Here is a 57,411-nt window from a genome sequence, read left to right as displayed (position 1 = left end):
CGGCGACCACGCTCCGGGCGGTCTGCGCCCCGACGCCCGGCACGGCGTCGAGCTCCACCGCGCCGCGTCCGAGCAGGTCGGCGACGGTCCGGTACCCGGCGGCCGCCAGCGCGGACAGCCGCAGGTTCTTCTCCGTCATGTCGCCGAGCCGGTCGACCTCCACCTGCGCGAGCTCGGCGCGGACGCGGTCCTCCCGGTCCTGCGCCACGAGCGCCGCGACCCCGACGGTCGTCGCGTCCATGACGTCGAGCACCGCCTGCGCCCGGGCGGCGAGCGCGCGGTGGTCCTCGACGACCTCGCGGGCCTGCGGGCCGGGGGCCGGGCCGGACGGCGTGCCGGGGAGCGCGCCGGGGGCCGGGTCGGGGAGTGCGCCGGACGACGGGCCGTCGGACGGGCTCGGTGGCGTGCCGCTCACCCGCCAGAGGATAGGTGGCCGCGCCCGGTCCGGGCCGGTGGACGTCCGGGTGCGCACGATCCGGGCGCCACCCCGTCGTGCCGCCGCGCGTCCGGGTCCCGCGGCGCTAGTGTCCGAAATGACGGGCGCCGACAGGTTCCTGACCTGGGGCCGCAGCGCACGTGCACCACCGGGACCTGGGCGTGCTGCCCGAGGGGATGTGGGTGTGATGACCTCCACCGTGGTGGTCGAGCGGCGACGGACAGGTCTGGACGTCGTGCTCGGCCTCGTGCTGATCGTCGCGGGGCTCGTGCTGCTGGGCGACGTCGCCGTCGCGACGAAGATCTCGATCTGGTTCATCGCCTGGATGACGCTCATCAGCGGCATCCTGCTGCTGCTCGGTGCGCTCCTGCGCATCCGGTCGGGCGGTGCGATCTGGGCGGCGGTCGGTGGGGCGATCCTCACCGCGATCGGCCTGTTCATGATCAGGAACCCGACCATCGGCGCCCTCACGCTGACCCTCCTCGCGGGCGCCCTGTTCTTCACCGGCGGCATCGTCCGGATCGTGATGGCGTTCCAGGCGGAGCGGTACAAGGCGCTCCTGGCCATCGGTGGCCTGGTGTCCCTGGCGCTCGGGGTGTGGGTCCTCGTCGACCCGGAGGCCGCGACCGAGAAGCTGCTGGGGCTGCTGCTGGGCATCCAGATCCTGGTCGAGGGCCTGACGATGGCGACGCTCGGCCGGCTGCGCGTCCGGAAGGCGGCGTCGGAGCCCGCACCCGCCTGACCCCGTCCGACCCGACGGCGGCCCGGGCGCCCTGACGGCCCGGGCCGCCGCCGTCGCGCGTGCACCGCCCCACCCGTCCGGCGCATCAAGCGCCGCGTGCCACGCGCCGATTCCTCTCCTCGACGTCGACGACGACGTCGAGGGCGGCGAGGAGCGGCGCGTGCACGGGACCCGATCGGCGGTGCGCGCCCGGCTGCGCCGCGCCCGGCCGGTCCTCGGCGTCGCGCTGTCCGCCGTCCTGGCCGCCGTCGGCACGACGGGCACCGCGCTGCCGCCCGACGCGCGCGAGCCGTTCGCCCCGAGCACCCCGGCCGCCCCGTACGCGCTGCTGCACGTCGACGAGCACGGTCACGTCGCCCGGTGGAACCCCTGCGCGACCATCCGGGTCCGGGTGAACCACTCCGACCCGCGGGCGCCCGCCGACGCCGACACGCTCGTCGCAGCCGCCCTGGCGCGGCTCGAGGCCGCCTCCGGCCTGCACCTCGAGGTCGTCGGCTCGACGACCTACCTGCCCTACGCCGACACCGGGGTGCGCGAGCCCGACGCGGACCTGGTGGTCGCGTGGACCGACGCGGCGACCGTGCCTGCGCTCGCGGGCGGCGTCGCGGGCCAGGGCGGTGCCGTGTGGACGACGACGCGGGCGGCGTCCCGGATCTGGCACGCGCACCTCGTGCTCGACGTCGAGGACGGCCTCGAGCCCGGGTTCGCCCCCGGTCGCTCGGTCGGGACGGCGCTGCTGCACGAGCTCGGGCACACGGTCGGCCTGACCCACGTCGACGACCCGCGGCAGGTGATGGCGGCCGGGCTGGGCGACGCGTCGCTCCCGCAGTTCCAGGCCGGTGACGTGGCCGGGCTGCGTCGTGTCGGTGCGGCGGCCGGCTGCCTCTGACGGCCGCTCGTCCACCGCGCGCAGCGGGGCGTCGCAGCACGCTGACCAGCGCCTTCGCGACAGCCGCGGACCCTCGGTCCGCCGAGCTCGCGGGTGGCAGGACGGACACTCCCGACAAGCCCGGCGCCCCCCTCCGGACGGTCCTGAATCCGTTCGTGTGAATCACCCTGGACAGGTGGCTTGGACGTTTGACCAGAAGCCGTTCCGTGCCCCACACTCGTACTCGACGGTGCGCATCGCCTGCCCCCTGCGCGGTGCGCACCGTTTCTACGTCCGAGAGCGGGACGGGTCCTCGAGATCCGTCCCGCTCTTGCGTTGTCGGCCCGGACGCGACCCGCCGTGGGGTGCCGCGACGGCGCCGCCGGCCGTCGCGGATCCGCACGGTCGCCCGTTCCCACACCGGTTCCCACACCCGTCCGGGCTCCGGGCCGGCGCGGGTCCGCCCGCGGGTGCACGTGCGTCGCCGGGTGTCGTGCCACCCCCTCGGGCGAACCTCGGCGCGCCCGGCGCGCCACGTCCACGCGCCCCGGGGGGCCGGTTACCGTTCGCAGGGTGACCGTCCCCGCGCGCACTCCCGGCACGGGACCCGACCCGGCTCCCGCGACCGAAGCGACCACGATGACCGACCCGACCGACGGCGAGCGGGCGGTGTCGCTCGTCGTGCCCCCGTCGTCCTCGGAGATCCTCGAGGGGGCGATCGCCGGCTGGCGTGCCGCGCTCGTCGAGGCCGCCGGCGGGTCGACCCTCGTCGACGTCGAGCTGCTCGGCGAGGCCGCGCTCGACCTCACCGCCGCCCACCCGTCCGGCATGGCCCAGCTCTTCGCCGGCCGGGCGACGCGGCTGTCGAACCTGGTCCGCGAGGGTGCCGCGCTGTCGACCGCGCGGCGTCGCGCCCGCGCGGTCGGGGCCCGTGCGGCGGTGTACGCGCACCGGTACGGGATCGCGCCGACGTCGCTCGCGATCGGCGTCGCCACGTGGACCGAGCGCACCACGCCGTTCGTCGCGGCGGACGACATGGCCGCGCTGGCCTCCGTGACCCGGCAGGCGCGACGCCCGGACGAGGCCGAGACGGGCCGTCCGGCGCCGCGCACCGTCCGCGCCCCCGTGCTCCTGCGACCCGTGACGCTGCGCGCGCGCGGCACCGGGGAGGCCGACTACGAGCTCGCCCTGGAGCCGTCCCTCGAGGTGAACCCGGTCCTCGCGCGCGCCCTGCGCAGCCGCGGCGCGCTGCTCGACCCGGGCGCGGTCGCCCGCGGCGCGTTCACCGGCTCGGGCTTCGACCCGCGGGGTGCGCTGCAGCGGCTCGCGTCCCTGGGTGACGCCGTCCTGGAGGACTTCACGCTCACCGAGCGGGTCGTCGTGGGCACGTTCGTGCACCCCGGGCAGGTCCTGGTCGACGACCTCGACAACCTCACCGGCACCCTCGGCCACCACGAGCTCGTCGCGGCGCTCGCCGGGGTCGACGAGCAGCGCGACCGGCTGCGTCGTCGGCTCCCGCCGCCCGTCTCGGGCGACCGGGACCCCGGGGTGGAGCGTGGCGTCGGGGACCTCGACCCCGCCCAGCAGCACGTCCTCGACGTCCTGTCGACCGGCACGCACCTGTTCGTCGACGCCCCCGCCGGGTCCGACGTGACCGGCACGCTCGCAGCGGTCGTCGCCGACGCGGCCGCGTCGGGACGCACGGTGCTGTACGTGCCGGGTCACCGCCGCGCCGCCACGGCCCTGTCGGACCGGCTCGACGCGCTCGGCCTGGGCGACCTGCTGCTCGACGTCGCGCCCGAGGCCGGGTGGCGCAGCGCCGCGGCTCGTCGGCTGCTCGGCGCGATGACCCTCGAGGCCCCCACCGTCGACGTGGACGCCGTCTACACCCTGCGCGCCCGGCTCGTCGCGAGCCGTGAGCGGCTGCGCGGGTACGTCGACTCCCTGCACGTCCCCCGCGAGCCGTGGCGCGTCTCCGCGTACGACGCCCTGCAGCAGCTCGCCCGGCTCACGTCGACCCGGCCGGCGCCCCGCACGACGGTGCGGCTCGACCCCGACGTCGCGCGCCTGCTCGACGAGGAGCGGCGTGCCGAGCTGGCCGCCGACCTCGTGCGCGCCGGCGAGCTCGGTGCGTTCAAGGTCCGGCCGACGGACACCCCGTGGTACGGCGCGGACCTGCGCACCCCCGCCGACGCGGACGTCGTGGTGCACCGGCTCGACCGCCTGCTCGACGGCGCCCTGCCGGCGCTCGTCGAGCGGACCGCCCAGGTCGCCGCCGAGACGGGCCTCACGCAGGCGACGTCCCTCGCGACGTGGACCGAGCAGCTGCGCATGCTCGACGGGGTCCGCGGCGCGCTCGACGACTTCCTGCCCATCGTGTTCGAGCGCACCGCCGCGGACCTCGTCGCCGCGACGGCCACCCCGCAGTGGCGCGAGGAGCGCGGCGTCGCGATGGGCTTCTGGCTGCGCCGACGGCTCCGCAAGCAGGCCAAGGACATGGTCCGACCCGGCCGGCCCGTCGCCGACCTGCACACGGCACTCCTCGACGTGCAGGCGCAGCGCGAGGTGTGGCAGGCGCACTGCCCCGCCGGGGGCTGGCCGCGGCTGCCCGACGCGCTCGAGCAGATCGAGGACGAGCAGCAGGCCCTCAGCCTCGACGTCCAGGCGCTCGACGAGGTCCTCGCGACCACCCCCGCGGGCGCCGACCTCGCGTCCCTCCCGTTCGACGTGCTCGTCGAGCGCCTCACCCGGCTCCGGGCCGACACCGGGGCGCTCGAGACGCTGCCCGCCCGCACCGGCCTGCTGCACCGGCTGCGCGCCGCCGGTCTCGGCCCGCTGGTCGACGACCTCGCGACCCGCCGCGTCGACCCCGCGCTGAGCCCCGCCGAGCTCGACCTGGCCTGGTGGAGCACGGTCATCGAGCAGATCCTCACGGCCGACCCGTCCCTCACCGGCTACGACGGCACCGCGCTCGGCGGCCTGTCCGCCCAGTACGCCGCGCTCGACCGTCAGCACGTCGCGTCGCTGTCCGGACCGGTGCTCACCGCCGTCGTCGGCCACGTCTCCGCGACCCTGCGCCAGCACCGCGAGCAGGCCGAATCCTTGTTCGCCGAGCTCGTCGAGGAGCGCCTCACGTCGCTGCGCGACACGTTCGCCCGGCATCCCGACGTCGCCCGCCGGCTGCGGCCCGTCATCGCCGCGAGCCCGATGCTCGTGCCGCAGGTGCTGCCCGCGACCCGCACCGTCGACCTCGTGGTGCTCGACTCCGCCGGGCACCTGTCCGTCGAGATGGCGCTCGCCGCGATCGCCCGCGGCCGGCAGGTCGTCGTCATCGGCGACGCCCGCTGCGCGTCCGGCAGCGCGGTCAAGGACCTCGCCGACGTGCTGCCGACCGTCGCCCTGCAGGCCGGCGCCTCCCGCCGGGACCCGTACCTCACCGCGTTCCTCGCCGCCCACGGCTACGCCGGAGTGCTCGTCCCGACACCGTTGCCGCAGAACACGCCGCTCGTGCGCCTCGACGTCGTGGACGGCACCGGGATGCCCGACGCGTCGGGTGCCGTCGCGTCGACCCGCACCGAGGTCGAGCACGTCGTCGAGCTCGTGCTGAACCACGCCCTCCTGCACCCCGACGAGTCGCTGGCGGTCGTGACCCCGTCGCCCGCGCACGCCGAGGCCGTCCGGGAGGCGGTGCTATCCGAGGTCCGCGGGAACCCGGCCCTCGCCGCGTTCTTCGACTCCGGCCGGAACGAGCCGTTCGCCGTCACCGACCTCGCCGGCGTCTCCGGGCTGCGGCGCGAGGCGATCATCCTGTCGCTCGGCTACGGCCGCACGCCGCACCGCCGCGTCCTGCACACGTTCGGCCCGATCAGCGAGCCCGGCGGCGACGCCCTCCTGCTCGACGCCCTCGGTGCGAGCCGGCACCGGCTCGTCGTCGTCGCGTGCTTCGGCGCCGACGACCTCGACCCCGAACGCGTGCGCGGCGCCGGCCCGCGGCTCCTGCGGGACCTGCTCGACTTCACGGCCCGCCGCGGTGCCGGGGAGACCGGCGAGGACCTGGTCGCGGTCGCGTCCGACGACGTGGCCGACGCGACGCCCCCCGTGACGGACCGCCGGACGTCGACCGGCTCGACCCCGGTGGTCGCCGCGACCGCTGCTGCGGCGTCGTCGTCGGAGTCGACGTCGACCTCGGCCGGCGCGGCCGACGCCGCGGTCCCGGCCGCGGACGGTGCGCCGCTGCGGGTGTCGACGGGTGTCGTGCCGGTGGTCGGACGCCGCACGGGTGCGAGCCCGGTCGTCCGCGTGTCGACCGGTGTCCTGCCGGTCGTCGGCGCCCCGGCGGTCACCGGTACGCCCTCCGACGATCCCGACCGGCTCCTGCTGGACCTCGCCGAGCGCCTGTGGCGGCACGGCCTGGTCGTCGAGGTCGACCACGGCATCCCCGGCGGCACGCGCATCCCGATGGTCGTCGGCCATCCCGACGCCCCCGGCGAGCTGCTCGTCGCGGTCCTCACCGACGACGACGCCTACGTGGCCGAGCCGTCCATCCGGGTCCGCGAGCGGCTGATGGCCGACCGCCTCGAGCGGCTGGGGTGGTCGGTGCTCCGCGTGTGGTCGGCGGCGGCGTTCCTCGACCCGCAGGCCGAGGTCGACCGCATCCGCCGCGCGGTGCACGCCCGTGTGCCCGCACCGGCAGCACCGCGCACGGCTCCGCTGGTGCTCGGCGTTCCCGACACGATCGTGGAGGCCGACGAGCCCGACGAGCTTCCCGCCGCGACGGGCACGACGCCCGCGGCGACGAACCGCGCGACGACCGGCGCCACGCCCGCCGCTCCTCGCACGACCACCGCTGCGACGCCCGTGGTCCCGCCTGCGCCTGCGACGGGTGCGACGCCCGCGGTCCCGTCCGGCACGACCGGTGCCGTCCCGGTGGCCGTCGGTCCCGCGACGGGTGCGACGCCGGTCGTCTCCTCGGCGGGGTCGGGCGCGCACGGCGGCGTGGCGACCACGGACGGGCCGGCCGACGGCCCGACGTCGCCCCGCGCCGTCCAGCTGTCGCTCGCGGTCCCGACGCGTCCCCGCCCGGACGTCCGCAGCGGCCTGCCGATCGGCGCGTACAGCGACGACCAGCTCGACGAGATCGTCGCCTGGCTGGTGTCCGACGGCGAGGAGCGCACGCGCGACCAGCTCGGGGCGGCGCTGCGCAAGGAGCTCGGCATCACCCGCCGCTCGTACCGTGTCGACACGGCCGTCCGCTCGGCCATCACGCGCGCCCTGCGCTGACGTCTCCTCGCGCCCACCCGGTCCGGGCGCGGCACGAGCCGGTCGACGCAGCTCGACAGGGCGACGTCACGTGCGCGAACGCCGGACGAGGAGCCCGGGCGTCCGGTAGACATGGCGCGCCGGACCCGCTGTCCGGCGACGGTCGGGGCGACGAGGAGACCAGCCATGGAGACGGTTCGCGGCGAGGTGCGCCGTGTCGGCACCGAGGACCACGCGCTGTGGTCGGGCCGGGTCGCCGCGTGGGCGGTCGTCGCTGCGGTCGTGCTGGGCGCGCTCGGGGTGTGGAAGGTCGGTGTCTGGGCGAACCACTGGTACATCGCCGAGCGCTTCTACGCCGACGTGGACCCGGCACACCCGAAGGACGGCCCGTACTGGGACATCGCGACCGTCCTGCGCTCGGGCAACGAAGCGCTGGTCGACGGGGCCGTCCGGCTCGGTGAGGCGGTCGTCCTCGTCGTCGTCGCCGTGGTGCTGCGTCGGCGTCAGCGCGTGCCCTCACCCGACCGAGCGGCAGCCTCGGCGGCCGATGGTCCGGACGCCTCGCACCTCGTCGCCGACCGGGAGCGCCCGGTCGACTGACGGACCGAGCCGGCTGACGGACCGAGTCGGCCGACGGATCGATGGGATCATCGACGCATGACCTCGCAGCCCGGCGCTGAGCGCCCGACCGGGAAGTCCCCGCGTCGTGCCGTGCGACGGGCGGGCACCGTCGGGACCGACGACACGATCCTCGTCTCGACGCTGCCGGCGTTCCCGACCGACGCCCCCCGAACCCCGGCACAGGCATCCACCCCGCACGCACCAGCCCCGCGCGCGTCGGCCGCAGCCGGATCGGCCGCGCACGCAGCGGCTGCGCACGCACCTGCCGCGCAGGCACCCGCCAGCACCCCGGACCCTGCCGTGGCGCTCCGCAGCGCCGACGACTCGGACGTCGGCTGGGGCGGCGGCAGCATCGACTCGAACGACGACCGCCTCCATCGGGACAAGCCGCCGCACTGGTGAGCTAGGGGACCGTCAGACCCGCGGCGCAGGCGGTACCGGCGGCGGCGGTGTGCCGGGTCCGGTCGCGCCAGGTCCCGTCGTGCCGTGTCCGGTCGCGCCGGTGCCGGTGGTGCCGGGTCCGGTGCCCGTCGGCCCGCTTCCGGCGTCGTTGAGCACCGCCGGGGTCACCTGGGCCGCGAGGAGGTCGCGGATCTCCTGGAGCAGCAGGATCTCCTCGGCCGGCGCGGCGGGCTCCTCCTCCTCGCCCCGCTTGCGGCGTGCGGCCAGGGCGTTCAGCGGCAGCACGACGAGGAAGTAGATCGCGGCGGCGGTCAGCAGGAACGCGAGCAGCGCGTTGAGGATGACGCCGACCTTGATCGGTTCCGCCTCGATGCTGTCGTTCCACGTGTAGGGCCCGATGTCCCAGAGCTCGTTGAGGTCGGGCTTGCCGAAGATCCAGCCGATGAGCGGGCTGATGAACGCCTCGTTGAGGGCGGTGACGACGGCGCCGAAGGCGGCACCGATGACGACGCCGACCGCCAGCTCGATCGCGTTCCCGCGTGAGATGAAGTCCTTGAACCCCTGGAAGACCTTGGGCAGTCCGGAGAGCCGTTGTCCGGCGCCTCGCAGGCCGGTGGTGATCGCGTCCGTCACGTCGTCCCCTCGCTGGTCGGCGGCACTGCTGGGCGTCCTGGGCGGTCCGCGGCGCGGCAGGTGCAGCGCAGGCCCCCCGGGGATCGTCGGTCCGCCGATCATCCCGGCAGACGGGTCGGCCGGGCAAACGGGACCGGGCAGACGGGACCGGGCAATCGCGACCGGGCCGTCGATCCGGGCGTCGGACGGTCGGGACCCGACCGGACTCACGGCACCACGACGGGGGACAGCAGCGCGGCGGCGGCTGCCCCCGCGAGCGCGGTGGCCTCGGCGGGTGACACGGCGAGCAGGACGGGCGGCGGGTCGGTCGAGCCGGGGTCGCCGAGCAGCCCGCCGCCGTTCGTCGTGCCCGTGACGTCGGGCACCGGGAGCACGAGCGCCCGGACGGCGACCGTGCCGTCCACCGCCCCCTCGGGTGTCGCGGCGACGACGTCGACGTGCGCCCCGGGGCGCAGCAGCCCGGCGACGGCGGGGTCGGAGAACCGGACGGCGGCGACCACGGTGCCCGCCGGCCCGTGCACGTCGTCGGGCACGAGGAGGCCGGGGACGACCGGGACCCCGGCACCGACGGGGACTGCGGTCGACGCGCCGACGACGTCGGACGCCCGCGGGTATGTCCGCGCCGGTGCGACGGCGGTCGGGAGGTGGCGGACCTCGACGTCGCCCACCGTCAGGGCGGACCCGGCGTCGAGGTCGTGCGCCGCGACGACGACGGGCACGGTCGCGGGAGCCGGTGGGCGTACCGCCTCGGTCAGCGCGGCCGCGGCGACGCCGAGGCACAGCGCCGCGACGACGAACCGGCTCCGCCACAGCACGGCCCGCCACGCGAGGGACCGCGACGCGCGGCCGACGGGCGGCAGAGGCGGCGCGAGAGGGGGCGACGGGTGGCGGTCACGAGGCATGCCCGGACGCTAGGTGCCCCAGCAGGTGGGCTGTCTCCGAGTGCCGGGCCCCCGTGGACGAGGACGAACGCGTCCGGGCTGTGGACGCCTCGCCGGGGGCGACCGGTCGAGGCCAGGTCGAGCGGCGCGCGTCAGGCGGAGGCAGCGGGCGCGGACGCGGTGCCCGACGACCCGGACGACGACCCCGCGGCGACAGGAGTGCTCGTCGACGTCGACCCGGACGACGACGTGCTCGTCGTCGAGGACTCGGACGAGGTCGCCGCCGGGATCGACGAGCTCGACTTCGAGCCGGAGCCGGAGCGCGCGTCGTTGCGGTAGAACCCGGACCCCTTGAACACGACACCCACCGACGAGAACACCTTGCGCAGGCGTCCCTCGCACTCGGGGCAGACCGTGAGGGAGTCGTCGCTGAACGACTGCTGGATCTCGAAGGCGTGGCCGCACGCCGTGCACGCGTAGGCGTAGGTGGGCACTGGGTCTCCTGACACTCTTCCTGCTGGTCGGGCCGTCGGCGCCGGGGACAGGCGCCTGGCACTCGCATCGTCCGAGTGCCAATCGTAACGGTTCGGCCGCGCGGGGCATTCCGCCCGGGTCGCGAGGGGGCCTGCGGACGAACCCGTCATGCGGGGCCAGTACCCTCCGAAGCGTGCCTCGTCGTCGCCTCCTGCGTCTGTCCGTCCTCGGGATCGCCACCCTGCTTGTCCTCGCGCTGGTCGCCACGGCGGTCGCGGCGGTCGTCGTGATCCGCCGCCCGCTGCCGGAGGTGTCGGGCGAGGTGAGCATCCCCGGTCTCGCGGACACGGTGACCGTCACGCGCGACGAGCGGGGCGTCCCGACGATCGCGGCGACCACGTCGGCGGACCTGTTCCGTGCGCAGGGCTACGTCGCGGCGCAGGACCGGTTCTTCGAGATGGACTACCGGCGGCACGTGACGGCGGGACGCCTGTCGGAGCTGGTCGGCGTCAACGCGGACGCGCTCGACGCCGACAAGGTGATCCGCACGTTCGGCTGGCGCCGGGTCGCGGAGCGGGAGTGGGACCTCGTCGACCAGAGCACGCGGGACGCCCTCCAGGCGTACGCGGACGGCGTCAACGCCTACCTCGACCGTCGCGACCTGTCGCAGATCGCGGTGGAGTACACGGTGCTCGGGCTGCAGGTCGACACCGCGAAGCCCGAGCGGTGGGACCCGGTCGACTCGCTCGCGTGGCTGAAGGCGCTCGCGTGGGACCTGCGCGCCAACTACGACGACGAGCTCGACCGGGCCGTCACGTACGCGTCGGTCCAGGACGTCGCGCGGGTGGACGAGCTGTTCCCGGCGTACCCGCAGGACATGAACCAGCCGATCCTCGGGTCGGACGACGTGCTGACCTCCGTGCAGCCGACCGCGTCGTCCGCGAGCGTCGACCTCGCGGACGACGACCTCCAGCAGGCGCTGGCGTCCGCGCAGCGCGCGCTCGACGCCGTGCCGCACCTCGTCGGCGACGGTGCCGGCCTCGGGTCGAACTCGTGGGTCGTCTCGGGCGAGCACACGGAGTCGGGCGAGCCGATCCTGGCGAACGACCCGCACCTGGGCATCTCGGCGCCGGGGATCTGGGCGCAGGTCGGTCTGCGCTGCGCGCCCGTGTCGGCGCAGTGCCCCTACGACGTCGCCGGGTTCGCGAACGCGGGGATGCCCGGGGTCGTCATCGGGCACGACGCGCACCTGGCGTGGGGCCTGACGAACCTCGGCGCCGACGTCACCGACTTCTTCCTGGAGCGGGTCGACGGCGACACGACGGTGGTCGACGACGGCACGGCCCCGATCACGCAGCGCCAGGAGACGATCAAGGTGAACGGCGCCGACCCCGTCCAGCTCACCGTCCGGGACACGGTGCACGGCCCGATCGTGTCGGACGTCCTCGACCTCGGCGACGTCGCCCGCGCGCCCACGACGGGCGGCACGACGCGCTTCGAGGTGGCCCTGGCGTGGACCGCCCTGCAGCCCGGCCGCACGGCGGACGCGCTGCTCGCGATGAACACGGCCCGTGACGCCTCGGACGTCGCCGCCGCGGCCGCGCTGCTCGAGGTCCCCGCGCAGAACATCGTGTTCGCGACGACCGACGGGCACATCGGCTACCAGGCGCCCGGTCGCATCCCGGTGCGCGCCCCCGTCTCGGGCGGCCCGGTGCCGTCGGACGGGTCGTGGCCGCGACCGGGCTGGGACAGCGCCTACGACTGGCAGGGCTTCGTCGACCCGACGTCGATGCCGCACACGCTCGACCCGGCGGACGGCTTCGTGGTGGCGGCCAACCAGGCGGTCACCCCGGCGGGCGTCGGGCCGTTCCTGACGGGCGACTGGGACTACGGGTACCGCGCGCAGCGGATCCGCGACGAGCTGACCCGGCAGGTCGAGTCCGGGCACAAGCTCACGGTCGCGGACATGAGCAGGCTGCAGATGGACCAGCGCAACCCGTACGCCGAGATGCTGGTCCCGACGCTGGTCGGCCTGGACATCGCGAACGCGTACGACGACGACGGCCAGGAGCTCCTGCGGTCGTGGGACCTGGTGTCGACGGACGACTCGGCGGCCGCGGCCTACTTCTCGGCGGTGTGGGCCACCGTGCTGCGGCTCGCGTTCGCCGACGACCTGCCCGACGGGCACGCGCCGACGGGCGACTCCCGCTGGCTCGAGGTGGTCCGGCGGCTGCTCGACGACCCGTCGTCGCCCTGGTGGGACGACCGGTCCACGCCCGGCGTCGTCGAGGGGCGGGACGAGGTGCTCACCCGCGCGATGGTCGCGGCGCGGCGTGAGCTCACGCAGCAGCTCGGCCGGGAGGCGACGGACTGGCGCTGGGGGCAGCTCCACGTCGCGGCCCCGGAGCACGCGGTGCTCGGCGGCGACTCGGTGCCGTGGATCGTGCGGCGGCTGGTCAACCCGACGCCGATCGAGGTGGGTGGCGGCTCGTCGATCGTCGACGCGACGTCGTGGGACGCGAGCTCGGGCTCGTACGAGGTGACGTCGGCGCCGTCGATGCGCATGGTCGTGGACCTCGGCGACCTGGACTCGTCGACGTGGGTGAACCTCACCGGCACGTCCGGTCACCCGGCGAGCGTGCACTACACGGACCAGTTCGACGCGTGGGCGCACGGGCGGACGTTCCCGTGGCCGTTCACGCCGGCGGCGACGAGCGCGGACGCGACGGACCGGCTGACGCTGACCCCCGCCGAGGACTGACCAGCCCGGCCGGGTGGCCGGGTCGACCGGGTCAGCCGATCGGCTGCCACCCGTCGGGCGTCGCGACGACGTCGACGAGCCGGTCGTGCCGTTCGCGCGGCAGCGGCCGGACGGTCGCGTCGTAGACCTCCTCGGGGAACACGACGGCGACCACGAGCACGCCGTCGCGCGCGTGCTCGAGGGCCCGGTCGTACCACCCGCCGCCCTGCCCGAGGCGGGCCCCGGACGTGTCGACGGCGAGCGCGGGGGCGACGACGACGTCGGCGTCGGCGAGCGCGTCGGCCCCGAGCGTCGGCGACCCGGGCTCGGGCGGCCGGCCGGGGGCGCGCTCGCGCAGGTCCTCGGGGCCGGCGTACTCGGCCCAGTCGCGGCGCAGGCCGGTGCCGAGCACGGGCAGGAGCAGGCGGACGCCGCGTGCGGCGAGCGCCTCGAGCAGGGGACCGGTGCCGGGCTCGGTGGGCCGGGCGGCGTACACGGAGACGCAGCGGGCGCCGGCCACGGCCGGGATGGACGTCACCACGTCGGCGAGCGCGAGCGCCGCGGCCTCCCGCCGCCGGGTCGAGCGTTGGGTGCGGGCCTCGCGGATCGCCCGTCGCAGCCGCTCCTTCACGTCCTCGACCTCGTCCCCCTCGGAGACGCGCGGGTAGGGCTGGGCGACGCTGCTCATGCGTCCAGTGTCGCAAACAGTTCGGGGGCCCCACCATGACGGGCTTCTGTGAACGTCTCGTGACATCTCGGTGCGGCACACGCAGCCCACCTGCGACAACGGACAAAGGTCACAATCCACGTGACGCAGGCCACTGCGTGGCGCGACCACACCGACCTAGCATCGCCGCATGAGCGCATCCGGACTCGCACAGGCCCAGCGCAAGATGACCGAAGGGGAGGTCCACCCCACCGCCATCGATGTCTTCTCCCGCTTCTACGGACTCCTGGAGTCCGGCGAGACCGGGGTGATCCCCGAGAGCGACGTCTCGCCGCTGACCGACGTCCCGCACCTCGCCGACCTCGACGTCCCCGACGACGTCGCCCGCGACGCTCTCGCCGTCACGGCCGTGATCAAGCTCAACGGTGGTCTGGGGACCTCGATGGGCATGGACCGCGCCAAGTCCCTGCTCCGGGTCCGCGACGACCGCACGTTCCTCGACGTCATCGCCGGCCAGGTCCTCGCCGCCCGCGCGGCGACGGGTGCCCGCCTCCCGCTCGTCCTCATGAACAGCTTCCGCACCCGCGACGACAGCCTCGCGGCCCTCGCCGCCTACCCGGACCTCGCGGTGGACGGCCTCCCGCTCGACTTCGTCCAGAACCGCGAGCCGAAGCTGCGGGCCGACGACCTGACCCCGGTGGAGTGGCCCGCCGACCCGGACCTGGAGTGGTGCCCGCCCGGGCACGGCGACCTGTACACGGCGCTGCACGCGTCGGGCGTCCTGCAGGCCCTGCTCGACGCGGGCTTCCGGTACGCGACCGTCTCGAACTCCGACAACCTCGGTGCCGCGCCCGATGCGCAGATCGCCGGGTGGTTCGCGCGCTCGGGTGCCCCGTTCGCGGCGGAGGTCGCGCGACGCACGCCCGCCGACCGCAAGGGCGGCCACCTCGTGGTCCGCACCGCCGACGGCCGGATCGTGCTGCGCGAGTCGGCGCAGACGCTCCCGGAGGACGCCGCCGCCGCGGGCGACATCGACCGCCACGCGTACTTCAACACCAACAACCTCTGGCTCGACCTGCGGGCGCTGTCCGACGAGCTCGCGCGCACCGGCGGCGTGCTGGACCTGCCGCTGATCCGCAACGAGAAGACGGTCGACCCGAGCGACAAGACGTCGCCCAAGGTCGTCCAGATCGAGTCGGCCATGGGTGCCGCCATCGAGGTGTTCGACGGCGCGGCCGTCCTCGAGGTGGACCGCTCGCGGTTCCTGCCGGTCAAGACGACGAACGACCTGCTGGTGCTGCGCTCCGACGTGTACCTGCTGGCGGACGACAGCCGTCTCACCGCCCAGGTCGAGGCGCCGTTCGTCGACCTCGACGAGGACCACTACAAGACGATCGCGGCGTTCGACGAGCGCGTGCCCGCGACCCCGTCGCTCGTCGACGCGTCGTCCCTGCGCGTCCGGGGCGACTGGACGTTCGGGTCGGGAGTGGTCGTGACCGGCGACGCCGTGCTCGACGACCCGGGCGAGCCGTCGCGGGTGCCGGACGGCGCGAAGCTGGGGCCCGACGGCATCGTCTGACCGCCCTCTGCGCGCGGCCCGTGCCGCGGGTGCCCAGGACAAGGGCAGAATGCGCGCATGAGATCGGTCCAGGACCACCTGGCCGCGGTGCTCGCCGCCGTCGGCCCGGTCGCCCCTCTCGACGTCGTCCTGCCCGACGCCGTCGGCTGCATCCTCGCGGCCGACGTCGTCGCGCGCGCCGACCTGCCCGCCCTGGCGCTCGCGGCACGGGACGGCTACGCGGTCGCGGCGCACGACACGGCGACCGCCGGGTACGCGAGCGACCACGCGCTGCCGGTCGCGCACGACGTCCGCCCCGGCGGCGGCCGACCGTTGCGGCTCGTCCCCGGGCAGGCGGTGCGTGTCGCGTCCGGCGCGCCGCTGCCGCTCGGTGCGGACGCCGTCGTGCCGCTCGAGGAGACCGACCGCGGCGCGGTGCGCGTCGCGATGCAGCGGCCCGCGGTCGCGGGCCAGCACGTGCGGGCGGCCGGCGCGGACGTGCGGGCCGGCCAGGTCGTGCTCGCCGCGGGGACTCGGCTCGGTGCGCGCCAGCTCGCGCTCGCCGCGGCGCTCGGCCGGGGCCGCCTGCGGGTGCACCCGACGCCGCGGGTGGTGCTGCTGTCGGTCGGCGACGAGCTGACCGAGCCGGGCACCACGGGCACCGACGAGACCACCGTGTTCGAGGTCGACGGGCACGCGCTCGAGGCCGCCGTCCGGGACGCCGGTGCGTCCCCCGTCCGGGTCGGGATCCTGCCCGACGACCGGGCGACGCTCCGTGAGGCGCTCGAGGACCAGCTCGTCCGCGCGGACCTGCTCGTCATCACCGGTGGCCTGTCCGAGCTCGCGCACGACACCGTCAAGGACGTCCTCGCGCCGCTCGGCACCGTCCGCCTCGACCAGGTCGCGATGACCCCCGGGCAGCGGCACGGCTTCGGCACGGTCGGCGCCGAGCTCGGCCGGGACCGCGCCGTGCCGATCTTCGCGCTCCAGGGCAGCCCGGTCGCGGCGCAGGTGTCGTTCGAGGTCTTCGTCCGGCCGGCGCTGCGGGCCATGGCCGGCCACACGGAGCTGTTCCGCCCGTCCGTCGCGGCCGAGGCGACGACGGGCTGGGTGTCGCCCCCGGGGTTGCGCCAGTTCGTCCCGGCGACCGTGCTCGGGTCGCCCGACGAGGGGTACCGCCTCACGCCCGTCGGCGACCCGTCCGCGCCGACGGTGCACGCCCTGTCGCAGGCCAACGCGCTCGCGGTCGTCGGCGAGCAGGACCTCACCGTGCACCCCGGGCAGGTCGTCCACTGCCTCGTGCTGGAGGGTTGAGGTGGAGCGCAGCGGACGGTGCGGGACCGCGGAGCGTCACGCGCCGGGAGCGGAGCGCAACCTCAACCCGACCACAGGAACGGAAGGCTGAGCCGATGGCGACAGGCTGGCCCGCTGTCCTGCGTGAGGGTGACGTGCGGCTGCGCCCGCTCCGCCGGCGCGACCAGGACGCGTGGCTCGCGCTGCGGGCCCGCAACGCCGACTGGCTCGAGCCGTGGGACGCGACGAGCCCGGTCCCGACCATGGGTCCGCGCCCGACGTTCGCCGCGTTCGTCCGGACGCTGTCGGCGCAGGCCCGGTCGGGAGTGACGCTGCCGTTCGCGGTGGACCTCGACGACGAGCTCGTCGGGCAGCTCACGGTCGCGTCGATCACGTACGGCTCGTTGCGGTCGGCGACGATCGGCTACTGGGTGTCGGAGCACGTCGCGGGGCGGGGCACGATCCCCACGGCGGTCGCGCTCGCGACCGACCACTGCTTCGGCGCGCTGGACCTGCACCGGGTGGAGATCAACATCCGCCCGGAGAACCGGCCGTCGCTGCGGGTCGTCGAGAAGCTGGGCTTCCGCGACGAGGGCGTCCGCGAGCGTTACCTGCACATCCAGGGGCAGTGGTGCGACCACCGGGCGTTCGCGCTCACCGCGGAGGAGGTGCCGGGCGGTCTCGTCGCCCGGTGGCGGGAGCGTCGGGGTGCCGCTGCGGGGTGAACGGGACCGATCCGGGGGTCTGCGCCAGCCGACACGCCGTCACGGTCCCGGATTCGTCGTGCGGCGGCACCTACCGTCATGACGTGAACGATCTCGCAGGCCCCGTCGCCCTGGCGCTCGTGGGTCTGTGGGTCGCGTACCTGGTGCCGCACAAGCTGCGGTACCGACAGCAGCTGCTCGAGTCCCGGGCCGACGACCGGTTCTCCGAGGCGTTGCGCGTGGTGGCGGTGACCCGCCGGCGCAGGCCTCGGGGTCTGCCGGCGCACGCGCGGTCCGCGGACTCGACCGACGGGACGGCGACCGGCAGGATGCCGGGTCTGCTGACCCCGGGAAAGGGGCTCCCGGTGCTACCCGCCGGGAGCGCGACAGGAGGCGTCACCGTGGACCGACCGACAGCGACCGAGAGCAGGATCACCGCCGAGGCGGCGCGCCGTGCCGCCCAGGCCCGTGCCGCGCGCGCGGCGTCCGTCGCGCGCCGTGCCGCCGCCGCACGCCGTCGTGGACTCCTCGCGGGGGTCCTCGTCGTCGCGTCCGTGGTCGGCTGGACCGTCGCCGGGCTGGTGACGACCGTGACGTGGGTCGCCGGCGCCGTGCCGAGCGTGCTGCTGACCGGTGTCGTCGTGCTGGGCCGCCGGGCCGTGCTGGCCGGCCGCGCCGCCGACGCCGCGTGGGAGGCACGCGTGGCCGAGGAGCGCCGGACGGGCGTCGCGCCGCGCACGGGGGCGACGCGCGTCGTCGCACCGGCGGCACCGTCCGCTCGCCCGATCACCGGTGCGACCCCACGGGTCCCGGAGCGCCGGACGGCCCCGACGAGCGCGACCACGCGCACCGCCACCGAGACGACGGCCCCGACGAGCACCGCGGCGACGAGCACCACGAGCACCCCCACGACGACGGCGAGCACGGACGCCCCGCACGCGCTCGTGACCGGCCGTGCGGTGCACCCGTCCGACGCCCGCACCGAGGTGTTCGCGAAGATCGTCGCCGACCGCGGCGAGCCCGAGTCCGAGTCGCCCGCACGTCACGCGGCGACGGGCGGCGTGCCGGTCGTGCGCCTGACGACCCGCGCCAAGGACTCGGAGGAGGCTGCCCCGGAGCCTGACGGCGACGCCGGGACGGACGACGCCTGGTCGCCGGTCCCCGTGCCCCGCCCGACGTACACGATGAAGGCCACCGCGCCCCGCCGCGAGCCCGCCCCGCTCGAGAACCTCGAGGGCTCGACGGCGGTCCGTGCGACGGAGCGACCGGCCGTGCAGGAGGAGACGGTGGAGGTCGTCGAGCCGGTCGCGGAGACCACGGGCAGCATCGACCTCAACGCCGTGCTCGCGAAGCGCCGGGCCGCGGGGGAGTGACGACGCCCGCCGGGCCTCGATTTCGTGATCGGGTCCGACGTGGTGTTAGTCTGTAGCCCGCTCAAGGGGCTGTGGCGCAGTTGGTAGCGCGTCTCGTTCGCAATGAGAAGGTCAGGGGTTCGAATCCCCTCAGCTCCACCGCACGACGAAGGCCGGATCCGCAAGGGTCCGGCCTTCGTTGTTCCGCGGAAGCGCTACACCGATCGCGGATCAGTCGCCGAACCCGGTGAAGACCGCCTCGCCGGCGTCCAGATCCGCGGTGAAGCGGATCTCGCCGCCGGCGCCCACCAACTCGTCCGGGCTGTTCGGCACCAGACGCTCCGGCTTGAAGACCAGCTCCCAGCAGCGCACTCCGGAGCACTGCGGCGATCCACCGGACAGCCGACGCGCGGCGACGAGCACGTGCCCGGTCACCTCCAGATCGGCGGCGCCGAAGGCTCCCTCCGCCAGCCGCACGGCCCGGACGAGTTCCGCGGTGGTCTCAGTCGGTGCTGCCTCGCGGTCCCTGGTCACGGCGAACCTCCACCCGTCCAGCCCTTGGACGAGGCGTACCCACGGACGGCGGAGATGTGCCCGTTGAGCACGGCCATCCCGGCGGCGTAGCCGCGACCGCCCCGGCCCGGCTTGTCTGTTCCGTTGATGATCGCGTTCCAGCGAGTGGCGAAGGCACGCAGGAACGTGCTGAACCGGGCGTCGACACCGGGCTGCAACGCGGCCCGGGCGGCCGCGGCGTCGGAGCTGGCGGACTTCGGGACAGTCAGGGCGTCGATGTCGGTGTTCGCGCCGGTCCAGTTGGCGGTGGGGATGGCGTCTCTGAGCAGGTCGGAGTTCCAGTGCGCCCACTCGTGGGCGGAGGATGCCGCGGTGCTGTGCCAGTACGGGCCGGCGCCTCCGCCGCTCGCCGAGTCGTAGTCGGCCATGTCGTCGATCACGAACTGCCAGCGATTCCTGGAGCCGGTGGCGTTGTTGATGTTGCCGCCGTCCACCGGGTTCGGGGTGTTCGGCGCGGTCATCGAGCTCGGGGCGTTCGCCCAGGCTGTGATGCGGATGTCACCCCCGACGCGCATCGCCACCACGTTCGCGCGCCAGCTGGTCCCGGCATCCTGCACGTCCCAGTCCAGCTGCGGGAGCGTGGGCAGGCACTCGTTGCCGCCACCGCTGTGCACCGTGGGACTGCCGGTCGGACCGACAGCCTGGTCGGCAGCGAGCACGCCCGGAGCGGGTCGATGATCGCTCGTCCCGACGCGGGTCGGTCCGGGAGTGGTGGACCCACCGGCGAACTCGGCACTGACCTCGAGGGCGTGGGTGCGGACCGCACCATCCTCGGGGAGCAGCTGGTCGGGTTCGTCACCACCGGACACTGCCTCGCGCGCCGTCCGGGACGCGCCGACCAGGCCGCAGCAGGCAGTGTTCCCCGCGGCGCGCTGCAGCTGGAGGAGCTGGCGACGCTCGAGAGCTCGCGTGGTGACCATCGTCGGGACCTGCGGCCTCGCGCGGTCGACGGGGCGCACCGCGTGCCGTACGGCCGACCGCTCGTCTGGCACCTGCTCACCGCGACGGTGTCCGCCCATGGTTGACCTCCCTGACCGGGTCTGCCCCGTCCAGGATGGGTCGGCGGTGGAGGTCCTGTCGAGAGTCGAACGGGCAGCCTCCATCGCCGATCGCACGTGATGTCCGCGTCGTCGGCGTTCGGTGTCGTCGTGCTCATGAGAGCCGGCCTGGGTCCGACTTGTAGCCCATGTATGCCAGGAGGACGGGATGCGGATCGAAGCCGCGGCGGGACAGGAACGCCGTCCGGGAGGAGAGTTCCGGTCATGACGGTCATCGGAACGGACTGGCGGGTCGTCGACGGAGTCGTGACGGCATGGTTCGACGCGTCGTCGCTGACCGAAGGGGCAGTGTGGGCCCGGCGGGTCGTGGCGCTGGCGGACGACGTCGAGGTGGACGTGCGTGCGACGGGCGTGCGGGTGCGGCTCGACTCGGACGAGCACGCCGAGGCGGTGTCGGTGGCCGCGCGGGAGCTCGGGCTCGCCGCGGACCCGGCCGCGCTGCAGCACCTGAGCGTCGGGTTCGACTCCCCGGACCCGGGTGCGGTGACGCCGTTCTGGCTGCGTGCGCTCGACTACGCCCCGACACAGGACGGCGGTCTGGCGGACCCTCTGCGGCGCGATCCCGCGATCCGGGTCCGCAGGGCGACCGAGCCGCGGCCGTTGCGGAACCGCATCCACCTCGACGTCGTGCGGCCGGAGACGGCGGTCGAGCAGGCGGGTCTCGGTGAGGCGTTCGGCCCGTTCGGGGTGTGCCACGCCGACCCCGACGGCAACGAGGTCGACCTCGTCCCGGGCGACGCGCTCGACGAGGGCGGCCGGGCGGCCGACTGGCAGGCGGTGTTCAGCGCGATGGCCTGCTACCGCGTCACGGCGCCGACGCAGCAGGCGGATGTGGCCGTTGCGGCGGCGGAGCTGGCCGACGCCGTCGGGTTCCCGCTGCTGGTCGACCTGCGTCCCGGGTTCGTGGTCCTCGACACCGGCAAGGACCAGTGGGACGGCGAGGCGCACGGGCTCGACGTCGACTTCACGGGTCTTGCGCAGCGGATCCAGACCGCTGCGCGCGAGCTCGGCGCCGTGGCGGACCCGTCGCTGCCTCACTTCGTCCAGCTGTTCTTCGACGCCGCCGACGTCGCCGCGGTCCGCGCGTTCTGGGTCGCCGCGCTCGGGTACGTCCACGACCGGCGCACGCGGCTCACCGACATCGTCGATCCGCGGCGCCTGAACCCGGTGCTGGCGTTCCAGGAGATCGACGTCGCGGACACGGACCGCCGCCGGCAGCGCAACCGCATCCACGTCGAGCTCGCCGTGCCGGCGGATCTCGCGGCGGCGCGCGTCGCCGCGGCCGTCGCGGCAGGCGGGCGGGTCCTCGAGGAGTCCGAGGGCCGCTGGCGGGTCGCCGACCCCGAGGGCAACGAGCTCGTGGTCGTCGGCGGGTGACGCACGACGACACGCACCAGGGCGCCGCGCGACGAAGGCCGGACCCGTCGGAGGGTCCGGCCTTCGTCGTGATGCGGGGCGTGGGCGCCGGGGCGGGCGCCCGCAGGCTCAGAGCACGCTGCGGCGGCGCCGGCCCGAGACTGCCGCGACGAACACCGCGGCCAGGCCGATCTGCAGGAGCAGCTCGATCCAGTCGACGCCGTTCGTCTCCTGGACGCCGATGAGCGAGGCGAGCCACGTGCCGACGAGCGCCGCGACGATGCCGACGGCGACGGTCGCGAGGGCCGAGATGCGCTGCTTGCCGCGCACCACGAGCCGGCCGAGGATGCCGATGATCGCGCCGATGATGATCGCGCTGATGATGCCTTCGGGGGTCATGTGAACTCCTTGACTGAGAGGGGTTCGATCCGGTATCGGAGAACGTAGGGGACATTCCGCCCGGGCGCGCGCTGAGAAGGCCCGAGCTGGACATCCGTCTCACACCTGCGTCGGGCAGACCGGACCAGACCAGGACGAACGGGGTGGGCGGAGTCGGGCGTCCCCGGCGGGCCCGACGGGGCCGGTGGCATGATGACGCGGTGCCGCCCGACCAGCCCCCCACCGGCGCCGCAGGACTGGTCGCGAAGGCCCGGGCGTGGGTGGACCCGCTCGTCGTCATGATCCTCACGGTCCTCGTGCTCGGGCTCGTCGTGCCGGCACGCGGTGGGTTCGCGGACGTGCTCGAGGTCGTGAGGACCGCCGCGATCGTGGTCCTGTTCTTCCTCTACGGCGCCCGCATGGCGACCGGCGAGGTGTGGGCGGGCCTGCGCAACTGGCGCCTGCAGGGGTCGATGCTCGCCGCGACCTACGTGGTGTTCCCCGTGCTGGGCCTGCTCGTGCAGCTGCTGCCCGACGACGTCCTGGCGCCCGAGCTGAAGACGGGCGTCCTGTACCTGTCGCTGCTGCCGTCCACGGTGCAGTCGTCGGTCGTCTTCACGTCGATCGCCCGCGGCAACGTCGCGGGCGCGATCACCGGCGCGACGATTTCGAACGTCGCGGGCATCGTGCTGACACCGCTGCTCGTCGGCCTGCTCATGACCCGCACGAGCGGCCCGACGGGCGGGTCCGTCTCGGGGATCCTGTGGCAGCTCCTCCTGCCGTTCGCCGTCGGTCAGGCGGTCCAGCCGTGGATCGGGCGGTGGGTGCGAGAGCACGCGTCGCTGACGCGCGTGACCGACCGGGGGACCATCCTGGTCGTCGCGTACACGTCGGTGAGCGAGGCGACCGTCTCGGGTGCCTGGGACCACGTCACGGTCGTCGCGCTCGTGCTGCTGCTCGTTGTCTGCGCGGTGATGCTCGCGGTGATGCTGACGCTCACGTGGACGGGCGGCGGGAAGCTCGGGCTGGCCCGGCCCGACCGGGTGGCCCTGCTCATGTGCGGCTCGAAGAAGAGCCTCGCGACGGGCCTGCCGATGGCGTCGGTGCTGTTCTCGCCCGCGCTCGCCGCGAGCGTCGCGCTGCCCGTCATCGCGTTCCACCAGCTGCAGCTCGCGACATGCGCGGTCGTCGCGCGCCGCCTCGCCCGGGACGTCGAGTAGCGTGCCCGGGGACGTACCGCCCGTCATCGCCCGAGGAGTCCAGTGCCCGACGTGATCTCGCTGATCCCCCGCCCCACCACGCTCGACGTCACCGGGGGTGAGCCGTTCGTGCTCGGGCAGGGCACCACCGTCGTCGTCGAGAGCCGGCCCGAGCTCATCTCGGTCGGGGTGCTCGCCGCGGACCTGCTCGGACGCGTCACGGAGCACCCCGTCGAGGTGCGGTACACCGGCGGCGAGGCGCCGCACACCATCTGGCTGCGTATCGTCGAGTCGCTGCCGTCGGGCGCCGAGGCGTACCGGGTCGTCGTGCGGCCCGAGCGGGTCACGATCGACGCCCGCACCCCGGCGGGCCTGGTGCACGGGCTCGTCACGTTGCGCCAGCTCGTCACCCCGGAGCTCACCGTGCCGGCGGTCCGTGTCGAGGACGTGCCCCGGTTCGGCTGGCGCGGGCTGTCCGTCGACGTCGCGCGGCACTTCGTCGCGGTGCGCGACCTCAAGGTCGTCATCGGGCTCATGGCGCACTACAAGCTCAACGTGCTGCACCTGCACCTCACCGACGACCAGGGGTGGCGCCTGCACCTGCCGTCCCGTCCGCAGCTCACCGAGCGGGCGAGCAGCACGTCCGTCGGCGGCGACCCCGGCGGGTTCTACACGGTCGAGGAGTTCGCCGACGTCGTCGCGTACGCCGCCGCCCGCGGGATCCGGGTCGTCCCGGAGATCGACGTCCCGGGGCACGTCAACGCCGCCACGCACACGTACGGCGACCTCAAGCCGGGCGGCGTGCCCACCGACGCTTACACGGGCATCGAGGTCGGGTTCAGCCGGCTGCACGCCGACCTGCCCGCGACGAGCCGGTTCATCTCCGACGTGTTCGCCGACCTCGCCGCGATGACCCCCGGCGACTTCGTGCACATCGGTGGCGACGAGGTCCTCACGATGGAGCGCGGGGAGTACGCGGACCTCGTCGGTCAGGCGGCCGCAGCCGTCCGCGGCGCAGGCAAGCGCGTCGTCGGGTGGCAGGAGATCGCGCACACGGCGCTCGAGCCCGGCACCGTCGTCCAGTACTGGGACCCGCGCGTCGACCCCGCCCCGTTCGTCGCCGCCGCGCAGGCCGGTGCCCTGTTCCTCATGTCGCCCGGCTCGAAGACGTACCTCGACATGAAGTACGACGCGACCACCGAGCTCGGCCTCGAGTGGGCCGGTCACATCGAGCTGCGCGACGCCTACGACTGGGAGCCGACCGCGATCATCGAGGGGCTCCCGCCGGAGTCGGTCATCGGGGTCGAGGCCGCCGTCTGGACCGAGACGCTGAGGAACCTGGACGACCTCACCGCGATGCTGCTGCCCCGGCTCGCCGCGGTCGCCGAGGTCGCGTGGACGGCCCCCGAGCAGCGGGACTGGGACGGGTTCCGTTCGCGGGTCGCCGCGCACGGGCGGTTCTGGGACCGGTTCGGGTTCCCCTGGTACCGCAGCCCGCAGGTCGACTGGACCTGACGCGTCCCGCCGGCCCGGCGCCCGGGCAGGCGTCCCGACCGGCGCGGGTCCGTCAGATCCAGGTCGTCAGCCACATGTGCGCGTGCCAGAACCAGTACGGCACGACCATGGCCGTCCAGATCGGGTAGAAGAACGCCCCGACGGCCACGGCCAGCGCCACGATGGCCGACACGACGCCGATCGCCCACCGCCGCGAGCGCGGGTCGAGCTCGTCCTTCGGCCCGACGACGAGGGTGAACACGTACACGAGCGTCAGCACCATCCACGGCACGAACGCGACCGAGTAGAACGTGAAGATCGTGCGGTGCGGGTAGGCGAACCACGGCAGCCAGCCGGCGATGATCCCGGACAGGACCGCGAACGCCCGCCAGTCCCGGAACCGGACCAGCCACACGAGTGCGACCAGGATCGCGGCCGTCGCGGCCACCCAGAGCACCGGGTTGCCGATCGCGGTGATGGCCTGGGAGCACTGCGACGCGCCGCACGCGTCCTGCGCCTGCTGACCGGACAGGCCGGAGACCTCGGGAGGGTAGAACATCGACGTCGGTCGCCACTGGACGAGCCAGCCGAGCGGGTGCGACGCGTAGCTGTGCGGGGTGTCGAGGCCGGTGTGGAACGCCCACATGTCCTGGTGGTACTTCCACAGCGACCGCAGCGGCGCCGGCAGCCACGTGACGCCCTGACCGGGGTTGTCGGCGGCCCACTGCCGTCCGTACGCGAGCGGGTGGACCAGCCACGACGTCCACGTCGCGACGTACGTGACGGCCGCGATGCCGACCATCGCGACCCCCGCGACGACGCCGTCACGGCGGATGCCCGCCCAGAACCAGCCCCGCACGCCGACGGTCCGCCGTGCCGTGATGTCCCACGCCACCGTCATCAGCCCGAAGACGGCGAGGAAGTACATGCCGGACCACTTCGTGCCGATGGCGAGGCCGAGCAGCACCGCCGCCGCGAGCCGCCACCACCGCCAGCCCAGACGCGGCCCGGCGCCGAGGTCGTCGCCCGCGTCGAGGACCACGGCCGCCCGGTCGGCGAGCCGGCGCCGGGCCTGGTCGCGGTCCAGCAGGAGCGCCCCGAACGCCGCGAGCACGAAGAACATGAGGAACGGGTCGAGCAGGCTCACGCGCGACATCACGATCGCCTCGCCGTCGACCGCGAGCAGCACGCCCGCCACGACGCCCCACGCCGTCGACGAGAACAGCCGCCGCGCGACCCGGACGAGCAGCAGCACCGCGAGCGTCCCGAAGACGGCCGCCCCGAGCCGCCACGCCGCCGAGCTGCCCACGCCGCCGCCGAGCTGGATGCCCAGCCCGATGAGCCACTTGCCGACCTGCGGGTGGACGACGTACTCCGCGGCCGTGCCGAGCCCGGAGGCGTCACCTGCCTCGAACGCCGCGTTCGGGTCCGTCGGCCACGCGGCCTCGTAGCCGCGCTTGATCAGCGACCAGCCGTCCTTGACGTAGTACGTCTCGTCGAAGACGAGCTTGTGCGGGCGGCCCAGGTCCCACATCCGCAGGACGCCCGCGAAGACGGTCACCGCGAGCGCCCACAGCCACCCCGTCAGCCGCGCACGGGGGGTCGCGTCGAGGGCCAGGGCGTCGACGCCGACGAGGCGGCGCAGCAGCCGGTCCCGGGTGGGGAGGTCGTCGGCGGGATCGGGCTGCTCGGCCTCCGGGTCCGCGGCCTCGACGGGCTCGGCCTCGACCGGCTCAGCGGCGGCGGCCTCGGCGGGCTGGCTCACGGGCTCGTCGGGGGTCGCCGGCAGCCGGGTCTCGACGTCGTCGTCGGACGGGGCGGCCAGCACGGCGTCGTCGTCTCGGGTGGGCGGCACGCGGTCATCGTAGGGGTGACCGCTGTGCAGGGGCAGTGGTCTCGGTGCGCCGGACACCCCCGTCGGAACGGTGCCGCACGAGGTGGCAGGCTGGCGGGGTGAGCGCCACCGCACCAGGGCCGGGCCGTCTGGTCCTCGCCGCGACCCCGATCGGCAACGTCGACGACGCCTCGGCGCACCTGCGCCGGCTGCTCGCGGAGGCGGACGTCGTCGCCGCGGAGGACACCCGCCGCACGCGAGCGCTCGCGGCCCGGATGGGCGTCGAGATCGGCGGTCGCGTGGTCAGCCACCACGAGCACAACGAGGCGGAGCGCTCCGCGGACCTGCTGGAGGTCGTCGCGGGCGGCGGCACGGTCGTCGTCGTCACGGACGCCGGGATGCCGTCGGTGTCCGACCCGGGGTTCCGCGTCGTGACCGCCGCGGTGGCCGCGGGGCTGCCGGTGACGGCCGCCCCCGGCCCGAGCGCGGTGCTCACGGCCCTCGCCCTGTCGGGGCTGCCGACGGACCGGTTCTGCTTCGAGGGGTTCCTGCCGCGGCGGCCCGGCGAGCGGGCGCGGACGCTCGCGGACCTCGCCGACGAGCGGCGCACGATGGTGTTCTTCGAGGCCCCGCACCGGCTCGACGACGTGCTCGGCTCGATGGTCGACGCCTTCGGTGCGGACCGGCCCGCGGCCGTGTGCCGTGAGCTCACGAAGACGTACGAGGAGGTGCGGCGCGGGCCGCTCGCGGAGCTCGTCGCGTGGGCCGCGGCCGGCCAGGTGCGCGGCGAGATCGTCGTGGTCGTCGCCGGTGCCGCCCGGGCGGCGCCCGCGAGCACGGCGGACCTCGTCGCGGAGGTCCTCGCCCGGGCGGACGCGGGGGAGCGGCTCAAGGACGCCGTCGCCGAGGTGGCGACGGTCGCCGGCGTCCCGAAGCGGGACCTCTACGCGGCGGCGCTCGCGGCCCGCTCCCGCTGACCGGCCACCTCTCGCAGGCCTGACACAGGGCGACAGGGGGATGTCGACATGCCGACCCCCGCTCCTCGCTGAGAGGATCGATCCGGAGGTGCGCCATGCGTCCTGTCGGGTACTGGCTCAAGGTCGTCGACCGGCTCATCGAATCGGGCTTCGAGGAGGCCCTCGCCCGTGACGGGCTCACCCGACGGCACTGGCAGGTGCTCAACGTGGTGCACGCCGGTCCGGCGGACGAGCAGGTCGTGGCTCAGGTGCTCGCCGCCTTCGAGCCGTCGTTCGAGGGGCCCGTCGGGCGCGGGGAGCTGGTGCTCCTCACGTCGCGGCGCTGGCTGCGTCGGGAGCCCGAGGGGTACGTCTTCACGGAGGACGGGGAGGAGCACTTCCGCGTCCTCGAGGAGCGGGTCGCCGCGTTCCGGGAGGCCGTCGTCGAGGGCGTGTCCGAGCAGGACTACGCGACCGCGATCGGCGTGCTCGAGCAGGTGGCCCGCAACCTGGGCTGGTCGATCGACGACCAGGGCTCGGCGCCGGAGTCCGGCACCCCCGGCGCACCGCCGGCGACGGCCTGAGCCGACCGGTCCGGGGGCCGCGCCGGCGCGGCCGGCGCACGACGCTCCGTCGTGGCGTGCGGGTACGCCGTTCGGTGGGACGGGTTTGACCTGTCCCTCCGCGTGTCCCACAGTCCCACCGGTGAGCGATGCGCAGCAGGACCGTCAGCAGCCGTGGGGCGTGCAGCCCAGCCCGCCGCAGCCGGGTGACGGCCCGGGTCAGCCCGGCTCCCGTCCGGCGGGCCGCCGGCGTCGCCGCACCGCCGTGCTCGCCGCGGTCGGCGTGCCCGTGGTCCTCGCGCTCGTCGGCACGTCGGTCTACGCGGTCCACGCACGCCAGGGGCAGCAGGCGTCCGCGGGGGAGAGCGAGTACGCGCACGTGTACTCGCAGGTCGACCCGGGCAAGGAGTTCACGTTCGAGGTCGACTTCTCGGTGGACGACCTGACGATCGACGGCCGTCCCGCGCAGCCGGAGGACGTCGCCCAGGTCTTCGTCGACCCGCAGCTGCGTGTCACGGCACCGGACGCGGCCGTGATCGCCTGGGACCACGAGATCCGGGTCGGCCCGTCCGCGAGCCCCGAGGGCAGCCAGATCGACGCGGAGGGCGCGCGCATCGAGCTGACCGAGCCCGACCGGTGGGGCCTGTCCGACCAGTACTACATCGCGTTCTACCGCGACGCGACGACGGGCGCCGCGCTGGCGAAGCCGTCGGTGGTGATGTTCACGGTCGACACCCCGGTGCCGGCGCCCGCGACGTCCGTCGACGTCGACGAGCTCGGCGGCGCGCAGTTCTCCTGGGCTCCCGTCGAGGGCGCCTCGACGTACTACGTCGTCAAGCTGGCCCATGATCCCGGGAACGGCGTGACGGACACCGAGGTCCTCGCGTCGACGACGTCGACCTCGTGGAGCTCGCTCGACGACGGCACCCGGACCAGCGCGTGGGACGGCAGCGTCCGCATGCAGAACGAGGCGTTCAGCACCGTCTGGCACTCGGAGGACGACACGCACGACGCGAACCTCGCCCGGACCAGCGAACCCCCGCGGTCGCACCTGTACGGCGTCGTGGCGCAGACCGACCAGGGCACGTCGCCGATGTCGGTCGTCGACGCGAGCGCCGGCCTGGCCGAGATGCTCCCCGTCGAGGAGGCCGTCAACGCGGAGGCCGAGCTGGGGCTCACGGGTCGGGACGTCTCCCGGCCCGAGCAGCTGCCCACGCAGCTCCCGGTCACGCTCGCGGACGGCCGGACGGTGATGCGGCCCGTCCTGTACAGCCGCGACCTCGAGGAGGACGTCCTGAGCACCGCCGACGTCGACGAGTTCGGGGAGCTCGTCCGGGACGCGAACGGCGACTTCGTCGGTGTCACCAGCCGCACGATCTTCCACGTCCCGTACCGCATCGCCGGGACGGTGCTGAGCGGGTCGTACACGCTCGACGTCGGTGACAGGGACGCGGCGCTGCAGGGGGTCGACGCGGTCATCGCGGCCGTCGAGGAGCAGCGTTCCAAGGGGGGCCTGACCACCGGTGTCACCTACACGTCGTTGTCGTGGGACGCGGCCGACGCCAAGATCAGCTCCAGCCGCCCGCAGGTCGCGTACCCGGTGAGCTCGACGAACCCGCTGACGGACTACCTGGCGGCCAACCTCATCGCCGGCAACGAGTACATCGACGTCACGGCGTTCGTGCCGTGGGGGTCGAGCGCGACGGCGACGGGGATCGACCTGCAGGACGCGCTCGACGAGGCCAAGGCGCAGAACCCGTTCATCCTGGGCCAGCTCGACGTCGGGTTCCTCCGCGTGGACGACCGGCACGTGGTCGCGGTGAGGTTCCACGCGTTCGAGAGCGTCGCCGACTACCTGGCGGCGCAGAAGGAGCTGGGCGACGAGGTCGCCCGGGTCGCGGACCAGATCGTCACGGACGGCATGAGCGAGCAGGACAAGGTCGTCGCCATCAACGGCTACCTCACCTCGACCGCGTCGTACGACCACGAGGCGCTCGCTGCGAAGGACCGCGGGGAGATCGACCTGGTCCCCCGGGCGTGGATGGCGTCGGGGATCCTCCTCGACAAGACGGGCGTGTGCGCGTCGTACTCGATGGCGTTCAAGGTGCTCGCCGACGCGGCGGGGCTGACGTCGATGTACGTCACCGGACCGGTGACCGACGGGGACAGGCACGCGTGGAACAAGGTGAGGATCGGGGACGCGTGGCGGGTCGTCGACGTCACGTGGGACGACTCCACCCCGCCCGACCAGTACCTCCTCCTGACGGACGAGCAGGCCGCCGCCACCCGCACGCAGGACACGCTCTGGGTGGTCGACTCGCGGATCGACCAGTACGCAGCGAGCTGACGCGACGAGCTGACGCAGCGAGCTGACGCGGCGCGCGGGCGCTCAGTCCAGGTCGGTCGACGACACGAGCTGTGCGCCCGCGGCCCGCATCTCCTCGCGCGCGGCGGCGCCCTGGTCGGGCGTCACGGGCACCGTGAGGTCGACGAGCACCCGGGTGCGCAGGCCGAGCGCCAGCGCGTCGAGCGCCGTCGACCGGACGCAGTGCGACTCCGCGATGCCGACCACGTCGACGTCGGTGACCTGGGCGTCCCGCAGGATCTGCGCGAGCCCGCGCCCCTCCCCGTCGACCCCTTCGAACCCGGAGTACGCGGCGGCGTACTGACCCTTGCGCACGCTGGCGTCGGGCCCCAGCTCCGACAGCGCGGGGTGCAGCTCGGCCTCGGCGGTGCCCGCGACGCCGTGCGGCGGCCACGTGTCGACGTAGTCCGGGGTCTCGCTGAAGTGGTCGCCGGGGTCGATGTGCCAGTCCTGCGTGGTCACGACGAGCGCGTAGCGGTCGCGGTGGGCCGCGGCGTAGTCGGCGACACCGAGCGCCACGGCGGCGCCGCCGTCGACCCCGAGCGCGCCGCCCTCGCAGAAGGTCGGCTGCACGTCGACCACCAGGAGCGCGCGCCGCTCGCCGCTGGTGCCGTCCGGTGCGGGGTCCGTCATGGTCGCGCCTCCTTCGTCCCACCTTCGCACGTCCGTCGTCACATGCGACCAGTGCGCGGCGGGCGCGTGACGGGCACGCGACGGGCGCGCGACGAGCCGGCACGGTGGCGGTGCCCGGCCGCCGTGTGGTCCGCTGGGGGATGGCTGTCGCGGGGTCGCACCCGACGCGCCCCACCGGGGCTCGCCGGGCGGTCGCGTGCCTGGTCGCGGCGGGTGCGCTCGCCCTGACGGCGTGCACCGGGGACGACGGCGCGAGCCCGGGGCCGTCGTCGCCGCCCGTCGTCGCGTCGCCCGCGACGCCCGCGGCCACGGGCCCGTCAGGTCCTGCGACCGTGCAGGTGACCGACGTCCGCGAGATCACCGGTGACCTCGACGTGCCGTGGGGCATCGCATTCCTGCCGGGCGGCTCGGCCCTCGTCACGCTCCGCGACGCGGCGGCGCTCGTGCTGGTCGCGGCCGACGGCGGCACCACCGACGTCACCGGCCCGGGGGCCGACCAGCTGGCCCGGGAGGTCGTCCCGGACGGCGAGGGCGGTCTGCTCGGTGTCGCGGTGCTCGGCGGCGGCGCGGACGCCGTCGACGTCGCGCTGTACGCGACGACCGCCGACGACAACCGGGTGCTGCGCGGCACGCTTGAGGGCACCACGCTCGGCGAGCTCCGTCCGGTGCTCACGGGCATCCACAAGGCCCGCAACCACGACGGCGGACGCCTCGCGGTCGGGCCCGACGGGTACCTGTACGTCTCGACGGGCGACGCCGCGAACCCTCCCGACGCGCAGGACCCGGGGTCGCTCAACGGCAAGATCCTGCGGATCACCGCCGACGGCGAACCGGCCCCCGGCAACCCCGACCCGGGGTCGCCCGTGTGGAGCCTCGGCCACCGCAACGTGCAGGGCCTCGGGTGGTCGTCGGACGGCCGGATGTTCGCCTCGGAGTTCGGCCAGAACACGTGGGACGAGCTCAACGTCGTGGTCCCCGGCGGGAACTACGGCTGGCCGACCGTCGAGGGCACGGGCGGGGCCGGCGAGGGCTTCGTCGACCCGGTCGCCACGTGGGCCACGTCCGACGCGTCGCCGAGCGGCCTCGCCGTGACCGACGAGGGCGTGTACCTCGCGGCCCTGCGCGGCGAGCGGCTGTGGCGGGTGCCGCTGCGCCCCGACGGCGTCGGCGAGCCGCAGGCGCTGCTCACCGGCGAGCACGGGCGGCTGCGGGCCGTGACGGTCGCGCCCGACGGGTCGCTGTGGGTGATGACGAACAACACGGACGGTCGCGGCGACCCCGCACCCGGCGACGACAGGATCCTGCGGATCTCGCTCGGATGAGTGTGTCGATTGCGTCGGCCCCCGCACGTCGCCAGGGTGATCGGGCGAGCGCCCGTACGGACACGAGGAGGAACTCCCATGCAGTACCTGATGCTGGTGTGCACCGACCCCACCGCCGAGCCGGACGCCCCGGAGGTCCAGTCGATCGAGGACTGGGTGGAGGAGAACGACCGCCTGGGTCGCCGCAAGTACGGCGACCGGCTCCGACCGGCCGGAGAGGCGCGCGTGGTGCGGGTCCGGCAGGGCGGCACGCTCGTGACCGACGGCCCGTTCGCGGAGCTCGGCGAGCAGATCGCCGGGTTCGACATCCTCGACTGCAAGGACCTCGACGAGGCGATCGAGGTGGCGGGCCGGCACCCGATGGCGGCCGGCGGGCTCGTCGAGCTGCGGCAGTTCTGGCAGTGGGAGGACGAGGCGTAGGCGGGCGCAGAGCACGGAGCCGGGGTCGGGACGCGCGGGCGACACGCCGTCCCGGCCCCGGTTCGTCGCGCCACGCGGCGGGTGGTCCCGCACGGAGGTTTGCCGGATCAGTACCCTTTGCCCGGCCGGGGGGTTTCGTCCCCTGACCTGAGAGCCGCGCCTGATGTCCTTCGCCCGACGCCTCGACCGCCGCTCCACCCACCGAACTGTCCGATCACCTGACCGCCGTCGACGTCCTCCCGAGGTGCCCATGCCCCCGAAGCTGAAGACCCTCCTGATCTGGGTCGTCGCGATCTTCCTCGTGTACGCGATCGTGACGAGCCCCGACCGCGCCGCCGACCTGGTCAAGGCCCTGTGGGACGTGATCACCGGTGCGTTCGCCAGCTTCGGCCGTTTCTTCTCGAGCCTGACCGCGTGACGTGACGGCGCACGACCCGCTCGTCGGGCACCACAGCGTGCGCCGGTACGTGCTGCCCGAGGAGCGGGTGGTGCTGGCCGTCCGGCACCACTGGGCCAAGCTCGTCGAGCCGGTGGTGACGACGGTCGTGGCGTTCGTCGGGGTCGCGTGGCTCGTCGACCTGGCGTCGGGTGCGGTCGGCGACACCGCCGACTGGATCTGGTGGCTCTGGCTCGCGGTGGCGGTCCGGCTCGGCTGGCGGGTCCTGGAGTGGCGGACCGAGTGGTTCGTCGCGACCGACAAGCGGATGCTGCTGCTGCACGGCCTCGTGACCCGCAACGTCGCGATGATGCCGCTCGGCAAGGTCACCGACATGAGCTACTCGCGGTCGGTCGTGGGCCGGGTGCTCGGCTACGGGGAGTTCATCCTGGAGTCCGCCGGCCAGGACCAGGCGATGCACCGGATCACGTGGGTCGCGCACCCCGACACCACGTACCGGGAGCTGTGCGCGACGATCTTCACGTCGCCGTGGACGGCGCTGGGCGCACCGGGCAAGGCGCCCGTGTCCGGCCCGCCGGGGCCGCCGCGCAGCACCGGTCCCGACGCGCCGTCGGCGGGGAGGCCCGCGCCGGGCTTCCTGCCCGGCACCCCGCCCGCCGGACGTCCCGTGGACTGGCCGCCCCGGCCCGGCGTGCCGCCGACGGACGAGCCGCCGGTCGACACCCAGCCGATCCCCGTCCGGGTGGTGCCCGGCCGGCCGGCGGGCGACGCCACCGACCACGGCTGGTTCGTGTCCGACTCCCCGGCGACGTTCGTGCCGGTGGACGGCGACGGCCCGGGGCGGGAGGGCGGACACACCGACCGGGGGCCGGGGTCGCTCACCTAGGATCGGGCCCATGTCCCGCATCCTGTCGGCCGTCGCGTGGCCGTACGCGAACGGCCCCCGCCACATCGGTCACGTCGCCGGCTTCGGCGTCCCCTCGGACGTCTTCTCCCGCTACATGCGGATGGCGGGCCACGACGTGCTGATGGTGTCGGGCACGGACGAGCACGGGACGCCGATCCTCGTGCAGGCGGAGAAGGAAGGCGTGAGCCCGCAGGCGCTCGCGGACCGGTACAACCGCGTCATCGTCGAGGACCTGGCGCAGCTCGGCCTGTCGTACGACCTGTTCACGCGGACCACGACGCGCAACCACTACGCCGTCGTGCAGGAGATGTTCCGCACGGTCCACCGCAACGGCTACATGGTCGAGCAGCAGACCATGGGCGCGATCAGCCCGAGCACGGGCCGGACGCTGCCGGACCGCTACATCGAGGGCACGTGCCCCATCTGCGGCTACGACGGCGCGCGCGGCGACCAGTGCGACAACTGCGGCAACCAGCTCGACGCGATCGACCTCATCAACCCGAAGAGCCGCATCAACGGCGAGACGCCGAAGTTCGTCGAGTCGACGCACTTCTTCCTCGACCTGCCGGCGTTCGCGCAGGCGCTCGAGGCGTGGCTGCGCACCCGCGAGGGCTGGCGGCCCAACGTGCTGAACTTCAGCCTCAACCTCATCGACGACATGCGTCCGCGCGCGATGACGCGCGACATCGACTGGGGGATCCCCGTGCCGCTGGCCGGCTGGGAGGAGAACCCGAACAAGCGCCTGTACGTGTGGTTCGACGCGGTGATCGGCTACCTGTCGGCGTCGATCGAGTGGGCGCGGCGCACGGGCGACCCGGAGGCGTGGCGGGGCTGGTGGAACGACCCCGAGGCCCTGTCGTACTACTTCATGGGCAAGGACAACATCACGTTCCACTCCCAGATCTGGCCCGCCGAGCTCATGGGCTACGACGGCCGCGGGAACAAGGGCGGCACGCCCGGCCCGTACGGGAACCTGCAGCTGCCCACCGAGGTGGTCTCCAGCGAGTACCTCAACGTCGGCGGCCAGCAGTTCAGCTCGTCGCGCGGCGTCGTCATCTACGTGCGCGACATGCTGTCCCGCTACCAGCCGGACGCGCTGCGGTACTACCTGTCGATCGCGGGCCCGGAGACGCAGGACGTCGACTTCACGTGGGCGGAGTTCAAGCGCCGCACCAACGACGAGCTCGTCGCGGGCTGGGGCAACCTCGTGAACCGCACGGCGAACCTCATCAGCAAGAACTTCGGCGAGATCCCGGCCCCGGCCGAGGTCCAGCCGGTCGACGCGACGCTGCTGGCGACGTCGCGCGAGGGGTTCACCAAGGTCGGCGACCTGCTCGGCGGGCACCGCAACCGGGCCGCGATCGGCGAGGCGATGCGGGTGGTCCAGGAGGCCAACCGGTACATCTCCGAGACGGAGCCGTGGAAGCTGACGACCGACCGCGAGCGCCTCGGCACCGTCCTGCACACCGCGACGCAGGTGATCGCGGACGCGAACACGATGCTCGCGCCGTTCCTGCCGTTCGCCGCGCAGTCGGTGCACGAGACGTTCGGTGGCACGGGCATCTTCGCCCCGCAGCCCCGGATCGACGAGGTCACCGACCTGGACGACGACTCCCGCCACTACCCGGTGATCACCGGCGACTACCGCGAGGGTGCCCGCTGGGCGTCCGTGCCGGTGGTGCCGGGGACGCCGGTCGCGAAGCCGACGCCCGTGTTCACGAAGCTCGACGACGCGATCGTGGAGCAGGAGATCGCCCGCGCCGAGCAGGGCTGACCGGCCCGTGGCGCGGTCGCGCAACCGCGAGCGCGGCTGGCCGCCGCCGCCCGAGCCGCTGCCCTCACCCGTCGTCGACAACCACACGCACCTGGAGTCGGTGCTGGGGTGGGTCGCCGACGGGTGGGGCGGCGCCGAGGACGGGGGAGCGGCCCCCGCGGCGTCGCCGACCCTCGACGACCACCTCGCCCGGGCGGCGTCGGTCGGCGTGACCCGGATGGTCCAGGTCGGCTGCGACCTCGACGCGGTGGCGTGGACGGACGCGGTCGTCCGGGAACACCCCGAGCTGCTGGGCGCCGTCGCGATCCATCCCAACGAGGCCGTGCTGCACGCGGGCGTCCACGAGGTGGCCCCGGACGGCCTCGACCCCGACCCGCAGCCGCGGCACGCGACGAGCCTCGACGACGCGCTCGCCCGGGTGGCGGAGGTCGCCCGCGCCAACCCGCGGGTCCGGGCGATCGGTGAGACGGGCCTCGACTTCTTCCGGGCCGGCCCGCGCGGCCGCGAGGTGCAGCGGGAGGCGTTCCGGGCGCACGTCGCCCTGGCCAAGGAGCTCGGGCTCGCGCTGCAGATCCACGACCGGGACGCGCACGACGAGGTCGTCGAGGTGCTGCTGCGCGACGGGGCTCCCGAGCGGACGGTGTTTCACTGCTTCTCGGGCGACGTGGCGCTCGCGGGCGTCGCGGCCGAGCACGGGTGGTTCTGCTCGTTCGCCGGTCCGGTCTCGTTCGGCGCGAACGACGACCTGCGGGCGGCGCTGCGGGAGGTCCCGGCGGAGCTGCTGCTCGTCGAGACCGACGCGCCCTACCTCACAGTGCATCCCTACCGGGGGCGGCCCAACGCGCCGTACCTGCTGCCGGGCACCGTCCGGGCGGTCGCCGAGGCGACCGGGCGACCGCTGGAGCAGGTCTGCCTGTCCCTTGCGACGACCTCGGAGCGGGTGTACGGCACGTGGTGACGACGCCGCCGCGGGGGCCGGACGGTGGACCCCGGCTACCCGCACGGGTCACGGATCGGTTACGGTCGGACGGGCGTCCACCACGGACGTCTGCGGACGGGGGTCATCGACCCGTCCGCGGCCTGTGTCCGGGCCTGGTCGTGACGCGTCCCGCGTGCGGCTCACCGGCCGGGCGTCCGGCACCGACGTCGCACCGGAAGGACCCCGTGTGAGCCCCGACCACGAGCGCGCGACCGTCGGTCGCCCCGTGCGTCGTCGCCGCATGGCCCGGCTGGCCGCGCAGGCGCTCGTCCTGACGCTCGTCGTCGGCGCGACCAGCGCGTTCGCCGTGCTGCATAAGAACGTCACCATCGACGTCGACGGCAAGCCCCGGCAGGTGCTGGCGTTCGGCCGGACCGTCGGGGACGTCCTCGCGAGCACGCGCGTGCAGGTCGGTGACCGGGACCTGGTCGCCCCGGGTCTCGACCAGACGATCGACCGCGGCGGCCAGATCGTGGTCCGGCACGGGCACGAGATGTCGGTCGAGGTCGACGGCGAGGCGCGCACGGTGTGGACCACGGCGCTGACCGTCGGGGAGGCCGTCGACGGGCTGGGGCTGCGTGGCGGCGAGGTGCGGCTGTCCGCGTCGCGCTCGGCGAGCCTCGGCCGGGACATGCTGCGGGTCTCGACGCTCAAGACGATCCACCTGGTGGTGGACGGCCAGGTCATCGACGGCGTGAGCAGCGCGGACACCGTCCGTGACGCGCTGCGGGACATCGGCCTCGTGCTCGAGGAGGGCGACCAGGTGTCGGTCCCGCTCGGTGCGACGGCGGTGGACGGGCTCGTCGTGCTCGTCACGCGTGCCAGCACCGGCGGCGAGACGGTGACCGAGGCGATGCCGTTCGAGACCGAGGAGGTCGAGGACGCGGGTCTCGTCAAGGGCAACCGGGTCATCACGACCAAGGGCAAGGCGGGCGTCCGCACCACCACGTACGAGCTGCAGGTCGTCGGCGGGGTCGTCGTGGGCCGCACGCCGGTCGCGTCGATCGTCACGACCGCACCGGTGACCCAGGTGGTGAAGGTCGGCACGGCCGAGCTGCCGAACCCGAGCGTGGTGGCCGTGGAGCCGGGCAGCGCGCAGGAGATCGGCAAGCAGCTCGCCGCGCAGCGCGGCTGGGGCGACGACCAGTTCGCGTGCCTGCTCGACCTGTGGAACCAGGAGAGCGGCTGGCGGGTCAACGCCGAGAACAAGTCGTCGGGGGCGTACGGCATCCCGCAGGCCCTGCCGGGCTCCAAGATGGCGACGGTCGGTGCCGACTGGCAGACGAACCCGGCGACGCAGATCACGTGGGGCCTGAACTACATCGGCGGCCGCTACGGCGACCCGTGCGGTGCCTGGGCGCACCACGAGTCGTCCGGCTGGTACTGACCGGAGCGCAGGCAGGCGCAGGCAGGGCCCGGGCGGGGGCCGGCGGCGGGTGATGTGACGTAGATCGCGGTCGTCCGTCCATGTCGTCGCACACGCGGGCTGACCTGCGGCGACGCGAATGACAACGCGGGTCACTAGCACAACGACCGGCGTCGGAGGGTTGGAAAACCGATCACGATCCGGTTACGGTCGCGTGTCGCTGTAGCCCGTTCGTGTGATGGCACCCTCGTGTCGCCGTCGCTCCCGGGTCATGGCGACGGGCGACGACCTGTCGCCGTGACGGCCGGATCGGGGATCCGGGACCGACGGGTGACGCCCCCTGCGGGTGTCCGACCGTGCACCAGCGCCACGCACACCGCCGGGTGCCCTACGGGAGCACATCTCGCCCCCGTGCCCGGGCACCTCGACGGCTGGAGCCCCGTGCAGTTCTCGACCCGCACCCGGAACCCCTTCGCGCGATCCCGCGCCGCATCCCCCGCCCCCGGCGAGGGGACGCCCACCGAGCAGACCGCCCCGCATCCAGGCGTGGCAGCCTCGCCCACCGCAGCGAAGGGCCCCCGGTCCGGTCGAGCACGCATCGTGCCCGTCGTCGCCGCTGCCACCGTCCTCGTCCTCGCGGGCGGCACCGCCGCCTTCGCGAAGGCCCAGAAGTCCGTCACGCTCGACGTCGACGGCGAGGTCACCCACCTGAGCACGTTCGCCGGCTCCGTCGAGGGCCTCCTCGACGACCAGGACGTCCGCGTGGGCGACCGCGACGTCGTCAGCGCGAGCGGCGGCCTCACCGAGGGCGCCGAGGTCGTCGTGCGGCACGCCCACCAGGTCACCGTCGCCCTCGACGGCACCGAGAAGGTCGTGTGGACGACCGCGCTCACCGCCGACGAGGCGCTCGACTCGTTCGCGAGCCGCGCCGACTCGGTCGCGCTCGTCGCCTCGCGCTCCGCCGCGGGCGGTCGCCCCGAGATGGCCCTCGACCTCACGCTGCACGGGCCGGCCGACGTCGTCGTGGACGGCGCCGTGCTGCCCGCCCCCGACGCCGACGTCCGCGTCGCCCAGCTCCTCGGCGAGCTCGGCGTCACGCTCTCGCCGCTGGACCGCGTGAGCGTCCGCCACGGCGACTCCGGCCGCGTGCAGGTCGTCGTCAACCGGGTCGTCGTGCAGGACGTGACGTCCACCCAGGCGGTCCCGTTCGCGAGCACCACGCAGCCGGACCCCGCGCGCTACACCGACCAGCGCCGCACGCTCACCGTCGGTGTCCCGGGCGTGCGCACCGTCACCGAGACCGTCACGCTGGTCGACGGCGTCGAGACGACCCGCGTCCCCGTCTCCGACCAGGTCACGCAGGCCCCGGTCGACGAGGTCGTCGGGGTCGGCACCAAGACGCGCCCCGCGGCCGCACCGCAGGCACCCGCGGCGTCGACGGGCACCCCCGTGGCCGCCGGCGGCGACGCCGACGGCCTGAACTGGGCGGCGCTCGCGCGCTGCGAGTCGGGCGGCAACCCCACGATCGTCTCCGGCAACGGCAAGTACCACGGCCTGTACCAGTTCTCGGTCGGCACGTGGCAGGCCGTCGGCGGCAGCGGTCTGCCGTCGCAGGCCTCGGCCGACGAGCAGACGGCCCGCGCCAAGATGCTCTACAACCGCTCGGGCGCCGGTCAGTGGCCCGTGTGCGGCAAGAACCTGTTCAGCTGACCCCGTCAGCCGGACCGCACGTCCCGCGCCCGCCCACCGCTCGTCGGTCGGCGGGCGCGGCCGTGCCCGGCACGTCGGCCGGGACCGCCTAGGCTCGTCCGCATGCCGACCACCGCCCTGCTGGGGCCTGCGGAGATCCGTGAGCTCGCCGAGCGTGCGGGCGTCCGGCCCACGAAGACGCTCGGGCAGAACTTCGTGCTCGACGCGGGCACGGTCCGCAAGATCGTGCGGCAGGCCGACGTCACCGCGGGCGAGCGGGTCGTCGAGGTCGGCCCGGGCCTGGGCTCGCTCACGCTGGGCCTGCTCGAGGCGGACGCCGACGTGGTCGCCGTCGAGATCGACCCGGTGCTCGCACGCCTGCTGCCGTCGACCGTCGCGCGGCACGTCGACGGGCTCACGGTCACCGAGGTCGACGGGCACGCCGTCCTGCGCGACGCCGACGGGCGCGACCGTCTGACCGTCGTCATCTCCGACGCCCTCGACGTGCACGAGCTGCCCGGGCCCGCGCCGGTCGCGCTCGTCGCGAACCTCCCGTACAACGTGTCGGTCCCCGTGCTGCTGACGTTCCTCGAGAGGTTCGACTCGCTGGAGCGGGCGCTCGTCATGGTGCAGGCCGAGGTGGCGGACCGGCTCGCGGCACCGCCCGGCAGCCGCACGTACGGCGTGCCGTCGGCCAAGGCCGCCTGGTACACGCACGCCCGCCGCACCGCCACCGTGGGCCGCACGGTGTTCTGGCCGGTGCCCAACGTCGACTCCGCCCTCGTGCGGCTGGACCGCCGCGAGCCGCCGGCGACCACCGCCTCGCGGCAGGAGGTGTTCGCGGTGGTCGACGCGGCGTTCGCGCAGCGCCGCAAGATGCTCCGGCCCGCGCTGGCCACCCTGGCGGGTTCCGCGGACGCCGCGGAGCAGGCGCTGCGCGCCGCGGGCGTCGACCCGCAGGCGCGTGGTGAGCGGGTCGACATCGACGGCTTCGCGCGGATCGCCGAGCAGCTGGCGGCGGCGGGCGTCCTCGACCGTCCGACCAGGACGAGCACAGGTCGACCTGGCAGGGTGGACCCGTGACGTTGACCCCCGTGGCCCCGCTGCCCGAGCACGAGGTCAGGGTCCGCGCGCCCGGCAAGGTCAACCTCTCGCTGCGGGTCGGCCCGCGCGAGTCCGACGGGTACCACCCCGTCCTCACCGTCTTCCAGGCCGTCTCGGTGTTCGAGGAGGTCGTCGCGACCCCGTCGGACGTCCGCGAGCTCACCGTGAGCGGCCCGCAGGCCGAGCTCGTGCCGACCGACCCGTCGAACCTGGCGCTGCGCGCCGCCGCGCTGCTCGCCGAGCGCGCGGGCGTCGACGAGGGCGTGCACCTGCACCTGCACAAGGGTGTCCCGGTGGCCGGGGGCATGGCGGGCGGCTCGGCCGACGCCGCCGCGGCGCTCGTCGCCTGCGACACGCTGTGGCGCACGGGCCTCGGACGGGACGACCTGCTGGAGCTGGCCGCCGAGCTCGGGTCGGACGTGCCGTTCTCGTTCGTCGGGCACACCGCCGTCGGTTCGGGCCGCGGGCACCTGCTCACGCCCGCGCTGAGCCGCGGGGAGTTCCACTGGGCGTTCGCGGTGCAGGACCGGGGGCTGTCCACCGCCGCCGTGTACGCCGCGTTCGACGAGCTCGCCGCCGCGGGTGACCCGCCCGACCCCGAGGGTGACGTCCCGCTCATGCAGGCGCTGCGCGCGGGCGACCCCCGGGCGCTCGGTGCCGCCCTGCACAACGACCTCCAGCTCGCCGCCCTCGAGCTCGACCCGGGCCTCGCGGAGCCGCTCGCGGTCGCGCAGGACGCGGGCGCGCTCGGTGTGGTCGTCTCCGGGTCCGGGCCGACCGTCGCGGCCCTCGCCCGCAGCCGTCAGCACGCCCTCGTGCTCGCCGCCGCGTTCACGGCGTCCGGGGTCGCCGACCGGGTGCTGACCGCGGCGGGGCCGGTGTCCGGGGCGCGGGTCGTCGCTGCCGACTGAGCGGGCCGAGGTCGGCTCGACGCCTCCCGGCGGGCTCCGCATCCCGGTCCGCCCGGCGGTGGGTCAGCCGCACACCGAGGTGTCGTCCGCCGACGTCTTGACCCCGCTGCGCGGCTCCCAGGCGTCCGCCGGTGCCTGCGGCGGCGCGGTCGTCGTGGCCGGCGGGCTCGTGGCGGGCGGCGCCGTCCCTGCGGAGGTGGGCGTCAAGGCGGGCACAGAGGTCGGCACCTCGCGCCCCACCGGCTCGTCGGCGGCGATCCGTGCCCACAGCGTGGTGGCCTCCGACGTCCACTCCACCTTGTACCTCTGCCGGGTCGAGTCGACGACGGGTGTCATGACGAACACGATCTGGTCGGACCCGACGTGCTGCAGCGACCGCCCGAGCCCGACGAGGTCCGTGAGCCTGTCGAACCCGGTGCTCGCGCTGAGCGACCGGGTCGCGGCGTCGGCGAACGACAGCAGGGCCGGGGCGCTCGTCAGGACGTCGCGGCTCAGCACCTCGCGGGCGGTCGCGGCGAGGAAGTCCTGCTGCCGGCCGATCCGCCCCAGGTCGGAGCCGTCGCCGATGTCCTCCCGGGCGCGGGCGAACTGCAGCGCGGTCGGACCGTCGAACGTGTGCTGGCCGGCGGTGACGTGCAGGCCGGTCTTCTCGTCGTCGTAGTCCTGCGCGAGGCACATGGGGACGCCGCCGATCGCGTCGACCATCGTCTGGAACCCCGCGAAGTCGACGACCATGACCCCGTCGACGCGGACCCCGGTGGTCGACTCGACCGTCTTCCACGCGCACGCGGCGGCCGAGGCGACGTCGCCCCCGTGGTCCCAGCCGGTCGCGAAGGCCTTGTTGAACGGCGCGTCGGACAGGGCGGGGCTCGTGCTGCCGTCGGTCATGGTGCACGAGGGGATGTCGACGAGGCTGTCCCGGGGGATGGAGGCGAGCACGACCTGCGTGCGGTCGGCCGAGATGTGCGCGACGACCGTGGTGTCCGACCGCATGCCCTCGTCGGCACCGCCGATCTCGGCGTTCGCCCCGCGCCGGTCGTCGGAGCCGAGCAGCAGGAGGTTCACGGGGGAGCCGGCGTGCACGTCGGCGGGGTCCGCCGCCGTCGCGGACGACGACGGGCTCGGCCGGTCGTCGCCGAGCAGCCCGGCCGTGTCGAGGGTCTCGATGTTCGACTGCAGCCGCCACCACACCGCGCCGGCGGCGGCGCCCGCGAACGCCACCGAGCCGACGAGGACCAGGGCGACGACCCGCACCGTGCGGACGCCGCGTCCGCCGCGGGCATGGGACGGGGGCTGCGTGGGGGCGCTCATGCGCCTGACGCTAGAGGCGCAGGTCAGCGACGTGCGGGCGGTTCCTGTGCAGGTCCGCGTGCGGGCGTGGAGATCCTGTGACCCCGGCCCCGGGGTAGCCTGTCGCCCTCATGGCTCACCTTCTCGGCGCGGACCGCGTCACCCTCACGCTGGGCACGCGCACCCTGCTCGACGAGGTCAGCCTCGGCATCGACGACGGTGTGCTGCTCGGCGTCGTCGGGCCCAACGGAGCGGGCAAGTCGACCCTGCTGCGGGTCCTGGCGGGCCTCCAGGAGGTCGACTCGGGGCGCGTGACGCGCGCCGGCGGTGTGCGCGTCGCGGTCCTCGAGCAGCGCGACGACCTCGCGAGCGGCACGGTCCTCGACGCCGTCCACGGCGGGATCGACGAGCACGAGTGGGCCACCCACGCGGGCATCCGCTCGATCCACGCGGGCCTGCTCGCCGACGTCGACCTCGCCGCGGACGTGAGCACCCTGTCCGGCGGGCAGCGGCGTCGTGTCGCGCTCGCGGCCCTGCTGGTGCGGGACGACGAGGTCCTGGTGCTCGACGAGCCCACGAACCACCTCGACGTCGAGGGGGTGGCCTGGCTCGCCGCGCACCTCGTCGAGCGGTACGCGCGCGGGTCGGGCGCCCTCGTGGTCGTCACGCACGACCGCTGGTTCCTCGACGCGGTCTGCACGCGCACGTGGGAGGTGCACGACGGCGTCGTCGACCAGTACGACGGCGGGTACGCGGCCTACGTCCTGGCCCGCGCCGAGCGCGCCCGCACGGCGGCCACGACCGAGGAGAAGCGGCAGAACCTGCTCCGCAAGGAGCTCGCCTGGCTGCGTCGCGGCGCGCCGGCCCGCACGTCGAAGCCGAAGTTCCGGATCGACGCCGCGAACGCGCTCATCGCCGACGAGCCGCCGCCGCGCGACCAGCTCGCGCTGACCCGGATGGCGACGGCGCGGCTCGGCAAGGACGTGCTCGACGTCGAGGACGTGACGCTGGCGTACCCGGCGCACGACGGCACCGGGACGCGGGTGCTGCTCGACGACGTCACGTGGCGGCTCGGACCGGGAGACCGTGTCGGGCTGGTCGGCGTGAACGGCGCGGGCAAGACGTCGCTCATGGGGCTCCTCGCGGGCCGGGTCCAGCCGACGTCCGGGCGGGTCAAGCGGGGCAAGACCGTGCAGGTCGCCGAGCTCCGGCAGGACGTGGAGGACCTCGACGAGCTCGCGGACCTGCGCGTGGTCGAGGTCGTCGAGCGGGAGAAGCGGTCGGTGGTGGTGGGCGGCAAGGAGCTCACCGCGTCGCAGCTCGTCGAACGTCTCGGGTTCGCCCGCGACCGCGCCCGCACACCGGTCCGCGACCTGTCCGGCGGCGAGCGGCGGCGGCTGCAGCTGCTGCGCCTCCTCGTCGGCGAGCCCAACGTCCTGCTGCTCGACGAGCCGACGAACGACCTCGACACCGACACCCTCGCGGCCCTGGAGGACCTCCTCGACGGCTGGCCCGGCACGCTCGTCGTCGTGTCGCACGACCGCTACCTGCTGGAACGGGTCTGCGACCGGCAGCTCGCGCTGCTGGGCGACGGTGTGATCCGGGACCTGCCGGGCGGCGTCGAGCAGTACCTGGACCTGCGCCGCGCGGCGGTCGCTGCGAGCGCGGCACCCGCGGCGACGACGCCCGCGCCCGTCGCCGCCGACGTGCCGACCACGCCGACCGCGTCGCCGGCGGACGTCCGTGCCGCCCGCAAGGAGATCGGCCGCATCGAGCGTCGGCTCTCGAAGATCGCGGAGCTCGAGGCGAAGGTGCACGCCCGGATGGCCGAGCAGGCGACCGACCACGAGGCCGTCCTCGCGCTCGACGCCGAGCTGCGGACCCTCGCGGCGGAGAAGGACGACCTCGAGGGCCAGTGGCTCGACGCCGCGGAGATCGTGGGCTGACGGGCCGGTCCCACCGCACCCGGCGCGTCCCGCACCCGGACGGTGGCGACCTCGTCGTCGCTGGTCAGGCGCCGTGCACACCCGCCGCCCGCGCCAGGGCGAGCTGCGCCGCCACGGCCATCGCGAGCACCGCCCCGAGCACCACGAGCAGCGGTGCGGTCCACCCGCCCGACGCCGTGTGCACCGCGCCGAGCACGCTCGGGCCGAGGGCGGCGCACCCGTAGCCGGCCGTCTGGATCGCCGCGGACATCCGCCGGGCGCCCGCCTGCGACCCCGCCGTCGTCGCGACCACGGTGAAGATCACCGCGAAGTTGCCGCCCTGCGCCACGCCCGCGCACGTGCACCACAGCGGCCACCAGCCGGGGGCGACGAGCAGCCCGACGGGCAGCAGCACCCACCCGACCGTGATCGCCAGCGCGACGACCCGCACGGGCACCCGCCGCCCCAGCGCCAGCGGCACGCCGATGCCACCGACCATCCCGAACAGCTGGAACAGCGCGGCCGCCCCGCCGGACGCCGTCCGCGCGAGACCCAGCTCGTCGTGCAGGACCGACGGCAGCCACGCGCTCACCGCGTAGTAGCCGAACGCCTGCCCCGCGAACGCCACCGCGAGCAGCCACGTGACGGAGCGCCGCAGCACGTCGGGCCGCCCGTCGTCCGGGTCGTCGGGGCCGGTCCGGGCAGGGCCGCGAGCCGCCCGCCGCCACCCGTACGCCCGCAGCCACACGGCGAGCGCGACGACGGCCAGGAGCCCCCACGAGGCCAGCGCCCACCGCCAGCCGACGAGCTCGGCGAGGGGCGCGGTGAGGGTCGTCGTCAGGACGCTGCCGCCGTTGAGCGCGGCGGTGTACAGGCCGGTGACGCGGGCGACGTGCCCGGGGAAGTCCCGGCCGATGACGACCGGCACGGCGACGTTGCCCGCGGTGATCGCGACGCCGATGAGCACCGTCCCGACGAGGGCCGTGGTGGCGCCGCCCGACGAGCGCAGCACGGTCCCGGCCAGCACGGTGACGAGCGAAGCGGCGACGACGAGGGCCGTACCGAGCCGTGCGAGCAGCACGGACACCAGCGGCGTCGCGAGCGCGAAGCAGAGCACCGGAACCCCGGTGAGCAGCCCGGCTCCCGCCGCGGACAGGCCCAGGTCGTCGCGCAGCGGCTCGACGACGGGCGCGAGTGCCGTGATCGGCGCGCGCAGGTTGAGGGCGTACAGCAGGACGGCGGAGAGCAGCAGCCCCCGCGCGGCCGGTCCGACGAGCGGCCGGACCCCACTCATCGCCGGCTCATGCCCTCACGAGGCGTCGAAGGGGGCGACGACCTCGCGCAGCAGGTCGGCCAGCCGGCCGCGGTCCGCCTCCGAAAGGTCGCCGAGCAGGTTCCGCTCGACGTCGAGCAGGTCCGCGAACGCGGCGTCGACCCGGGCCAGCCCGGCGTCCGTGAGCTGGACGAGCACCCCGCGGCGGTCGTCGGGCGACGGCTGGCGCTCCACCAGCCCGTGCTCCACGAGCCGGTCGATCCGGTTCGTCATCGTGCCGCTCGTCACGAGCGTCTGGGTGAGCAGGGCGCCGGGGGACAGCCGGTACGGCGCCCCGGCCCGACGCAGGGCCGAGAGCACGTCGAACTCCCACGTCTCCAGGTCGTGCCGCGCGAACGCGCCGCGGCGCGCGAGGTCGAGGTGGCGTGCGAGCCGGCTGACCCGGGACAGCACGGTGAGCGGCCGCACGTCGAGGTCCGGCCGTTCCCGCTCCCACGCGAGCACGATCCGGTCGACCTCGTCGCGCGCACCCGGCTCGACGGGAACGGTGCCTGACGCCATGTCGCGAGATTACTCGACGTCGACAGACCCCTCCGGGACGTCGGTCAGGTGTGCTTGGCGAGCGTCGGGCGGCGCTCCAGCCCCGACAGACCGTTCCAGGCGAGGTTGACGAGGTGCGCGGCGACCTCCGCCTTGCGGGGACTGCGCGCGTCGAGCCACCACTGACCGGTGAGCGCGACCATGCCGACGAGCATCTGCGCGTAGATCGGCGCGGTGCGCGGGTCGAGGCCCTGCTTCTTGAACTGGTCGGCGAGCAGGTGCTCGACCTGCGTCGCGACGTCGCCGATGAGGCTCGAGAACGTGCCGGTCGCCTGCGCCACGGGGGAGTCGCGCACGAGGATGCGGAAGCCGTCCTCGGACGTCTCGATGTAGCTGAGCAGCGCGAGCGTGGTCCGCTCGACGAGCACCTTGGGGTGGCCGCCGCCCTCCAGCGCCCCGCTCAGCGCACCCGTCAGCGCCTGGATCTCCCGGTCGACGACGACCGCGTAGACGCCTTCCTTGCCTCCGAAGTGCTCGTACACGACGGGCTTGGACACCTCGGCGCGCGCGGCGATCTCCTCGACGCTCGTGCCGTCGAAGCCCTTCTCGGCGAACAGGCGACGGGAGACGTCGAGCAGCTGGGCGCGTCGCTGCGTGCCCGTCATGCGCGAACGCGGCACGCGCTTGGTCTCCGGCGTCACGGGGCCATCATGCCGTGCGTCGCGTCCGGGCCGTGGTGCCGGTCCGTGGTGCGGGTGCGTGCCCTGGCAGACTGGTCCGCCGACGGCGGTGCACGAACCGCCGGTCCGCCCTGGTGTAACGGCAGCACGCCGGCCTTTGGAGCCGTGCAGTCCAGGTTCGAATCCTGGGGGCGGAGCTCACGCTCACTCACGCCCGCGTCGTCGTGGCGCGGTGCCGGGTCACGGTCGTGCGAGTGTCCCGCGGCCGCCTGCGATCGCCAGGTCACAAGAAGGTAACGAGGAGAGCGAAACTCCCGCGGCGGGTGACGCGGGTCACTACCTTCACGACCGCGGGCGAACTCGCCCGAATCGTCCCGAGCAGGGAGAAAACTCAGAATGCGCATACTTCGTCGCGCCATCGTCACGCTCACCGTCGCAGGGTTCGGCGTCCTCGCCGTCGCGCCCGTCGCGCAGGCCTACGACGGCCTGTGCGACTCCGGCTACATGTGTCTCTACACCGACGCCGGTTACGGGGGGACCTTGCGGGGATTCAGCAACTCCAAGCTCTCGTTCGCCGGAGGAGCCTGGCTGAACGACAAGACCAGCTCCGCGTCCGCGAACGGTGGGTCGTGCCACCGCAGCTACTACATCAACCGCGACGACTGGGTGCTGAACGACGGGTACTTCTACCTGAACTCGCGCCAGCTCGACAACATGAACTACCGCGACCCCGACCTGACCAACGGCGCAGGCGTGGGGTCCTGGGCGGCCCCGGCCAACGCCAACGACCAGGTCTCGTCCGCGCAGTTCTCGGACTGCAGGTGATCTCATCGCACCTCCCCGGGTCCCGACCGTCGACGGTCGGGGCCCGGGGCCGAGTCCTCGTCACGCTCGTGCTCGTCGGAACGCTCGCTGCGTGCACCGGCGGCACGGGTGACGACCGAGCGCGCGACGACGCCCCGGACGCCGCGGCCACGGCCGCCGCGATCAGCGCGGGTGTCGTGCTCGACGCCGAGCTGAACCAGCAGACCGGGGCGATCACGTTCCCGCTGGACCCGTTCCTGCCGACGAAGGCCGACTCGTCCGTGCTCGACGAGGCGATCCTGCTGGACGCAGCCGCGTGCGCGGACGCGCAAGGGGTGCGCTACCTGGTCCCCGCGCGAGACGTGCCGCAGGAGTACGACCAGGACGCCCTGGACGGCCCCTGGACCATCGCTCAGGCCGAGCGGTTCGCCTTCGTCCAGCCGATGACCGACGCCGACCTTCGCGGCAACGGGATCGTCGGAGCACCAAGTGCGCCGCCGGTAGCCCCGCGCGCGGACCGCACGTTGGGCGACATCCCGACCGACAGCCCCGAGCGTCAGGTCGTGGACGAGTGCTACGCCAAGAACAAGAAGGTGGCGGCCGAGCTGCGTGCGGCGCAGAGCCCGACAGCACCGTGGATGCGCGAGCTGTCCGACGCGGCGACCGCGGCGCAGGAGTCGGACGTGGCCGATGGCCTCCGCGCAGAGCTGCGCGCGTGCTACGAGCAGCAGGGCATCGCCGTCGACCCCGCAGCGTTCGACGACGGCCACCTCGGGTTCACGGCCGGGGTGGCTGGTGCCGACCCGGGAACGATCGACGCCGACCAGATCGCCCTCGCGGTCGGCGTGGTCAGGTGCAAGGACCAGGTCCGGTACACCGAGCGCGCCGCCGCTCTGGTCGCACAGGCCCAGGCACCCTTGATCATCCGGAACCTCGACGAGATGCGCGCCTTCCGGCAGAACCTCGACGACGCCCTGGCGCAGGCACAGGACATCGTCGCCGCGCACGCCGACCTCACGACGACATGGTGAGTGAGCAGTCCGGCCCGCGACGAGCACGGTGGCTGGCGGTCTGGGTCGTCGTGTCGCTGCTCGTGACCAGCGTCGCTTTCGCCCTCGGCACGCTGGTCCGTTCGCCGTCCGAGGCAGCGGCCGCGAACTCCCGGGAGAAGGTCCCGGTCACGGCGCGGGTGACGCAGCGGGAGATCACCGCGGAGGAGACGGTCGTGACGGGCAAGGTCGCAGCCGGGACGAGACGCGACGTCGTCCCGGCCGCGACCTCGGCATCGGCCTCCCGCTCGGTCCTGACCGGCCGGTCCGTCGACGCCGGTGCCGTCCTCCTGCCGGGGACGGCGCCGATCGAGGTCAACAGCCGACCGCTGGTCACCCTCACGCTCCCGTTCGACCTCTTCCGGGATCTCGGACCAGGGATGGAGGGGAGCGACGTGCGAGCGGTCCAGGAGGGGCTCGCCGGCCTCCACCTGTTCCGGGGCACGCCCGACGGGCGGTTCGGGCGGCAGACGTCCGCCGCGATCCGGGCCCTGTACGCCCGCGTCGGCGCGAGCGCCCCGGCGCCGTCCACCGAGCTGTCGTCCGCGGTCGAGGCAGCGAACGAGGCGCTGACGGCGGCGGAGGCGGCCCTCCAGCCAGCCCCGACGTCACCGGAGGGCGCACTCGACGCCCCCACGAGCACGGCGGGACTCGAGGCAGCCGTCACCAAGGCCCGGGCGGACCTCGCCGCGGCCACGGCGGCCGCCGACACACCACTGCCGGCGGCCGAGATCCTCTCGCTGCCCTCGGCACCCGTCCAGCTCGTCTCGGTCGCGGCGGTGGGGACCGATGTCACCGAGGCGCCCGCCCTCACCCTCCGCTCGGGGGACACCACGGTCGTCGCGCGCGCGTCCGTCGCGGCGGCGGACCAGCTGGCGGTCGGCGCGACCGCGACGATCACCGGAGCGAGCGACACGAGCGTCAGTGCGAGCGCGACGGTCACCGCGGTGAGCGACTTCCGGTCGGCCGCCACGGAGGAGGGGACCCCACCGGGCTTCGACATCACGCTGACGCTGGGTGCGGACTCGGTGTTCGACGACGGTGCGCTCGTCGTGGTCACGCCGGACCAGGCGCCCGAGGCGGCGTCCGGGCCGGCCGTCCCGCTCGTCGCGGTGCGGCACGACTCGGACGGGTCGTACGTCATGGCGGGCGGGGGCACACCGGCACGCGTCGCCGTCACGGTCGTCGCGTCCGGCCAGGGGTGGGCGATCGTCGAGTCGGGGCTCCACGTCGGCGACGTCGTCCAGGTCAGCGGGTGAGCCGTCCTGCCCTCGAGGTGCGCGACGTCACGAAGACCTACGTGGGGCACCCCCCGACGCCGGTCCTGCACGGGGTGGACCTGTCCGTCGGCGCGGGAGAGCGAGTGGCGATCTTCGGCAGCTCGGGCTCCGGCAAGTCCACGCTCCTGAACATCCTGGGCCTGCTGGACGTCCCGACGTCGGGGGCGTACGACCTCCTCGGGCAGGACACCTGCGCATTGTCGTCGTCGACGCGCGCCAAGCACCGCGCCTCGGCCCTGGGGTTCGTCTTCCAGGAGCATCACGTCCTCGGCGCCCGGACCGTCGCCGAGAACCTCGCCATCAAGCTCGCGATCTCGGGCGTCGGCCGCCGCGGCCGGGCGGACCTGGTCCGGGACGCACTGACGCAGGTCGGGCTGACGCACCGCCGGAACGCCCCCGGCCGCCTGCTGTCGGGAGGGGAGAAGCAACGGCTCGCCGTCGCTCGCGCGATCCTGACGCAGCCGCCGGTGCTGCTCGCGGACGAGCCGACGGGAAACCTCGACCGGGCGAACGCCGACAACATCCTCGACCTGTTCGACTCGCAGGCCCGCAAGGGGGTCGCGGTCGTCGTCATCACGCACGACCCGACGACCGCGCGCTGGGCCGACCGGGCGCTCGAGCTCGACGGCGGCCGGTTGAGGCTCGGAGCGCACGGATGAACGTCATGGACCTGATGCACGACGTGCTCGTCGAGATCCACACCCGGAGGGCGCGCACGACGCTGCTCGTCGCCGCGATCGCGCTCTCGACGGGTGCCCTCGTCGGCGCCGTCTCGATCTCCCGGATGGCCGCGGTCCAGATCGACACCGACCTCGCGGCCACGGCCACGCGCACGATCGTCGTGACGCCGGCGTCGCAGGAAGGCCCCGCGAGCGCGCTCGCCGTCCCGGCCGGGGCCGTGTTCCCGAGCGACGCGGAGGCCGCCGTCACGTCGCTGCCGCTCGTGGAGGCCGCGGGGCTACGACAGGACCTGACGACGCGCGGGGCCGCAGTCCTGCGGGCGAGGGACCCGGTGGACGGTCCCGAGGTCACGGGCCTGACGGTCGCCGGCGTGAGCGCGGGGTACCTGGACGCCGTGGAGCTCGACGCCGTGCCCACCGCGTGGATGCTCGACGGCACCGACCGTGTCGTCCTGCTCGGGGCGAAGGCCGCGGAGTCGCTCGACGTCCCGGTCTCGCAGGATCCGACAGGGCACGGGGTCTGGCTCAACGGCATCCGCTATCCGGTCGTCGGCTTCCTCACGGGCGACCCGGCGCTGTCGTCGACCGTCGTCGTGCCCTACGGCCTCGTCACGCAGATGCTCGGTACCGACGCCGGCGCCTCGCTCACGGTGCTCACCGCGCCGGGCGGAGCGGGGCCGGTGGCCTCGGTCGTCAGGACCGCGGTGCGTCCGGACCTGCCCGCGTCGCTCGCGACGTCGATCGTGGTCGACGCCGCAGGTGCTCGCCGGGGCGTCGCCACGCAGCTCGACCGGCTCGTGGCGTGGATCGGAGGGCTGCTCCTGGCGCTCACGATGCTCCTGATCGCGAACGCGATGGTCGTGGCGGTGATGTCCCGCACCCCGGAGATCGGCCTGCGCCGCGCCATGGGTGCGTCACGCCGGAACATCGCGAGCCTGGTGCTGTGCGAGGGGGCGACCGCCGGGGTCGTCGGCGGCCTCGCCGGCGCTGCGCTCGCCGCGGTGCTCGTCGTCGCGACGGCCGTCGTCAACGGCTGGACGGCTCGGGTCGACCCGGTCCTGCTGGCCGTGGCCCCGGTGTTCGGCCTCGCCGCAGCGGCGCTGGCGTCGGTGTACCCGGCGGCCCGGGCGGCCGCGGTGCAGCCGGCGACCGCCGTCCGCTCGGACTGAGGTACGAGCAATCGGCGGGCCGCACCGACCCCGCGTCGTGCGGTGCCCGTTCCGTCACCGTGGCGTGGGAGCCCGTTCCCACGGCGGTAGAGTGCACGGTGCGCACGGTCCGCCGCCCGAGCCCATCGGGCAGATCCGCGAGGAGCACCCACAGGTGACGTATCCCCGCCCAGCCGCCGTCATCGTCCTCGCCGCAGGTGAAGGTACGCGGATGCGCTCGGCCACCCCGAAGGTCCTGCACACCCTGGCCGGAAGGAGCATGGTCGGCCACGCCCTGGCGTCGGCGCGTGCGCTGGACCCGGACCGGGTGGTCGTGGTCGTCCGGCACGAGCGCGCGGCGGTCGCCGCGCACGTCGCCGACATCGACCCCCGCGCACTGCTGGCGGACCAGGACGAGATCCCCGGCACGGGCCGCGCGGTGCAGGTGGCCATGACGGCCCTGGACGCCGCCGCGCAGGCGGACGTCGCGGGCGCCGCCCAGGGCACACCCGGCGCGGGCACGGCCGCGGGGGCGCTGCTCGACGGTGCGGTCGTCGTGGTCGCCGGCGACGTGCCCCTGCTCGACGCGGGAACCCTCGGCGAGCTGCTCGCCGCGCACCACGCGGACGCGAACGCCGTGACGGTGCTCACGACCGAGGTCGACGACGCGACCGGCTACGGCCGGATCCTGCGCGAGGTCGGCACCGGTGACGTGCTGGGCATCGTCGAGGAGAAGGACGCCTCGGAGGAGCAGCGCGCGATCGCGGAGATCAACTCGTCGATCTACGTCTTCGACGCGGCCGTGCTGCGATCCGCCCTCGGGCGGCTCGGCCGGGACAACGCGCAGGGCGAGGTGTACCTCACCGACGTGCTGGCGATCGCGCGGGCCGACGGCGGCCACGTGCGGGCGCTGCGCACCGACGACCCGCTGGTCGTCGAGGGCGTCAACGACCGCGTGCAGCTCGCCCGCCTGCGTGCCGAGCTCAACCGCCGGCTGCTCGAGGACTGGATGCGCGAGGGCGTCACGGTCGTCGACCCGGCGACCACCTGGGTGGACGTCGACGTCGAGCTGGAGCGCGACGTGACGCTCCTGCCCGGCACCCAGCTGCACGGCGCGACCGTGGTGCGCGAGGGTGCGACGGTCGGGCCCGACACCACGCTGACCGACGTCGAGGTCGGCCCCGGCGCGAGCGTCGTCCGCACGCACGGGACCCTCGCGGTGATCGGCCGGGGCGCGAGCGTCGGCCCGTTCGCGTACCTGCGTCCGGGCACCGTCCTCGGCGACGCCGGCAAGATCGGCACGTTCGTCGAGACGAAGAACGCCCAGATCGGCACGGGCTCCAAGGTCCCGCACCTGTCGTACGTGGGTGACGCGACGATCGGCGAGCACACGAACATCGGCGCCGCGTCGGTGACCGTCAACTACGACGGCGTGAACAAGCACCACACGACGATCGGCTCGTACGCCCGCACGGGCGCCGACAACATGTTCGTCGCACCCGTGACCATCGGCGACGGCGCCTACACGGGTGCCGGCAGCGTCATCCGGCGCGACGTCCCGGCCGGTGCGCTGGGCGTGAGCGCCGGGGCGCAGCGCAACATCGAGGGCTGGGTCGCCCGGGCCCGGGCCGGGACCCCGGCCGCCGACGCGGCCGGGCGTGCGCTCGCCGACGACGACACCGCCGACCTGTCCCCGCAGGCCCGCGCCGAGCGTGAGCGCGCCGCCAAGGCTGCCGCCGGGATCCCGCAGACGCCGCCGCCGCACCTGCCCGACCAGCCCGCACCCCTCGCGGAGCCCACCACCCCGTCGGCGTCCGCCGGCACGAACGCGAAGGACTCCACGCGATGACCGGGATCGTCTCCTCCGACGGCGAGAAGCGCCTCGTCCTGGTCTCCGGGCGGGCGCACACCGAGCTCGCCACGAACGTGGCGGGCGCCCTGGGCATCGAGCTGGTGCCGACGACCGCGTACGACTTCGCCAACGGTGAGATCTACACCCGGTTCGGGGAGTCGGTGCGCGGCTCGGACGCGTTCGTCCTGCAGTCGCACGCGTCGCCGATCAACCAGTGGATCATGGAGCAGCTGCTCATGGTCGACGCCCTGAAGCGGGCGTCGGCGAAGACGATCACGGTCGTCGCGCCGTTCTACGGGTACGCCCGCCAGGACAAGAAGCACCGCGGCCGCGAGCCGATCTCGGCCCGCCTGCTGGCGGACCTGTTCAAGACGGCCGGCGCGGACCGGCTCATGAGCGTCGACCTGCACACGGCGCAGATCCAGGGCTTCTTCGACGGGCCCGTCGACCACCTGTGGGCGATGCCGACGCTGATCGACTACGTCCGCACGCGCGTCGACACGTCGAACGTGACGGTCGTGTCGCCCGACGCGGGTCGCATCCGCGTCGCCGAGCAGTGGGCGAACAAGCTCGGCGGCGGCCCGCTGGCGTTCGTGCACAAGTCCCGCGACATCCGCAGCCCCAACAAGACGGTCGCGAACCGTGTGGTCGGTGACGTCGAGGGCCGCTCGTGCGTGCTGGTCGACGACCTCATCGACACCGGCGGCACCATCGCCGGTGCCGTCCGCGTCATCCTCGAGGCGGGTGCGAAGGACGTCATCGTCGCGGCGACGCACGGCGTGCTGTCCGACCCGGCGGTCGAGCGCCTCCAGGCCAGCGGCGCACGCGAGATCGTCGTGACCGACACGCTCCCCATCGAGGACGAGAAGCGGTTCCCGCAGCTGACGGTCCTGTCGATCGCGCCGCTCATCGCGCGGGCCATCCGCGAGGTGTTCGACGACGGCTCCGTCACGTCGCTGTTCGACGGCCAGGCCTGACGCCGCCCACCGGTGGACGTGCCGCAGAGCACGTCCACCGGGACCTTCGGGGTTTGGGGTGCGCCCCGGTACCGGGTAAGATCGTCAGGTTGCCTCGGCGAGGGACGACGGATGGTCCACCGGTTTCAGCACCACGGGGGACCGCCCTAGCTCCGTGATCGACTGGGCGGTATGCCTCCGCGTGCCCGTCCTGCGCCCCGCGTCGAGGCCACCGCCAGCGTCACCACCACATCTTCCGCGCCGTCGTCCTGACGACGGCGCACACACCACCATCGCCTCGTCCGCGCGTCGTCGTGCGGGCGCCTGCACCTGGGAGTCACCGTGTCCGACGTCAAGCTCACCGCCACCGCCCGTACCGAGTTCGGCAAGGGTGCCGCGCGCCGTCTGCGCCGTGCCGACCAGATCCCCGCCGTCCTCTACGGCCACGGCTCGGACCCGCTGCACGTCTCCCTCCCGGGCCACGACACCTTCCTGGCGCTCAAGCACGCCAACGCCCTGTTCGAGATCGAGCTCGACGGCAAGACCACCCTCGCGATCGCCAAGGACGTCCAGCGCGAGCCGGTCAAGAACGTCATCGAGCACGTCGACCTGCTCATCGTGAAGAAGGGCGAGAAGGTCGCCGTCGACGTGCAGGTGCACGTGGTCGGCGAGTCCGCTCCCGGCACGATCCACGTCGTCGAGGCGCAGACGCTGTCGCTCGAGGCCGAGGCGACGAACCTGCCGTCCGAGATCGAGGTCTCCATCGAGGGCCTCGAGGGCGGTTCGACGGTCCACGCCGGCGACGTCGCGCTCCCCGCCGGCACCGCGCTGCTGACCGACCCCGAGTCGATCGTCGTCGCGATCTCGGTCCCGCACGCCAGCGCCGATGACCTGGCCGCCGAGGAGGCCGCCTCCGAGCTGGCCGCGGCGCAGTCGGCTGCGGCGCACGCCGACGAGGCCTGAGCACCCCCGTACGTCCCGCCGGCGCCCGGTACCGTTCACGCGGTGCCGGGCGTCTGCCGTTCCCCGGACACACCTCGACCCCTCGGAGGCACCGCGATGACCGACGGACCCTGGCTCGTCGTCGGGCTCGGCAACCCGGGCCCGCAGTACGCGGGCAACCGGCACAACGTCGGCCAGATGGTGCTCGACGAGCTGGCCCGACGCACGGGTGCGACGTTCGGCGGCCGCTCGGGCGGGCTGCTGCACCGTCGCCCGCAGGCGGCGGTCGCGGAGGCTCGTCTCGGGGTGCTGCCCGGTGGAGCCCCGGGGCCGCGGGTCGTGCTGGCGAAGCCGGCGACGTTCATGAACGTCTCGGGTGGTCCGGTCGCGGCGCTGGCGAAGTACTACGACGTGCCGCTCGAGCGGATCGTGCTGGTGCACGACGAGCTCGACATCCCGTTCGCGGACGTCCGGCTCAAGCGCGGGGGCGGCGAGGGCGGGCACAACGGCCTGCGCGACACGTCGAAGGCGCTCGGCACGAAGGACTACGTGCGGGTCCGGGTCGGCATCGGCCGGCCGCCGGGCCGCACGGACCCGGCCGACTTCGTGCTGAAGGACTTCGCGAAGGCGGAGCTGAAGGACCTGCCGTGGCTCGTGGACCGGGCCGCGGACGCGGTCGAGGCGGTTCTCGTCGAGGGGCTCGAGCCGGCCCAGCAGCGGTTCCACACGAAGGCCTGACGGCGCCCGCCCCCGCGGTGCGCATGCCCGTCCTGGCTCGCGGAACGTGCGACGGCGCCGTCCGGGGAGCTCCCGGGCGGCGCCGTCGACGGTGCGCGGTGGCGGTGGTCAGCTGCCCTTGTGGACGGTGACGACCTTGCCGTCGGTGTACGTGTTGCCGGACAGGCTGAGCACCGCGGCGGTGGTGTCGGGGGCGATGATCGCGCAGTCCTTCACGCGGGTGCCGCGGCCGAACACGTTGCCCTTGAACACGAGGCCCGCCGCCGGGCCGCGGCCCTGCTCGGCGATGTTCACGCTGCAGCCGCCGCCGTCGATCCAGTTGCCGGACACGACGGTGTTCGAGATC

Annotated in this window: 51 protein-coding genes, 2 tRNA genes and 1 pseudogene (2 of these 54 cut by a window edge); 39 read left to right on the top strand and 15 right to left on the bottom strand. The window is 74.4% G+C overall.

Annotation, left to right across the window (positions count from 1 at the left end; genetic code table 11):
* Positions 1-415, bottom strand: the 5' end (the start) of a protein-coding gene (locus Cch01nite_RS02345) for a DEAD/DEAH box helicase (protein WP_203747983.1). It extends 1,895 nt beyond the left edge of the window; the window shows 415 of its 2,310 coding nt (coding positions 1-415); it begins with the start codon at positions 413-415; its stop codon lies off the left edge, out of view.
* A 208-nt stretch (positions 416-623) separates the two neighbouring features.
* Here Cch01nite_RS02345 and Cch01nite_RS02340 point away from each other — a divergent pair, with 208 nt between their 5' ends.
* The 5 genes from Cch01nite_RS02340 (at position 624) to Cch01nite_RS02320 (ending at position 8,328) form a co-directional block, all read left to right on the top strand.
* Positions 624-1,178 carry a DUF308 domain-containing protein gene (locus tag Cch01nite_RS02340; protein WP_203747981.1) on the top strand — a complete coding sequence of 185 codons (555 nt, stop codon included), beginning with the start codon at positions 624-626 and terminating at the stop codon, positions 1,176-1,178.
* A gap of 160 nt (positions 1,179-1,338) precedes the next feature.
* Positions 1,339-2,067: a zinc metalloprotease gene (locus Cch01nite_RS02335; protein ID WP_203747978.1), complete on the top strand. Its 729-nt coding sequence runs from the start codon at positions 1,339-1,341 to the stop codon at positions 2,065-2,067.
* A 552-nt stretch (positions 2,068-2,619) separates the two neighbouring features.
* Positions 2,620-7,326 carry a PDDEXK-like endonuclease domain-containing protein gene (locus tag Cch01nite_RS02330; protein WP_239069749.1) on the top strand — a complete coding sequence of 1,569 codons (4,707 nt, stop codon included), beginning with the start codon at positions 2,620-2,622 and terminating at the stop codon, positions 7,324-7,326.
* A gap of 165 nt (positions 7,327-7,491) precedes the next feature.
* Positions 7,492-7,905, top strand: coding sequence for a hypothetical protein (locus Cch01nite_RS02325; RefSeq protein ID WP_203747976.1), 414 nt, complete (start codon positions 7,492-7,494; stop codon positions 7,903-7,905).
* A gap of 57 nt (positions 7,906-7,962) precedes the next feature.
* Entirely contained in the window at positions 7,963-8,328 is a 366-nt protein-coding gene (locus tag Cch01nite_RS02320; RefSeq protein WP_203747974.1) for a hypothetical protein, read from the top strand.
* A gap of 12 nt (positions 8,329-8,340) precedes the next feature.
* Here the strand turns inward: Cch01nite_RS02320 and mscL are convergent, their stop codons facing one another.
* The 3 genes from mscL to Cch01nite_RS02305 all read right to left on the bottom strand — a co-directional run bounded on the left by mscL (position 8,341) and on the right by Cch01nite_RS02305 (position 10,336).
* Positions 8,341-8,961, bottom strand: a complete 621-nt coding sequence (mscL, locus tag Cch01nite_RS02315; protein WP_239069748.1) for a large conductance mechanosensitive channel protein MscL — start codon at positions 8,959-8,961, stop codon at positions 8,341-8,343.
* Between the two features lie 206 nt (positions 8,962-9,167).
* The gene (locus Cch01nite_RS02310; protein WP_203747970.1) at positions 9,168-9,863 is read right to left on the bottom strand and encodes an SAF domain-containing protein; all 696 of its coding nucleotides are present in this window, start codon (positions 9,861-9,863) and stop codon (positions 9,168-9,170) included.
* Positions 9,864-9,994: 131 nt separating this feature from the next.
* Positions 9,995-10,336 carry an FmdB family zinc ribbon protein gene (locus Cch01nite_RS02305; RefSeq protein WP_203747969.1) on the bottom strand — a complete coding sequence of 114 codons (342 nt, stop codon included), beginning with the start codon at positions 10,334-10,336 and terminating at the stop codon, positions 9,995-9,997.
* Between the two features lie 173 nt (positions 10,337-10,509).
* Between Cch01nite_RS02305 and Cch01nite_RS02300 the strand changes: the two genes are divergently transcribed.
* Positions 10,510-13,077 carry a penicillin acylase family protein gene (locus tag Cch01nite_RS02300; RefSeq protein WP_203747967.1) on the top strand — a complete coding sequence of 856 codons (2,568 nt, stop codon included), beginning with the start codon at positions 10,510-10,512 and terminating at the stop codon, positions 13,075-13,077.
* Between the two features lie 31 nt (positions 13,078-13,108).
* Here the strand turns inward: Cch01nite_RS02300 and Cch01nite_RS02295 are convergent, their stop codons facing one another.
* Entirely contained in the window at positions 13,109-13,744 is a 636-nt protein-coding gene (locus tag Cch01nite_RS02295; RefSeq protein ID WP_203747965.1) for a 5-formyltetrahydrofolate cyclo-ligase, read from the bottom strand.
* A 169-nt stretch (positions 13,745-13,913) separates the two neighbouring features.
* Between Cch01nite_RS02295 and Cch01nite_RS02290 the strand changes: the two genes are divergently transcribed.
* From Cch01nite_RS02290 to Cch01nite_RS02270, 5 genes are all read left to right on the top strand, one after another.
* The gene (locus Cch01nite_RS02290; RefSeq protein WP_203747963.1) at positions 13,914-15,302 is read left to right on the top strand and encodes a UTP--glucose-1-phosphate uridylyltransferase; all 1,389 of its coding nucleotides are present in this window, start codon (positions 13,914-13,916) and stop codon (positions 15,300-15,302) included.
* A 57-nt stretch (positions 15,303-15,359) separates the two neighbouring features.
* Positions 15,360-16,595 carry a molybdopterin molybdotransferase MoeA gene (locus tag Cch01nite_RS02285; RefSeq protein ID WP_203747960.1) on the top strand — a complete coding sequence of 412 codons (1,236 nt, stop codon included), beginning with the start codon at positions 15,360-15,362 and terminating at the stop codon, positions 16,593-16,595.
* A gap of 95 nt (positions 16,596-16,690) precedes the next feature.
* Positions 16,691-17,299, top strand: coding sequence for a GNAT family N-acetyltransferase (locus Cch01nite_RS02280; protein ID WP_203747957.1), 609 nt, complete (start codon positions 16,691-16,693; stop codon positions 17,297-17,299).
* Between the two features lie 83 nt (positions 17,300-17,382).
* Complete coding sequence (locus Cch01nite_RS02275; RefSeq protein ID WP_203747954.1) at positions 17,383-18,651, top strand: SepX/GlpR family protein; 1,269 nt, start codon at positions 17,383-17,385, stop codon at positions 18,649-18,651.
* Positions 18,652-18,716: 65 nt separating this feature from the next.
* Positions 18,717-18,789 (top strand) — tRNA-Ala (locus tag Cch01nite_RS02270).
* 72 nt (positions 18,790-18,861) lie between these two features.
* Here the strand turns inward: Cch01nite_RS02270 and Cch01nite_RS02265 are convergent.
* Positions 18,862-19,164, bottom strand: a complete 303-nt coding sequence (locus Cch01nite_RS02265) for a hypothetical protein (RefSeq protein ID WP_203747951.1) — start codon at positions 19,162-19,164, stop codon at positions 18,862-18,864.
* Positions 19,161-20,123, bottom strand: coding sequence for a hypothetical protein (locus Cch01nite_RS02260; protein WP_203747948.1), 963 nt, complete (start codon positions 20,121-20,123; stop codon positions 19,161-19,163). The genes Cch01nite_RS02265 and Cch01nite_RS02260 overlap by 4 nt, the downstream gene beginning before the upstream one ends.
* A gap of 342 nt (positions 20,124-20,465) precedes the next feature.
* Between Cch01nite_RS02260 and Cch01nite_RS02255 the strand changes: the two genes are divergently transcribed.
* On the top strand, positions 20,466-21,638 hold the full coding sequence (locus Cch01nite_RS02255) for a VOC family protein (protein ID WP_203747945.1): 1,173 nt from the start codon (positions 20,466-20,468) through the stop codon (positions 21,636-21,638).
* Positions 21,639-21,746: 108 nt separating this feature from the next.
* Here Cch01nite_RS02255 and Cch01nite_RS02250 read toward each other — a convergent pair whose 3' ends face one another.
* A complete protein-coding gene (locus Cch01nite_RS02250; protein ID WP_203747942.1) occupies positions 21,747-22,016 on the bottom strand; it encodes a GlsB/YeaQ/YmgE family stress response membrane protein in 270 nt (89 codons plus the stop codon).
* A 200-nt stretch (positions 22,017-22,216) separates the two neighbouring features.
* Between Cch01nite_RS02250 and Cch01nite_RS02245 the strand changes: the two genes are divergently transcribed.
* Complete coding sequence (locus Cch01nite_RS02245; RefSeq protein ID WP_239069745.1) at positions 22,217-23,215, top strand: bile acid:sodium symporter family protein; 999 nt, start codon at positions 22,217-22,219, stop codon at positions 23,213-23,215.
* Between the two features lie 42 nt (positions 23,216-23,257).
* A complete protein-coding gene (locus tag Cch01nite_RS02240) occupies positions 23,258-24,709 on the top strand; it encodes a beta-N-acetylhexosaminidase (RefSeq protein WP_203747939.1) in 1,452 nt (483 codons plus the stop codon).
* A gap of 52 nt (positions 24,710-24,761) precedes the next feature.
* Here Cch01nite_RS02240 and Cch01nite_RS02235 read toward each other — a convergent pair whose 3' ends face one another.
* Entirely contained in the window at positions 24,762-26,543 is a 1,782-nt protein-coding gene (locus Cch01nite_RS02235) for a dolichyl-phosphate-mannose--protein mannosyltransferase (protein ID WP_239069743.1), read from the bottom strand.
* Between the two features lie 98 nt (positions 26,544-26,641).
* Between Cch01nite_RS02235 and rsmI the strand changes: the two genes are divergently transcribed.
* The 3 genes from rsmI to Cch01nite_RS02220 all read left to right on the top strand — a co-directional run bounded on the left by rsmI (position 26,642) and on the right by Cch01nite_RS02220 (position 30,388).
* Positions 26,642-27,499, top strand: coding sequence for a 16S rRNA (cytidine(1402)-2'-O)-methyltransferase (gene rsmI / locus Cch01nite_RS02230; RefSeq protein ID WP_239069739.1), 858 nt, complete (start codon positions 26,642-26,644; stop codon positions 27,497-27,499).
* Positions 27,500-27,594: 95 nt separating this feature from the next.
* A complete protein-coding gene (locus Cch01nite_RS02225) occupies positions 27,595-28,062 on the top strand; it encodes a winged helix DNA-binding protein (protein WP_203747933.1) in 468 nt (155 codons plus the stop codon).
* A 121-nt stretch (positions 28,063-28,183) separates the two neighbouring features.
* Positions 28,184-30,388, top strand: coding sequence for a transglutaminase domain-containing protein (locus tag Cch01nite_RS02220; RefSeq protein ID WP_203747930.1), 2,205 nt, complete (start codon positions 28,184-28,186; stop codon positions 30,386-30,388).
* Positions 30,389-30,430: 42 nt separating this feature from the next.
* On the opposite strand, the gene Cch01nite_RS02215 is transcribed toward Cch01nite_RS02220, so the two are convergent.
* Complete coding sequence (locus Cch01nite_RS02215) at positions 30,431-31,039, bottom strand: isochorismatase family protein (protein WP_203747928.1); 609 nt, start codon at positions 31,037-31,039, stop codon at positions 30,431-30,433.
* Between the two features lie 140 nt (positions 31,040-31,179).
* Between Cch01nite_RS02215 and Cch01nite_RS02210 the strand changes: the two genes are divergently transcribed.
* The 10 genes from Cch01nite_RS02210 to Cch01nite_RS02165 all read left to right on the top strand — a co-directional run bounded on the left by Cch01nite_RS02210 (position 31,180) and on the right by Cch01nite_RS02165 (position 41,908).
* Entirely contained in the window at positions 31,180-32,361 is a 1,182-nt protein-coding gene (locus Cch01nite_RS02210; RefSeq protein ID WP_203748142.1) for a PQQ-dependent sugar dehydrogenase, read from the top strand.
* Positions 32,362-32,439: 78 nt separating this feature from the next.
* Positions 32,440-32,781, top strand: a complete 342-nt coding sequence (locus tag Cch01nite_RS02205; protein ID WP_203747926.1) for a YciI family protein — start codon at positions 32,440-32,442, stop codon at positions 32,779-32,781.
* 250 nt (positions 32,782-33,031) lie between these two features.
* Positions 33,032-33,199, top strand: coding sequence for a hypothetical protein (locus Cch01nite_RS02200; protein WP_203747924.1), 168 nt, complete (start codon positions 33,032-33,034; stop codon positions 33,197-33,199).
* A gap of 1 nt (position 33,200) precedes the next feature.
* On the top strand, positions 33,201-34,064 hold the full coding sequence (locus tag Cch01nite_RS02195; RefSeq protein ID WP_203747922.1) for a PH domain-containing protein: 864 nt from the start codon (positions 33,201-33,203) through the stop codon (positions 34,062-34,064).
* A gap of 10 nt (positions 34,065-34,074) precedes the next feature.
* On the top strand, positions 34,075-35,859 hold the full coding sequence (metG, locus tag Cch01nite_RS02190; RefSeq protein WP_203747920.1) for a methionine--tRNA ligase: 1,785 nt from the start codon (positions 34,075-34,077) through the stop codon (positions 35,857-35,859).
* A gap of 7 nt (positions 35,860-35,866) precedes the next feature.
* Positions 35,867-36,817: a TatD family hydrolase gene (locus Cch01nite_RS02185; protein WP_203747918.1), complete on the top strand. Its 951-nt coding sequence runs from the start codon at positions 35,867-35,869 to the stop codon at positions 36,815-36,817.
* Between the two features lie 208 nt (positions 36,818-37,025).
* Positions 37,026-38,225, top strand: coding sequence for a resuscitation-promoting factor (locus Cch01nite_RS02180; RefSeq protein ID WP_239069732.1), 1,200 nt, complete (start codon positions 37,026-37,028; stop codon positions 38,223-38,225).
* A 579-nt stretch (positions 38,226-38,804) separates the two neighbouring features.
* A complete protein-coding gene (locus tag Cch01nite_RS22885) occupies positions 38,805-39,914 on the top strand; it encodes a resuscitation-promoting factor (RefSeq protein ID WP_275407157.1) in 1,110 nt (369 codons plus the stop codon).
* Between the two features lie 102 nt (positions 39,915-40,016).
* The gene (gene rsmA / locus Cch01nite_RS02170; protein ID WP_203747914.1) at positions 40,017-40,976 is read left to right on the top strand and encodes a 16S rRNA (adenine(1518)-N(6)/adenine(1519)-N(6))-dimethyltransferase RsmA; all 960 of its coding nucleotides are present in this window, start codon (positions 40,017-40,019) and stop codon (positions 40,974-40,976) included.
* Positions 40,973-41,908 carry a 4-(cytidine 5'-diphospho)-2-C-methyl-D-erythritol kinase gene (locus Cch01nite_RS02165; protein ID WP_203747911.1) on the top strand — a complete coding sequence of 312 codons (936 nt, stop codon included), beginning with the start codon at positions 40,973-40,975 and terminating at the stop codon, positions 41,906-41,908. The genes rsmA and Cch01nite_RS02165 overlap by 4 nt, the downstream gene beginning before the upstream one ends.
* Positions 41,909-41,971: 63 nt before the next feature.
* Here Cch01nite_RS02165 and Cch01nite_RS02160 read toward each other — a convergent pair whose 3' ends face one another.
* The gene (locus Cch01nite_RS02160; protein ID WP_203747908.1) at positions 41,972-43,219 is read right to left on the bottom strand and encodes an LCP family protein; all 1,248 of its coding nucleotides are present in this window, start codon (positions 43,217-43,219) and stop codon (positions 41,972-41,974) included.
* A 110-nt stretch (positions 43,220-43,329) separates the two neighbouring features.
* Between Cch01nite_RS02160 and Cch01nite_RS23030 the strand changes: the two are divergent.
* A pseudogene (locus tag Cch01nite_RS23030) lies at positions 43,330-43,812 on the top strand (ATP-binding cassette domain-containing protein); the annotation flags it as partial.
* Entirely contained in the window at positions 43,798-45,144 is a 1,347-nt protein-coding gene (locus Cch01nite_RS02155; RefSeq protein WP_373309761.1) for an ABC-F family ATP-binding cassette domain-containing protein, read from the top strand. The pseudogene Cch01nite_RS23030 and the gene Cch01nite_RS02155, both read left to right, overlap by 15 nt.
* Positions 45,145-45,208: 64 nt before the next feature.
* Here Cch01nite_RS02155 and Cch01nite_RS02150 read toward each other — a convergent pair whose 3' ends face one another.
* The 3 genes from Cch01nite_RS02150 to Cch01nite_RS02140 are packed head-to-tail and all read right to left on the bottom strand — an operon-like array spanning position 45,209 to position 47,601.
* The gene (locus tag Cch01nite_RS02150) at positions 45,209-46,417 is read right to left on the bottom strand and encodes an MFS transporter (protein WP_203747903.1); all 1,209 of its coding nucleotides are present in this window, start codon (positions 46,415-46,417) and stop codon (positions 45,209-45,211) included.
* A 15-nt stretch (positions 46,418-46,432) separates the two neighbouring features.
* A complete protein-coding gene (locus Cch01nite_RS02145) occupies positions 46,433-46,957 on the bottom strand; it encodes a MarR family winged helix-turn-helix transcriptional regulator (protein ID WP_203747901.1) in 525 nt (174 codons plus the stop codon).
* Positions 46,958-47,001: 44 nt separating this feature from the next.
* Positions 47,002-47,601, bottom strand: coding sequence for a TetR/AcrR family transcriptional regulator (locus Cch01nite_RS02140; RefSeq protein ID WP_203748139.1), 600 nt, complete (start codon positions 47,599-47,601; stop codon positions 47,002-47,004).
* A gap of 140 nt (positions 47,602-47,741) precedes the next feature.
* Between Cch01nite_RS02140 and Cch01nite_RS02135 the strand changes: the two genes are divergently transcribed.
* The 10 genes from Cch01nite_RS02135 to pth all read left to right on the top strand — a co-directional run bounded on the left by Cch01nite_RS02135 (position 47,742) and on the right by pth (position 57,065).
* Positions 47,742-47,813 (top strand) — tRNA-Gln (locus tag Cch01nite_RS02135).
* A 199-nt stretch (positions 47,814-48,012) separates the two neighbouring features.
* Entirely contained in the window at positions 48,013-48,441 is a 429-nt protein-coding gene (locus Cch01nite_RS02130) for a peptidase inhibitor family I36 protein (protein ID WP_203747899.1), read from the top strand.
* A complete protein-coding gene (locus Cch01nite_RS02125; RefSeq protein WP_203747897.1) occupies positions 48,438-49,451 on the top strand; it encodes a hypothetical protein in 1,014 nt (337 codons plus the stop codon). The genes Cch01nite_RS02130 and Cch01nite_RS02125 overlap by 4 nt, the downstream gene beginning before the upstream one ends.
* The gene (locus Cch01nite_RS02120; protein WP_203747894.1) at positions 49,448-50,728 is read left to right on the top strand and encodes a peptidoglycan-binding protein; all 1,281 of its coding nucleotides are present in this window, start codon (positions 49,448-49,450) and stop codon (positions 50,726-50,728) included. The genes Cch01nite_RS02125 and Cch01nite_RS02120 overlap by 4 nt, the downstream gene beginning before the upstream one ends.
* Entirely contained in the window at positions 50,725-51,408 is a 684-nt protein-coding gene (locus tag Cch01nite_RS02115; protein ID WP_203747892.1) for an ABC transporter ATP-binding protein, read from the top strand. The genes Cch01nite_RS02120 and Cch01nite_RS02115 overlap by 4 nt, the downstream gene beginning before the upstream one ends.
* Positions 51,409-51,413: 5 nt before the next feature.
* On the top strand, positions 51,414-52,598 hold the full coding sequence (locus Cch01nite_RS02110; RefSeq protein WP_203747889.1) for an ABC transporter permease: 1,185 nt from the start codon (positions 51,414-51,416) through the stop codon (positions 52,596-52,598).
* A gap of 211 nt (positions 52,599-52,809) precedes the next feature.
* Positions 52,810-54,426 carry a bifunctional UDP-N-acetylglucosamine diphosphorylase/glucosamine-1-phosphate N-acetyltransferase GlmU gene (glmU, locus tag Cch01nite_RS02105; RefSeq protein WP_239069730.1) on the top strand — a complete coding sequence of 539 codons (1,617 nt, stop codon included), beginning with the start codon at positions 52,810-52,812 and terminating at the stop codon, positions 54,424-54,426.
* Positions 54,423-55,406, top strand: a complete 984-nt coding sequence (locus tag Cch01nite_RS02100; RefSeq protein WP_203747883.1) for a ribose-phosphate diphosphokinase — start codon at positions 54,423-54,425, stop codon at positions 55,404-55,406. The genes glmU and Cch01nite_RS02100 overlap by 4 nt, the downstream gene beginning before the upstream one ends.
* Positions 55,407-55,727: 321 nt before the next feature.
* Entirely contained in the window at positions 55,728-56,348 is a 621-nt protein-coding gene (locus tag Cch01nite_RS02095; RefSeq protein ID WP_203747880.1) for a 50S ribosomal protein L25/general stress protein Ctc, read from the top strand.
* A 96-nt stretch (positions 56,349-56,444) separates the two neighbouring features.
* Positions 56,445-57,065 carry an aminoacyl-tRNA hydrolase gene (gene pth / locus Cch01nite_RS02090; protein ID WP_203747877.1) on the top strand — a complete coding sequence of 207 codons (621 nt, stop codon included), beginning with the start codon at positions 56,445-56,447 and terminating at the stop codon, positions 57,063-57,065.
* 108 nt (positions 57,066-57,173) lie between these two features.
* Here the strand turns inward: pth and Cch01nite_RS02085 are convergent, their stop codons facing one another.
* Positions 57,174-57,411, bottom strand: the 3' portion of a protein-coding gene (locus Cch01nite_RS02085; RefSeq protein WP_203747874.1) for a right-handed parallel beta-helix repeat-containing protein. The gene runs 1,901 nt beyond the window's last position; 238 of the gene's 2,139 nt are visible here — the last part of the coding sequence; its start codon lies beyond the right edge, outside the window; it ends in the stop codon at positions 57,174-57,176.

The organism is Cellulomonas chitinilytica, from assembly GCF_016862675.1.
GTDB classification, from domain to species: domain Bacteria; phylum Actinomycetota; class Actinomycetes; order Actinomycetales; family Cellulomonadaceae; genus Cellulomonas; species Cellulomonas chitinilytica.
This window is presented reverse-complemented; position numbering and strand designations above follow the sequence as displayed.

Bases quoted from the DNA above. Each gene is read 5' to 3' on its own strand.
- Cch01nite_RS02340 (WP_203747981.1), top strand. From the start codon at position 624: ATGACCTCCACCGTGGTGGTCGAGCGGCGACGGACAGGTCTGGACGTC.
- Cch01nite_RS02325 (WP_203747976.1), top strand. From the start codon at position 7,492: ATGGAGACGGTTCGCGGCGAGGTGCGCCGTGTCGGCACCGAGGACCAC.
- Cch01nite_RS02320 (WP_203747974.1), top strand. From the start codon at position 7,963: ATGACCTCGCAGCCCGGCGCTGAGCGCCCGACCGGGAAGTCCCCGCGT.
- Cch01nite_RS02310 (WP_203747970.1), bottom strand. From the start codon at position 9,863: ATGCCTCGTGACCGCCACCCGTCGCCCCCTCTCGCGCCGCCTCTGCCG.
- Cch01nite_RS02295 (WP_203747965.1), bottom strand. From the start codon at position 13,744: ATGAGCAGCGTCGCCCAGCCCTACCCGCGCGTCTCCGAGGGGGACGAG.
- Cch01nite_RS02290 (WP_203747963.1), top strand. From the start codon at position 13,914: ATGAGCGCATCCGGACTCGCACAGGCCCAGCGCAAGATGACCGAAGGG.
- Cch01nite_RS02285 (WP_203747960.1), top strand. From the start codon at position 15,360: ATGAGATCGGTCCAGGACCACCTGGCCGCGGTGCTCGCCGCCGTCGGC.
- Cch01nite_RS02280 (WP_203747957.1), top strand. From the start codon at position 16,691: ATGGCGACAGGCTGGCCCGCTGTCCTGCGTGAGGGTGACGTGCGGCTG.
- Cch01nite_RS02260 (WP_203747948.1), bottom strand. From the start codon at position 20,123: ATGGTCACCACGCGAGCTCTCGAGCGTCGCCAGCTCCTCCAGCTGCAG.
- Cch01nite_RS02255 (WP_203747945.1), top strand. From the start codon at position 20,466: ATGACGGTCATCGGAACGGACTGGCGGGTCGTCGACGGAGTCGTGACG.
- Cch01nite_RS02250 (WP_203747942.1), bottom strand. From the start codon at position 22,016: ATGACCCCCGAAGGCATCATCAGCGCGATCATCATCGGCGCGATCATC.
- Cch01nite_RS02225 (WP_203747933.1), top strand. From the start codon at position 27,595: ATGCGTCCTGTCGGGTACTGGCTCAAGGTCGTCGACCGGCTCATCGAA.
- Cch01nite_RS02215 (WP_203747928.1), bottom strand. From the start codon at position 31,039: ATGACGGACCCCGCACCGGACGGCACCAGCGGCGAGCGGCGCGCGCTC.
- Cch01nite_RS02210 (WP_203748142.1), top strand. From the start codon at position 31,180: ATGGCTGTCGCGGGGTCGCACCCGACGCGCCCCACCGGGGCTCGCCGG.
- Cch01nite_RS02205 (WP_203747926.1), top strand. From the start codon at position 32,440: ATGCAGTACCTGATGCTGGTGTGCACCGACCCCACCGCCGAGCCGGAC.
- Cch01nite_RS02200 (WP_203747924.1), top strand. From the start codon at position 33,032: ATGCCCCCGAAGCTGAAGACCCTCCTGATCTGGGTCGTCGCGATCTTC.
- metG (WP_203747920.1), top strand. From the start codon at position 34,075: ATGTCCCGCATCCTGTCGGCCGTCGCGTGGCCGTACGCGAACGGCCCC.
- rsmA (WP_203747914.1), top strand. From the start codon at position 40,017: ATGCCGACCACCGCCCTGCTGGGGCCTGCGGAGATCCGTGAGCTCGCC.
- Cch01nite_RS02160 (WP_203747908.1), bottom strand. From the start codon at position 43,219: ATGAGCGCCCCCACGCAGCCCCCGTCCCATGCCCGCGGCGGACGCGGC.
- Cch01nite_RS02150 (WP_203747903.1), bottom strand. From the start codon at position 46,417: ATGAGTGGGGTCCGGCCGCTCGTCGGACCGGCCGCGCGGGGGCTGCTG.
- Cch01nite_RS02145 (WP_203747901.1), bottom strand. From the start codon at position 46,957: ATGGCGTCAGGCACCGTTCCCGTCGAGCCGGGTGCGCGCGACGAGGTC.
- Cch01nite_RS02140 (WP_203748139.1), bottom strand. From the start codon at position 47,601: ATGACGGGCACGCAGCGACGCGCCCAGCTGCTCGACGTCTCCCGTCGC.
- Cch01nite_RS02130 (WP_203747899.1), top strand. From the start codon at position 48,013: ATGCGCATACTTCGTCGCGCCATCGTCACGCTCACCGTCGCAGGGTTC.
- Cch01nite_RS02110 (WP_203747889.1), top strand. From the start codon at position 51,414: ATGGACCTGATGCACGACGTGCTCGTCGAGATCCACACCCGGAGGGCG.
- glmU (WP_239069730.1), top strand. From the start codon at position 52,810: ATGCGCTCGGCCACCCCGAAGGTCCTGCACACCCTGGCCGGAAGGAGC.
- Cch01nite_RS02100 (WP_203747883.1), top strand. From the start codon at position 54,423: ATGACCGGGATCGTCTCCTCCGACGGCGAGAAGCGCCTCGTCCTGGTC.
- pth (WP_203747877.1), top strand. From the start codon at position 56,445: ATGACCGACGGACCCTGGCTCGTCGTCGGGCTCGGCAACCCGGGCCCG.